General features: G+C 62.9%; 55 protein-coding genes and 1 pseudogene (2 of these 56 running past the window's edge). 26 read left to right on the plus strand and 30 right to left on the minus strand.

The window, feature by feature from the left end:
• The 13 genes and pseudogenes from M1D43_RS00275 to M1D43_RS00335 all read left to right on the plus strand — a co-directional run.
• Positions 1 to 724: the 3' end of a M20 family metallopeptidase gene (locus M1D43_RS00275; RefSeq protein WP_153314606.1), read on the plus strand. It extends 737 nt beyond the left edge of the window; 724 of the gene's 1,461 nt are visible here — the last part of the coding sequence; its start codon lies off the left edge, out of view; it ends in the stop codon at positions 722 to 724.
• Positions 725 to 936: 212 nt separating this feature from the next.
• On the plus strand, positions 937 to 1,167 hold the full coding sequence (locus M1D43_RS00280) for a DUF6429 family protein (protein ID WP_164819124.1): 231 nt from the start codon (positions 937 to 939) through the stop codon (positions 1,165 to 1,167).
• A 124-nt stretch (positions 1,168 to 1,291) separates the two neighbouring features.
• Entirely contained in the window at positions 1,292 to 2,284 is a 993-nt protein-coding gene (locus tag M1D43_RS00285) for a LacI family DNA-binding transcriptional regulator (RefSeq protein WP_153314604.1), read from the plus strand.
• A 401-nt stretch (positions 2,285 to 2,685) separates the two neighbouring features.
• Positions 2,686 to 3,720 (plus strand): sugar ABC transporter substrate-binding protein, encoded by a 1,035-nt coding sequence (locus tag M1D43_RS00290; protein WP_027993414.1) that lies wholly within the window; start codon positions 2,686 to 2,688, stop codon positions 3,718 to 3,720.
• A 100-nt stretch (positions 3,721 to 3,820) separates the two neighbouring features.
• Complete coding sequence (locus tag M1D43_RS00295) at positions 3,821 to 4,579, plus strand: ATP-binding cassette domain-containing protein (protein ID WP_010970003.1); 759 nt, start codon at positions 3,821 to 3,823, stop codon at positions 4,577 to 4,579.
• On the plus strand, positions 4,576 to 5,580 hold the full coding sequence (locus tag M1D43_RS00300; protein WP_027993415.1) for an ABC transporter permease: 1,005 nt from the start codon (positions 4,576 to 4,578) through the stop codon (positions 5,578 to 5,580). The genes M1D43_RS00295 and M1D43_RS00300 overlap by 4 nt, the downstream gene beginning before the upstream one ends.
• 20 nt (positions 5,581 to 5,600) lie before the next feature.
• Positions 5,601 to 6,463: pseudogene (locus M1D43_RS00305) on the plus strand (sugar phosphate isomerase/epimerase).
• Positions 6,464 to 6,471: 8 nt separating this feature from the next.
• Positions 6,472 to 7,485, plus strand: a complete 1,014-nt coding sequence (locus M1D43_RS00310; RefSeq protein WP_420376734.1) for a sterol desaturase family protein — start codon at positions 6,472 to 6,474, stop codon at positions 7,483 to 7,485.
• 81 nt (positions 7,486 to 7,566) lie between these two features.
• On the plus strand, positions 7,567 to 8,808 hold the full coding sequence (locus M1D43_RS00315) for an NAD(P)/FAD-dependent oxidoreductase (protein ID WP_013844786.1): 1,242 nt from the start codon (positions 7,567 to 7,569) through the stop codon (positions 8,806 to 8,808).
• A 66-nt stretch (positions 8,809 to 8,874) separates the two neighbouring features.
• Entirely contained in the window at positions 8,875 to 9,204 is a 330-nt protein-coding gene (locus M1D43_RS00320) for a MocE family 2Fe-2S type ferredoxin (protein ID WP_004434108.1), read from the plus strand.
• Between the two features lie 62 nt (positions 9,205 to 9,266).
• Positions 9,267 to 10,307, plus strand: a complete 1,041-nt coding sequence (locus M1D43_RS00325) for an NAD(P)-dependent alcohol dehydrogenase (RefSeq protein ID WP_318853468.1) — start codon at positions 9,267 to 9,269, stop codon at positions 10,305 to 10,307.
• Between the two features lie 80 nt (positions 10,308 to 10,387).
• The gene (locus M1D43_RS00330) at positions 10,388 to 11,113 is read left to right on the plus strand and encodes an SDR family oxidoreductase (protein ID WP_004434102.1); all 726 of its coding nucleotides are present in this window, start codon (positions 10,388 to 10,390) and stop codon (positions 11,111 to 11,113) included.
• Between the two features lie 131 nt (positions 11,114 to 11,244).
• Positions 11,245 to 12,474, plus strand: coding sequence for an NAD(P)/FAD-dependent oxidoreductase (locus tag M1D43_RS00335; protein WP_153314598.1), 1,230 nt, complete (start codon positions 11,245 to 11,247; stop codon positions 12,472 to 12,474).
• Positions 12,475 to 12,569: 95 nt separating this feature from the next.
• Here M1D43_RS00335 and M1D43_RS00340 read toward each other — a convergent pair whose 3' ends face one another.
• A complete protein-coding gene (locus tag M1D43_RS00340) occupies positions 12,570 to 12,968 on the minus strand; it encodes a VOC family protein (protein ID WP_028003082.1) in 399 nt (132 codons plus the stop codon).
• A gap of 241 nt (positions 12,969 to 13,209) precedes the next feature.
• On the opposite strand from M1D43_RS00340, the gene M1D43_RS00345 reads away from it, so the two are divergent.
• Positions 13,210 to 14,052 carry a DUF7986 domain-containing protein gene (locus tag M1D43_RS00345; protein ID WP_153314596.1) on the plus strand — a complete coding sequence of 281 codons (843 nt, stop codon included), beginning with the start codon at positions 13,210 to 13,212 and terminating at the stop codon, positions 14,050 to 14,052.
• Between the two features lie 87 nt (positions 14,053 to 14,139).
• Here M1D43_RS00345 and M1D43_RS00350 read toward each other — a convergent pair whose 3' ends face one another.
• From M1D43_RS00350 to M1D43_RS00445, 20 genes are all read right to left on the minus strand, one after another.
• On the minus strand, positions 14,140 to 16,701 hold the full coding sequence (locus tag M1D43_RS00350; RefSeq protein ID WP_153314595.1) for a GcvT family protein: 2,562 nt from the start codon (positions 16,699 to 16,701) through the stop codon (positions 14,140 to 14,142).
• 260 nt (positions 16,702 to 16,961) lie between these two features.
• Entirely contained in the window at positions 16,962 to 17,321 is a 360-nt protein-coding gene (locus tag M1D43_RS00355) for a cytochrome C oxidase subunit IV family protein (protein ID WP_004434089.1), read from the minus strand.
• Positions 17,322 to 17,332: 11 nt separating this feature from the next.
• A complete protein-coding gene (locus tag M1D43_RS00360) occupies positions 17,333 to 18,055 on the minus strand; it encodes a heme-copper oxidase subunit III family protein (protein WP_004434085.1) in 723 nt (240 codons plus the stop codon).
• 12 nt (positions 18,056 to 18,067) lie between these two features.
• Entirely contained in the window at positions 18,068 to 18,766 is a 699-nt protein-coding gene (locus M1D43_RS00365; RefSeq protein ID WP_010969992.1) for a cytochrome c oxidase subunit 3, read from the minus strand.
• Entirely contained in the window at positions 18,763 to 20,544 is a 1,782-nt protein-coding gene (gene ctaD / locus M1D43_RS00370) for a cytochrome c oxidase subunit I (RefSeq protein ID WP_010969991.1), read from the minus strand. Before ctaD ends, M1D43_RS00365 begins: the two co-directional genes overlap by 4 nt.
• 33 nt (positions 20,545 to 20,577) lie before the next feature.
• Entirely contained in the window at positions 20,578 to 21,522 is a 945-nt protein-coding gene (locus M1D43_RS00375; protein ID WP_004434077.1) for a cytochrome c oxidase subunit II, read from the minus strand.
• A 137-nt stretch (positions 21,523 to 21,659) separates the two neighbouring features.
• The gene (locus tag M1D43_RS00380) at positions 21,660 to 22,046 is read right to left on the minus strand and encodes a c-type cytochrome (protein ID WP_004434074.1); all 387 of its coding nucleotides are present in this window, start codon (positions 22,044 to 22,046) and stop codon (positions 21,660 to 21,662) included.
• Between the two features lie 251 nt (positions 22,047 to 22,297).
• Positions 22,298 to 24,664 carry a xanthine dehydrogenase family protein molybdopterin-binding subunit gene (locus tag M1D43_RS00385; RefSeq protein WP_153314593.1) on the minus strand — a complete coding sequence of 789 codons (2,367 nt, stop codon included), beginning with the start codon at positions 24,662 to 24,664 and terminating at the stop codon, positions 22,298 to 22,300.
• A complete protein-coding gene (locus M1D43_RS00390; protein ID WP_027993086.1) occupies positions 24,661 to 25,131 on the minus strand; it encodes a (2Fe-2S)-binding protein in 471 nt (156 codons plus the stop codon). The genes M1D43_RS00385 and M1D43_RS00390 overlap by 4 nt, the downstream gene beginning before the upstream one ends.
• Before the next feature lie 15 nt (positions 25,132 to 25,146).
• On the minus strand, positions 25,147 to 25,998 hold the full coding sequence (locus tag M1D43_RS00395; RefSeq protein WP_498814046.1) for an FAD binding domain-containing protein: 852 nt from the start codon (positions 25,996 to 25,998) through the stop codon (positions 25,147 to 25,149).
• Positions 25,995 to 26,222, minus strand: a complete 228-nt coding sequence (locus tag M1D43_RS00400; protein ID WP_153314589.1) for a hypothetical protein — start codon at positions 26,220 to 26,222, stop codon at positions 25,995 to 25,997. The genes M1D43_RS00395 and M1D43_RS00400 overlap by 4 nt, the downstream gene beginning before the upstream one ends.
• Positions 26,223 to 26,246: 24 nt before the next feature.
• Positions 26,247 to 27,284, minus strand: a complete 1,038-nt coding sequence (locus M1D43_RS00405; RefSeq protein WP_153314587.1) for an ABC transporter permease — start codon at positions 27,282 to 27,284, stop codon at positions 26,247 to 26,249.
• On the minus strand, positions 27,281 to 28,795 hold the full coding sequence (locus M1D43_RS00410) for a sugar ABC transporter ATP-binding protein (protein ID WP_153314585.1): 1,515 nt from the start codon (positions 28,793 to 28,795) through the stop codon (positions 27,281 to 27,283). The genes M1D43_RS00405 and M1D43_RS00410 overlap by 4 nt, the downstream gene beginning before the upstream one ends.
• A 64-nt stretch (positions 28,796 to 28,859) precedes the next feature.
• The gene (torT, locus tag M1D43_RS00415; protein ID WP_411431276.1) at positions 28,860 to 29,894 is read right to left on the minus strand and encodes a TMAO reductase system periplasmic protein TorT; all 1,035 of its coding nucleotides are present in this window, start codon (positions 29,892 to 29,894) and stop codon (positions 28,860 to 28,862) included.
• A 65-nt stretch (positions 29,895 to 29,959) separates the two neighbouring features.
• Positions 29,960 to 30,931, minus strand: a complete 972-nt coding sequence (locus tag M1D43_RS00420; RefSeq protein ID WP_027993092.1) for a 5-oxoprolinase subunit C family protein — start codon at positions 30,929 to 30,931, stop codon at positions 29,960 to 29,962.
• Positions 30,921 to 31,796 carry a 5-oxoprolinase subunit B family protein gene (locus tag M1D43_RS00425; RefSeq protein WP_028003086.1) on the minus strand — a complete coding sequence of 292 codons (876 nt, stop codon included), beginning with the start codon at positions 31,794 to 31,796 and terminating at the stop codon, positions 30,921 to 30,923. Before M1D43_RS00425 ends, M1D43_RS00420 begins: the two co-directional genes overlap by 11 nt.
• The gene (locus M1D43_RS00430; RefSeq protein ID WP_153314583.1) at positions 31,796 to 33,181 is read right to left on the minus strand and encodes an acetyl-CoA carboxylase biotin carboxylase subunit; all 1,386 of its coding nucleotides are present in this window, start codon (positions 33,179 to 33,181) and stop codon (positions 31,796 to 31,798) included. Before M1D43_RS00430 ends, M1D43_RS00425 begins: the two co-directional genes overlap by 1 nt.
• A complete protein-coding gene (locus M1D43_RS00435) occupies positions 33,178 to 33,420 on the minus strand; it encodes an acetyl-CoA carboxylase (protein ID WP_027993095.1) in 243 nt (80 codons plus the stop codon). Before M1D43_RS00435 ends, M1D43_RS00430 begins: the two co-directional genes overlap by 4 nt.
• A gap of 14 nt (positions 33,421 to 33,434) precedes the next feature.
• Positions 33,435 to 34,214 carry a 5-oxoprolinase subunit PxpA gene (locus M1D43_RS00440; RefSeq protein ID WP_027993096.1) on the minus strand — a complete coding sequence of 260 codons (780 nt, stop codon included), beginning with the start codon at positions 34,212 to 34,214 and terminating at the stop codon, positions 33,435 to 33,437.
• Between the two features lie 102 nt (positions 34,215 to 34,316).
• Entirely contained in the window at positions 34,317 to 34,514 is a 198-nt protein-coding gene (locus tag M1D43_RS00445; protein ID WP_153314581.1) for a hypothetical protein, read from the minus strand.
• Here M1D43_RS00445 and M1D43_RS00450 point away from each other — a divergent pair.
• Positions 34,501 to 35,430 (plus strand): LysR family transcriptional regulator, encoded by a 930-nt coding sequence (locus tag M1D43_RS00450; protein WP_153314579.1) that lies wholly within the window; start codon positions 34,501 to 34,503, stop codon positions 35,428 to 35,430. The two genes, M1D43_RS00445 and M1D43_RS00450, sit on opposite strands and share 14 nt — an antisense overlap.
• A 98-nt stretch (positions 35,431 to 35,528) precedes the next feature.
• On the opposite strand, the gene M1D43_RS00455 is transcribed toward M1D43_RS00450, so the two are convergent.
• From M1D43_RS00455 to M1D43_RS00485, 7 genes are all read right to left on the minus strand, one after another.
• Positions 35,529 to 36,596 (minus strand): ABC transporter ATP-binding protein, encoded by a 1,068-nt coding sequence (locus tag M1D43_RS00455; RefSeq protein WP_153314577.1) that lies wholly within the window; start codon positions 36,594 to 36,596, stop codon positions 35,529 to 35,531.
• 6 nt (positions 36,597 to 36,602) lie between these two features.
• Positions 36,603 to 37,436 carry a carbohydrate ABC transporter permease gene (locus M1D43_RS00460; protein ID WP_010969988.1) on the minus strand — a complete coding sequence of 278 codons (834 nt, stop codon included), beginning with the start codon at positions 37,434 to 37,436 and terminating at the stop codon, positions 36,603 to 36,605.
• Between the two features lie 4 nt (positions 37,437 to 37,440).
• A complete protein-coding gene (locus M1D43_RS00465) occupies positions 37,441 to 38,376 on the minus strand; it encodes a carbohydrate ABC transporter permease (protein ID WP_153314575.1) in 936 nt (311 codons plus the stop codon).
• Between the two features lie 97 nt (positions 38,377 to 38,473).
• Positions 38,474 to 39,736: an ABC transporter substrate-binding protein gene (locus M1D43_RS00470; RefSeq protein WP_010969987.1), complete on the minus strand. Its 1,263-nt coding sequence runs from the start codon at positions 39,734 to 39,736 to the stop codon at positions 38,474 to 38,476.
• 37 nt (positions 39,737 to 39,773) lie between these two features.
• Positions 39,774 to 40,946: a PLP-dependent transferase gene (locus M1D43_RS00475; RefSeq protein WP_004434058.1), complete on the minus strand. Its 1,173-nt coding sequence runs from the start codon at positions 40,944 to 40,946 to the stop codon at positions 39,774 to 39,776.
• Positions 40,943 to 41,659, minus strand: coding sequence for a FadR/GntR family transcriptional regulator (locus tag M1D43_RS00480; protein ID WP_010969986.1), 717 nt, complete (start codon positions 41,657 to 41,659; stop codon positions 40,943 to 40,945). The genes M1D43_RS00475 and M1D43_RS00480 overlap by 4 nt, the downstream gene beginning before the upstream one ends.
• Before the next feature lie 274 nt (positions 41,660 to 41,933).
• Positions 41,934 to 42,626, minus strand: coding sequence for a GntR family transcriptional regulator (locus M1D43_RS00485; RefSeq protein ID WP_028009938.1), 693 nt, complete (start codon positions 42,624 to 42,626; stop codon positions 41,934 to 41,936).
• Between the two features lie 123 nt (positions 42,627 to 42,749).
• Between M1D43_RS00485 and M1D43_RS00490 the strand changes: the two genes are divergently transcribed.
• The 5 genes from M1D43_RS00490 to M1D43_RS00510 all read left to right on the plus strand — a co-directional run bounded on the left by M1D43_RS00490 (position 42,750) and on the right by M1D43_RS00510 (position 48,386).
• Entirely contained in the window at positions 42,750 to 44,117 is a 1,368-nt protein-coding gene (locus M1D43_RS00490; RefSeq protein WP_153314573.1) for a glutamine synthetase family protein, read from the plus strand.
• On the plus strand, positions 44,114 to 45,427 hold the full coding sequence (locus M1D43_RS00495; protein ID WP_107608260.1) for an NAD(P)/FAD-dependent oxidoreductase: 1,314 nt from the start codon (positions 44,114 to 44,116) through the stop codon (positions 45,425 to 45,427). Before M1D43_RS00490 ends, M1D43_RS00495 begins: the two co-directional genes overlap by 4 nt.
• A gap of 185 nt (positions 45,428 to 45,612) precedes the next feature.
• Entirely contained in the window at positions 45,613 to 45,762 is a 150-nt protein-coding gene (locus M1D43_RS00500) for a hypothetical protein (protein WP_027993103.1), read from the plus strand.
• Between the two features lie 151 nt (positions 45,763 to 45,913).
• A complete protein-coding gene (locus M1D43_RS00505) occupies positions 45,914 to 47,347 on the plus strand; it encodes an aldehyde dehydrogenase family protein (protein WP_153314571.1) in 1,434 nt (477 codons plus the stop codon).
• 148 nt (positions 47,348 to 47,495) lie between these two features.
• Positions 47,496 to 48,386 carry a DMT family transporter gene (locus M1D43_RS00510; protein WP_033048142.1) on the plus strand — a complete coding sequence of 297 codons (891 nt, stop codon included), beginning with the start codon at positions 47,496 to 47,498 and terminating at the stop codon, positions 48,384 to 48,386.
• A 5-nt stretch (positions 48,387 to 48,391) separates the two neighbouring features.
• Here the strand turns inward: M1D43_RS00510 and M1D43_RS00515 are convergent, their stop codons facing one another.
• Both M1D43_RS00515 and M1D43_RS00520 read right to left on the minus strand, forming a co-directional pair.
• Entirely contained in the window at positions 48,392 to 49,570 is a 1,179-nt protein-coding gene (locus M1D43_RS00515) for an aminotransferase (protein WP_153314569.1), read from the minus strand.
• Positions 49,571 to 49,615: 45 nt separating this feature from the next.
• On the minus strand, positions 49,616 to 50,683 hold the full coding sequence (locus M1D43_RS00520; protein ID WP_017264593.1) for a LysR substrate-binding domain-containing protein: 1,068 nt from the start codon (positions 50,681 to 50,683) through the stop codon (positions 49,616 to 49,618).
• A gap of 192 nt (positions 50,684 to 50,875) precedes the next feature.
• Between M1D43_RS00520 and speB the strand changes: the two genes are divergently transcribed.
• The 6 genes from speB to M1D43_RS00550 form a co-directional block, all read left to right on the plus strand.
• A complete protein-coding gene (gene speB, locus M1D43_RS00525) occupies positions 50,876 to 51,934 on the plus strand; it encodes an agmatinase (protein ID WP_004434026.1) in 1,059 nt (352 codons plus the stop codon).
• Between the two features lie 170 nt (positions 51,935 to 52,104).
• Positions 52,105 to 53,184, plus strand: coding sequence for an ABC transporter substrate-binding protein (locus tag M1D43_RS00530; RefSeq protein WP_010969978.1), 1,080 nt, complete (start codon positions 52,105 to 52,107; stop codon positions 53,182 to 53,184).
• A 174-nt stretch (positions 53,185 to 53,358) separates the two neighbouring features.
• A complete protein-coding gene (locus M1D43_RS00535) occupies positions 53,359 to 54,396 on the plus strand; it encodes an ABC transporter ATP-binding protein (protein WP_004434020.1) in 1,038 nt (345 codons plus the stop codon).
• Positions 54,393 to 55,247: an ABC transporter permease gene (locus tag M1D43_RS00540; protein WP_004434015.1), complete on the plus strand. Its 855-nt coding sequence runs from the start codon at positions 54,393 to 54,395 to the stop codon at positions 55,245 to 55,247. Before M1D43_RS00535 ends, M1D43_RS00540 begins: the two co-directional genes overlap by 4 nt.
• Positions 55,244 to 56,044 carry an ABC transporter permease gene (locus M1D43_RS00545; RefSeq protein ID WP_003525654.1) on the plus strand — a complete coding sequence of 267 codons (801 nt, stop codon included), beginning with the start codon at positions 55,244 to 55,246 and terminating at the stop codon, positions 56,042 to 56,044. The genes M1D43_RS00540 and M1D43_RS00545 overlap by 4 nt, the downstream gene beginning before the upstream one ends.
• On the plus strand, positions 56,041 to 56,379 hold the start of the coding sequence (locus tag M1D43_RS00550; RefSeq protein WP_027993106.1) for a carbon-nitrogen hydrolase family protein. 441 nt of this gene lie beyond the right edge of the window; only the first 339 of its 780 coding nucleotides appear in the window; it begins with the start codon at positions 56,041 to 56,043; its stop codon lies beyond the right edge, outside the window. The genes M1D43_RS00545 and M1D43_RS00550 overlap by 4 nt, the downstream gene beginning before the upstream one ends.

Raw genomic sequence — 56,379 nt, forward strand, 5'->3', positions numbered from 1 at the left:
GGCGAATGTCGTGCAGGCGAACGCCGAAGTGCTCTACCTGATCCGCGCGCCGGAAATGCCGCAGGCGCTGGACCTCGCCACACGCGTCGAGAAGGTGGCGCGTGGTGCAGCCATGATGACCGAGACGGAGGTGGAGATCGTCTTCGACACGGCCTCGACCAACCTCCTGCCCAACATCACGCTCGAGACCGCCATGCATGAGAACATGGTGGCGCTCGGCCCGATCGCCTTCGACGAGGCCGACATCGCATTCGCCAGATCCATTCAGGAGACGTTCTCGCAAGAGGCAATCAAAAGCAGCATCCGCCTCTACCAGATGAAGCGCGACGTCTTCTCCAACGCCAATGTCGATGGGTCGTCACCACTGCATCTCGGCCTGCGCGAATTCGAAGGCCATTCACACTTCCGTGCCGGCTCGACCGATGTCGGCGATGTCAGCTGGGTGACGCCGACGGCGCAGTGCTGGGCGCCGGCATGGGCGATCGGCACCAACCCGCATACCTGGCAGGTCGTGGCGCAGGGCAAAAGCCCGATCGCCCACAAGGCCATGGCGCATGCCGCCAAGACGCTCGCCACGACGGGTCTGTCGCTCATGACTTCCCCGGACCTGCTTGCCGCCGCCAGGGCGGAATGGCTGGAGAAGACGGACGGGAAATCCTATGTCTGCCCCATTCCGGCGGATGTCACTCCGGGATCGCATCCGCATGGTCGACCCGTCCGATGATGGCGTTTCGGCTTCGATCCTTCCGTCAGGCGTCGACCGTCCCCGCCACCTCCATCTTCGGATTGCGAAATCCCATCGCGATCCACGCTCCCAGCAGCTTTGCGTAGAACGGCACGGTATGGCTTTTCAGATTGGGGATGCGAACAGGGTTGTGCGGAGCATAGTAGTGCGGAGTATAAAAGAGGAAAGGAGCGCAACGAATGGATTCGCCGATGGAGATCGACAAGGATAGGATAGACGAAACGGTCCTGGCTTTGCTTTACCTCACCCTCGACGGTGACGGCCGCGCCTGGAAGGGATTCGACTGGAAAGCCCTGGATCGCCTCCACGAGAAGGGTTTCATCGGCGATCCGGTCAACAAGGCGAAGTCCGTTCGGCTTACCGACGAAGGAATCGCCCGGTCCGAAAAACTCTTCCGTGAGATGTTTTGCATCGGCAAATAAGCTTCCCCGGGCGTTCTTCTCTTCTTCGAATCGCAAAAATACTCTAGCTCTTCTGCTTTGACGCAATTGCTGGCGGGAACCGCTAGGCGGGTCTCCCGGAATTGCTGCAGAGGCGGCACGGGGTATGAAGCGGAAACTCATTGACGTCGCGAGGCGCGCCGGCGTCGGGCATGCGACGGTCGATCGGGTTCTGAACGAGCGCGGCGGGGTACGGCCCGAGACGGCGAAGCGGGTTCTGGACGCGGCACGGGATCTGGGATTCGATCGCAAGCTTCCCACGCTCTACCGGCAAGGTCTGCGCTTCGAGGTGCTGCTGGGGCGACGGCAGATGCCGCTCTGCGCCAGATTGAGCGACGCCATCGTCCGCTTCGGGCGGCCGTTTGAGGATATCGTCGCGATTGAGCGGACCTTCGTCGACGAGACCCGGCCCGAACTGGTCGCAGAGGCCATTCTCAAAAGCCGCGGCAACGCGCTGGTCGTCTACGGCCAGGATCATGAACTGATCATCGATGCCATAGCCGAGGTCACATCGGCCGGAAAACCCGTCGTCACCATCGTGTCGGACGTCCCCTCGGCGCCGCGCCTCAGCTATGTCGGCATCGACCACTACAAGGCCGGGCGCTGTGCGGCCTTCTTCCTGGCGAAAATGGCGGGGGAGGGCAGCATCGTCCTGCTGTGCAGCAGCCTCTACTATCGGGCACAGGCGGAGCGGATCAGCGGTTGCCGGGACGGCATGGCGGATCATGCGGATCGGCAGTCGGTCTCGGCGCTCGTCGAACTCGACGAGAACGATCCGTTTGCGGACGAGGAGTTGTCCAAGGCGCTCGAGGCCGGCAAGGTGACGGGCATATACAATGCCGGCGTGAGCCATGCCGTCCTCGGACGCGCTCTCGCGGCCAACTGCCTCGGCCCGCCCCCTGTTCTCGTCGGCCACGACATCTCGCCGGATGCGGAGCGCATGCTGCAGGAGGGGGCCATGACGTTGGTGATAGATCAGAATCCCGACCTGCAGGTCCGCAAAGCCCTGCTTATCCTTGCGTCGCGCTTCGGACTGCCGGGCGTCGTCGCCGAGAGCCCGGTCGTGCCCTTCACCGTGCTCGTCAGGGATAGTCTCTGACGCGAGTGCTCCGTTCTCAGTGGACATGTTGCGACCCGGTCGAGCCGCGGGGTGCCTACCGTCGCGCGCATCATTTGCGTTGAGGGAATTCCCTCAAAATACCTCTAGGCCACACCATGCATGTTGCTATTCTGAAACAACCAGAGGCTGAGGTTTCGAGGAGCGGCTGCGGAGCGTGAGATGCAGGGAGTGCTGCACCTCTTCTCGCGGGCCCCCTCTGCTGCATGTCTTTCTTGATCGCCGATCAAAGGAGACATGCAGCAGATCAAAGTGCCACAGCAACTTTTGCGCGTCTGATGGGATGCGCGGCGCTGGAGGGAGGACGACGATCGGGAGGACGCGATCGTCGGCTGGAAAGCGCGGCTTCGGAATCGGGCACACTGTCAGCCAGGGAGGAAACGATGACAGAAAAGAACGGGAATGGACGGAATGAAAGCAATGCGGGGCCCGGTGTCGGTCGCCGCCTGTTTCTGAAAACGGCGGGCATAGGCGGCGTGGCGGCAGCCAGCGGATTGGCCGCGCCGGCACTCGCAACGGGCGCAAAGCGGAAAGTCGTTTTCGTTGCGCATGAGGATATCCCATTCTTCGCCCCGGTTCGTGCCGGTTTCAAGGAGTTCGGCACCCTACGCGACTGGGATGCCCAATTCTTCGCCCGCGGCACGCCGGCAAACGTCGCCGAAACCGTGCGGCTGCAGGTCGATGCATTGAATTCCAAGCCCGATGCCGTCGGCTTTACCCGCATCAACGAGACCGCTTTCGACGAAAACATCATGCGCGCCAAGGACGCCGGCATTCCCGTCGTTCTCTACAACGTGGCGAGCGCCGGCTACGAGAAGCTGGACGTTCCCTTCGTCGGCCAGGATTTCATCCCCGCCGGCCGGGTGAACGGGCTTCAGGCCGCCAAATATGCCCATCAGCTTACCGGAAAGACCGAGGGCAGGATCCTGATCGATAATCCCTCGCCCGGCGTCAGCGCCCTGGAAGAGCGCGCCACGGGCACCGAGCAGGGTATCGACGAATACAACAAGCAAAACGGCACCAACTACACATATGAGACTTTCACCACGGCCAACAGCCAGACCGAGGCGTTGTCGCGCATCGACGCCAAGATGCGCGCAACTCCCGACGTGGTCGGCTTTGCCAGCACTGTCTCAGGCAACTGGTTCGCCGCGATCTGGGCCGAGGACAACGGAATGACCGGAAAATTCGCCAATGGCGGGTTTGATCTCATCCCGGGCGTCCTCGAGGCCATCGCCGCGGAGACGTCCCACTGGGCGATCGGGCAGAACCCCTTTGCCCAGGGCTGGGTCACGGCGTCGCTGCTCGATATGCAGCTCGAGGCCGGGTACAAGCCGTTCGACTACGACACGGGCGCCGAAGTCGTCGACAAATCGAACATCGAAGCGGTGGCCGAGCGCGAGGCGCGCTTCGGCTAAGCGAGCGGTCACGTGCGCCCCGCACGGGGCGGCACATGTCAAAGGGCGAGGGCGATACCGGCGACTTGTTTCGTCGGCATCGCTCGAGCGGGGAGGACACATGCTTCGAGTTCAAAACCTGACCAAACGCTTCGGCCATGTGACGGCCATAAGCAACGTTTCGGCCAATATCCGCAAGGGCCGGGTGACCGCTCTCCTGGGCGATAACGGTGCTGGCAAATCCACCTTGGTCAAGATGATCTGTGGAACCTATAAGCCGACGCAAGGCAGCGTCTGGGTCAATGGCAAACAGGTCCACATGGACAGTGCGCGCGATGCACTGGCCTTGGGGATCACTGCCGTCTATCAGGATCTGGCGCTGGTCGACCAGCGCAACGTGATACACAACATCTCGCTCGGCAATATTCCCACCAAATGGGGCGGGCTGGTCGTAGATCGCAAGAAGATGCGGGAGACCGCGGAAAACGCTCTCAGTTACATGAAGGCGAAGCTTCCTTCTCTCGATATCCCGGTCTCCTCGATGTCTGGCGGGCAGCGTCAGGCCGTGGCGATAGCGAGAGCCTGTGCCTCCGGCGGGCAACTCGTCATCATGGACGAACCGACGGCGGCGCTCGGGATTCGCGAGCAGCGCATGGTGCTCGATGTCGTCCACGACCTGCGGGCGCATGGCACGTCTGTTCTGATCATCAGTCATAATCTGGATCATGTTTTCGAGGTGGCCGACGATCTCCTCATCCTGCGCGGCGGCCGCGTCGTCGCGGAAGTCGAGCGCAATGCCGTCAGTCACGACGAAGTCGTTCGTCTGATTCTGGCGGGCCAACCCCGAGACGCTGACCTTGAAGAGGAGGTAGCCGCATGAGCGAGGCGAATGTGACTATGGCATCATCCACTCCGCAAGCCGCGCTCGGCAGGAAGCTCGTGGCCGCAGCGGCAAATTCCCGCGAATTGTCCGTCATCCTGGCTGCGCTCGCCATGTTCGTCGCGCTTTCGCTTTCGACGGACACGTTCTTTACCGAACTAAATCTGCTGAACCTTCTGAGGCAGATATCCGTCATCGGCATTCTTGCCGTCGGCAGCACCTTCATCTTCATCTCCGGCGAGATTGATTTGTCGGTCGGCGCATTGCATGGGCTGCTGGCGATGATCTGCGCCGCCTTGGCGATCAAGATGGAGGGCAACATCTATGGTGCCGCGCTCGTCGTGGTGGCTCTGGGCGCGATATTGTCGGGCATAAACGGTGTCATCACGACGAAACTGCGCATTCCCTCCTTCATCACCACGCTCGGCATGCTCAGCATCTACAGCGGCGCGACACTGGTGCTCTCCAAGGGCATGCCGATCTCCGGCCTGCAAAACGACCTTTTCCGCTCCCTCGTTGCCGGCCGGCTCTTCGGGGTCGTTCCAGCGCAGGTGATCTGGATGGTGGCCGCGGGCATATTCGGCACCTACCTCCTGCTGTTTACCCGCTTCGGCTATAACGTCTTTGCCACAGGCGGCAACAAGAACGCGGCCAAGGCCGTCGGCATCAACACCGACCGGGTGAAGATTCTCGCCTTCGTGGTCAGCGGTATCATGGTCGGCGTCACCTCCTTCATTCTCGTCGGCTGGTTCCGTGGCGTGGACCCGCAGACCGGCAACGGCCTGGAACTCAGCGTCATCGCGGCGGTCATCATCGGCGGCACCGGCCTGTTCGGGGGGCAGGGAAGCGTCCTCGGCACGCTGGTGGGCGCGCTGATCATCGGCATGATATCGAACGGCACCGTCCTGCTGGGCGTGGATTCCTATTATGAGCCTGTGGCGCATGGAACGGTCATCCTGCTTGCCGTCATCATCGATATCTGGGTGCGCAGGCAGCGGTGAGGGCGGGCGGGGAGAAGGGAATGTCCAAGAGAATAATCTTTACACAGTCGATCTGGGCGATGGAGCGCCGCGATCCCGATGGTGCGGAACGAAGCGCCGAGGAAAACCTGGATATGATTGCTGCGGCCGGCTTCGACGGTATCAGCGGTCCGTGCGCGGAGGCGGCAGCCGCCGATGCGCTTGCGGGCGCGGCGGCCGCGAGGGGGCTCGCCGCCCAGGCGGAATGGCAGTGCTTTCCCAAGACGGTCGACGATTTGAAGCCGGTGCTCGATTTCGCGGCGAAATGGGGCGGTCATCACATCTGCCTGCAGCCCGACGTCCGGCCACGCCGCTTCGAAGATTGCGTGACGCTGCTCGAGAGCTGGCTGAGGCTCTCGGAGCAATCGCCGATACCGGTCTGGATCGAGACGCACAGGGACCGGATGACGACCGATCTCTACTTCACGCTCGATCTCCTCGAGGCGTTCCCGACCATGGAACTCGTGGCCGACCTTTCCCACTATCTCGTCGGGCGTGAATTCGCATGGCCCGTCAGCGCGGAAAACCATGGCTACATCAACAGCATCCTCGACCGGTCCCGGGCGCTGCATGGACGGGTCGCCAGCCGCGAGCAGGTACAGATCGAGATCAGCTTTGCGCACCACAAGCCGCTGGTCGACCAGTTCCTGACTGGTGGGAAAGGGCGATGCGCAACTATCTCCTTCGCCCGCAGGACGAGGCGCCGTTCGCATTCAATTGCGAGCTGGGCCCGCGGCCATATGCGATCACCGATCGCGACGGTCGCGACACGACGGACCGATGGGCTGAGGCGCTGCAACTGCGAGACCTCGTCAGGGAACGTTGGGGGCGGGTGCAGGGCAGTCTCGCGTCATCTGCGGCCTGAAGAACATAATGGAGGAAACGGATATGAGTGACGCTGTTCAACCCGAAAAGCCGAATACCGGTGGCTGGGCGCCGCCGAAACCCGTCGAGACGCCCCCGGTCTTCGTGTGGCCTCCCAAACCCATGGCGCTGTTCAAATGGCTGTTCGGCAAGGAGGGCTACCTGCTACCCCTCAACATTCCGATCATGCTGATCTCGACCTTCATCTGGTGGTATTTCATCCCCGACCTGGAGCGGATGAAGACATTCGAATTCGGATGGATCGCCCAGGTTTATGCCGTCAACCTGGTGTCGCTCGTCGTCTGGACCACGATCTGGCATGTCCGCTTCTACGTGCAGCGGGCGCAGGACACCGAGTACAAGTACAACAGGCGCTGGCCGAAGGATACCGAGACGTTCATGTTCGGCAGCCAGTTGCTGGACAATATGTTCTGGACGCTGGTGAGCGGTGTCACCATCTGGACCGCCTATCTGGTGGTTACGCTGTGGGCGATGGCCAACGGCTGGCTACCCTACCTCGATATGGCGGAACATCCCTTCTATTTCGCGCTGTTCATGTTCCTCATCGCCCTGTTCCGTGAGTTTCATTTCTACTCCGTCCACCGGCTGCTTCACTTCGGGCCGCTCTACAAGTGGGTGCACTCGATCCATCACAAGAACTCGAATCCGATCCCGTGGTCGGGCATGGCGATGCATCCGGTCGAACACCTGTTCTATATGTCCGGCGTACTCATCCACTGGATCATCCCATCCAATCCGCTCCTGGTGGTCTATCATCTGCAGCACCTGGCCTTTATGCCCGCCCCGGATCACAGCGGCTTTGCCAAGCTGGTCGTGAACGGCAAGGCGCAGATGGACGTCGCCACCTACATGCACTATCTCCACCACCGCTATTTCGAGGTGAATTACGGCGGGGATGGTTCCGTGCCGCTCGATCGCCTGTTCGGGACCTGGCACAACGGGTCGGCGGAAGCCCATGAGCGGATGAACAGGCGCTTCAAGGAAAAGAAACTCCAGCGCTGAAGTTCAAACCCACCCGTGTCCGGCCGGCCACGCCGGCCGGCGGGCTTCGGGGAGCATGGCATGAGACCTAGGAGAGGGCCGGTGCATCAGGAAAATATGGTTATCGTCGGATGCGGTCACGCTGGCGCGCGAGCGGCGCAGGCCTTGCGGACGAACGGTTGGCACGGCGGGATCACGTTGGTGGATGGCGAGGGCCGCACGCCATACGAACGCCCTCCGCTGTCGAAGGCGGTGCTGAAAGGAGAGAGCGAGGCAGAGGATGCCCCGCTCTTCCCCGCGGACTTTCTCGCGAAGAACGACATCCACGTTCTGAAGGGGGTCGCGGCCGCGGCGATCGATCGGCCGACGAGGCAACTGCGATTGTCGGATGGCGGCTCCATCGCCTATCACCGTCTCCTGCTGGCGACCGGAGCGGAGCCGCGCAACCTGATCGTGCCGGGTGCCGACCTGCCCGGTAGCCACACGCTGCGGAGCGCGGACGACGCCGCCCGGATCTTTCCTTACCTGCGGCCCGGGGCGGAGATCGTCATTGTCGGAGGCGGGCTAATCGGCCTGGAAGCGGCTGCGAGCGCCACCGTCCGAGGATGCAAGGTTACCGTGGTCGAAGCAGGGCCCAGGCCGATGATGCGGGCGGTGCCGGCAGAGCTGTCCCACGAAGTCCGCCTGTTCCATGAAAGCAAGGACGTGCGCTTCGTTCTTGGACGCCAGGTGAGCGAGTTGGAAGGCGATGGTCGCGTCCGTTGCGTTCGTCTCGACGACGGCACGGTCCTGCCATGCACAGCCGTGGTGATCTCGGTGGGCGTCTCCCCCCGGACGGCGCTTGCGGAGGCCGCGGGACTGGAAATCGACAACGGCATCGCTGTGGACCGTTTCCTGCGGACCTCTGACCCCTTCATCTATGCCGCGGGAGACGCCTGCGCCTTCGAGCAGGTCTCCGGCCCGCGCATGCGCCTGGAGTGCTGGAAGAATGCGGAGGATCAGGGAACGCTTGCCGGCCGGAACATGCTTGGCAGCGACGAAGCATACGTGCCGTTGCCATGGATGTGGTCCGATCAGTTCGACCGGACGATGCAGATTGCCGGCCAGGCCGGAGGCAGCGCGGAAGACGTGCGGCGGCGTTGCCCGGACGGTACGCTGCTGATCTATCACCTCGACAAGGACCAGATGATCCTCGGCATCAGCGGCTTCGGCTCCATTCGCGAGGTTTCGCGGGGGGTCCGGATGGGTCAACTCCTCATGGAAAGGGGAATCCGGCCTGGAAGAAAGGCGCTGGCGGATCCAGAATTCGACCTGCGGTCACTCGCCAAGGCGGCCGTGGCCTGAAGAGCGCCGCTCCGAAGGAAAGGGGCAGAACGTTGTGGACGTGCATAGTGAAAAGTGGAGTTGGGAATGTTGGACGATAGGAACTGGGTCAAGGCATGCGACGCGAAGAAGGTCGGCCGAGAGGATGTTGCACGGTGGGACCACAGCGGCCGCAGTTTTGCGATATTCCGGACCGCTGACGATCAATATTACGCAACCGATGACATCTGCACTCACGAATATGCTCATATTTCGGATGGTTTCGTAGAGGGGACGACCGTCGAATGCCCAAGGCACGCCGGCTGCTTCGATTTCCGCACCGGCGAGGCGCTTAATCCGCCGGTTTGCGTCAACCTGCGCACCTTTCCCGTGAAAGTCGTGGATGGCGCGGTATACATAGACATCGACGAGCGATGATGCTGGCAGGCTCGTTTGGCCTGCGGCGGTAACGGCGACCCACAGCACGAGGAGATCAGATAGTGGCAAAGGCGCTTGTACTTGAAAAGAAGGGGCAGTTGTCGCTGCGCGACATCCCGGTCCGGCGGGATCTGTCGCCGACCGACGTGCTGATCGGAATCCGCACCGTCGGCGTTTGCGGCTCCGATGTCCACTATTATACCCATGGAAAGATCGGGCCCTTTGTCGTCAACGAGCCGATGATATTGGGCCACGAGGCCGCGGGCGTCGTTCTGGAGGTTGGCTCGCAAGTCCGGCATCTGAAGAAGGGTGACCGTGTCTGCATGGAACCCGGCATTCCGGACCTCTCCTCCCGGTCGTCCAAGCTGGGCATCTACAATGTCGATCCGTCCGTACGGTTCTGGGCCACGCCGCCGGTCCATGGATGCCTGACCCCCGAGGTCGTTCATCCGGCGGCCTTCACCTATCGTCTCCCCGACCACGTGTCCTTCGCGGAAGGGGCGATGGTCGAGCCGTTCGCCATCGGCGTGCAGGCCGCCCTTCGCGCGGGCATCAGGCCAGGCGATGTCGGCGCCGTCATGGGGGCGGGCCCGATCGGCATGATGACGGCACTGGCCGCGCTCGCGGGGGGATGCTCCAAGGTCTACGTGGCCGACCTCGCGCAGCCGAAGCTGGATGTCATCGGGGCCTATGAGGGTATCGAGACAGTCAATGTCCGCCGGCAGGCGGCTTCCGAGGCTCTCGCGGAGGCGACGGGCGGCTGGGGGGCGGATGTCGTCTTCGAGTGCTCCGGAGCCGCACCCGCAATCCTTGCTCTTCCGGGTCTTGCGCGCCCGGGCGGAACCGTCGTGCTCGTCGGCATGCCCGTCGAACCCGTCCCCTTCGATATCGTCGGTATGCAGGCCAAGGAACTGCGGATCGAGACCGTGTTCCGCTATGCCAATGTCTACGACCGCGCTATCGAACTGATCGCCTCCGGCAAGGTCGATTTGAAACCGCTGATCTCGGCGACCATTCCGTTCGACGAGAGTATCGCGGCCTTCGACCGCGCCGTCGAGGCGCGCCCCACGGACGTAAAGATACAGATCGAGATGCCGGCTTAAGGGCCGGCGGCTCGGCTCTCCGAACGCCTGCAACGTGCCGGCCGGTACCAATCGCAAACCGACAAGCGTCTGGATTCAACATGGAATTCTCCGGAAAATCAGTCATCGTCACCGGCGGCGGCAAGGGCATCGGACGGGCGACGGTGGCGCTTCTGGCCGCGCGCGGCGCTCAGGTCGTGGCGCTCAGCCGCACGCAGTCCGATCTGGACGAACTCTCCAGTCAGACCGGCTGCCACGGCATCGTGGCCGACCTTGCCGATGCGGCGGCGGCGCGTGCCGCCATGGTGGAAGCGGGAACCTGTGACATCCTCGTCAATTGCGCGGGGACGAACGTGCTGGAAAGCCTCATCGACATGACGGATGACGGTTACGACGTCGTCATGAACACAAACCTGCGTGCCGCACTCATCTGCGCGCAGGAATTCGCCCGAGCCCGCATGGCGGCCGGTGGCGGAGGAGCGATCGTGAACGTCACCAGCATCGCGGGCCACCGCGGGTTTCAGAACCACGTCTGCTACGCGGCGTCCAAGGCCGGTCTCGAAGGCGCGACGCGCGTGATGGCAAAGGAACTTGGCCCATACGGGATCCGCGTCGTGGCCATAGCGCCCACGATCACGATGACTGAGCTTGCGGCCGCGGCCTGGGCGGATCCGCAAAAGAGCGAGCCGATGATGGTCCGTCATCCCGCCGGGCGTTTCGCGACGGTCGACGATGTCGCAAGGAGCATCGCCATGCTCCTCTCCTCGGATGCCGAAATGGTATCGGGAGCCGTCCTGCCGGTCGACGGCGGGTTCCTTGCCGTGTGAGGGATCGAGCCGAGCGAGATTTCGCCGAGCAACTTCGACGTCTGACGCCTTTCCTCCGGGGTTTCCTGCCGGTTCCAGTTTATGCCCATTCATGACATTGTGCGAATCTGGAGCAAACTCTGAAGACCGGGATGATGCCTGAAAGAATCGTGATCGTGGGGGGCGGGCAGGCCGGCGGCAGGGTCGCGCAGATACTGGCCGGTTCTCCCGCCAATCTCGATATTGCGCTGATCGGGCTTGAGCCGCATCCGCCGTACAACCGCCCCCCGCTTTCCAAGGGCGTGCTTCTGGGAAAGTCCGAACTGAAGGATTGCGTGATCTGGCCGCAGGGCGACGCGACGGCGGGCAGGGTGCGGTTCTATCCTGGTCGCAGGGCGGCATCGCTCGATATTCATGCGAGACATGTGATCACGGATGATGGGGCGAGGCTCGATTACGACAAGCTCGTCCTGGCAACCGGATCACGCGTGCGCCGCCTATCGGTTCCAGGTGCGGAATGCGACGGCGTCTTCACCTTGCGCACCTTCGATGACGCCGTCGCGATCGCACGGCGATTTCACAGGAGCAAGCGTCTTCTCGTCGTAGGCGGCGGCTTCGTCGGGCTCGAGATCGCCGCGGCAGCCCGTTCGCGCGGGCTCGAAACGGTCGTCGTCGAAGCGACCAACAGGTTGCTTTCGCGAATAGTCCCCGAGGAGATCGGCGCGGCCCTGGCGCGGTATCACGAGGCTGCCGGCGTCTCGTTCCGCGTGGGCTTGATGGTCGAGAAGCTTGTGGCCAACCGCTCTGGAAAACTGAAATCGGCCGTCCTGTCCAACGGCGAAACAGTTTCCTGCGACCTGGCGGTGATCGGTGTCGGCGTCACGGCGAATACCGAGCTTGCCAAGGAGGCGGGATTGGACGTCCAAGTCGGCATCCGCACCGATTCGGCGCTGCGTGCCTCTGCCGACGGTGTCTACGCATGCGGAGATGCGGTCTCGTTCTGGCACCCGTTGTTCGAGCGCTATGTACGCGTCGAGGCCTGGCAGAATGCGGAGGACCACGCGCGGGTCGTGGCGTCTCAGCTTCTCGGGCAGGACATGGTCTGCGACACCGTGCCCTTCTTCTGGTCGGACCAGTATGAGTGGTCGATGCAGATTGCCGGCATTCCCTATTTCGGCAGTCAGCTCGTCACGAATACCGTGGAAGAGGCCAGGATCCTTTACCACCTCGATGCCCGCGGCCGCCTCGTCGCCGCGACCGGCCTGGGCCATGACAGGCTCATCGGCAGGAAGATCGCCGAGGCGCGCCGGCTGATCAAGCGGCGCGCCCGGCCGAATCCGCAGATGCTGAAGACAGGGCGGATTCAGTTGGAGGATGGTTAGGCGTCAGTTGCCGCCGAACCGCACCCGCAACGATCTCTAGCCCGGGTCGAAATTCGCGAACCAGGAGGCGCTTCGGAGCCAGTCTCGTTGCGACGTCAGGATTTCTGCGCCTTGCCCGGAAGTAGACTTTGCGGCTCTCCGATTTCTACCGCATGCCTGTCTGGATCAAAGAAGCGGAACACTCGCTGCCCCCATGCTTGACGCTCTATGGGATGTATCATTTCCACGTGCGGTGCGATGTTTTCGAAGGCCGCCTCGATGTCCTCATGTTCGAAATACAACAGGAGATTTCGTCGCCCATAGGGTTCTTCCGCAACAATCGCCTTTCCCCAAATGGTTTCTTCAAGTGAACTACCCTCGTGGATCGCAAAGCCGGTCTCAAAAAGGACGAAGTTTCCGAAGTCCTCCAATACCTTCAGACCCAGTCTCTTTTGGTAAAAGTCCTTGGAGCGATCGATGTCTCGGACGAACGGGATCGGGTTGATAAAGCGCATTGGACTCCCTGTGTAAGTGCAAAGTCGTCCGGATCGGCTTCGCGCCGTGACGCGCGCAACGGAAGGTCTTCCGCACATCTTACTGGCTGTGTCGTAAACGACAACTGAACCGCAGCCTTTGACGCGACGAGGGGCCGAAACTGTGAACTGGTGCATCTTTTCCAGTGATGGCGAAGCGTTTAGCTTTCCGGAGGGAGAAAGTGAATGGGATTTCCCCTCTTCAGAACGGAAGGAGGCAGCGATGGCGAGCGGACACAAACTCGAGCGGCTGACGAAATGGGCATCACGTCCGGAATGGAACGAGGCGATGGAGAACTTGCTCGACAGCCATGTCTTCCTGGTCACCGGACGTTACGACCTCGACCTCGATCAGCTTGCCGATATTATCGGAGAGACGGCTGTCATGAACCTGTGGGCCTGCGCGTTTGAAGACTTGCTCTCGCGCGATTTCGACGGACGCAATGTGGTCGACGATTATCTCAAGCGCCGCGGCTGGAAGGAGAGTGCCAGCAACCGCGCCTATATCAAGGCATTGAGCGATGCGCGCATGAGCCTCTACGAAGTCAGCGGCCTCAAGCGCGGCCATGGCTTTTACGTGCGCGATCTCCTGCGCGGCGGCGAGCCGGTCTGGGTCAGTGACGGATTGAGGGCGAATGATCTCGCCGAGGGCGACCGGCTGGCCGCGCGCCTCGTCGAAGTCAATGGACAGGCGGACCTCGGCCTGGCGTCCTTGTGGTTTTCGCTGGTGGCGAGCGAAGAGGTCATCGAGACTTTCGAGGAGCTGAAGAACCTGAGCCGGAAGGAGATGGCCAGCATGATGACCGGCCTGGTCGAAGCGCTCGAGGCCGAGGGCGGCATGGCCGATGCGGTGGACGGGATCAGCCTCGAAGAGTTCAAACAGGCAATCGCCGGGAATGCCGGGGACGCGTCGGACGAGCCGATGGGAATCGAAGCCATTCTCGCATCCAGTCCTGAGCAGTTCACCAATATCTGGCTGGAGCATATGCTGAACAGGCTCATCGGCCCGCCGCCGGGTCTGGAGGACGATGCCGACGAGCCTGAAGAGATCGACGACCGAAAATAGGAAGGTGCGCGCGGCAGGCGTATGCGATCACGTCCCTGGTTTCACGCCGGACCGGCCTGAAACCAGGGACACTTTATCCGGCCCCGGTTACGTCCGCGGCTTCAGGTTTTCCGGATCGTAGAGCGGCTTGTAGCCGACGCCGGCGACCTCGACCGGGTAGGTCTCGGCGAAATACTCGACATTGAGCTTGCGGCCGACCTGGCAATGGGACCAGGGCAGATAGGCGAGCGCTATGTTCTTCCCGATCGTCGGACCGTAGGCGATGGAAGTGGTGTAGGAGCGGCGGCCGAGTTCGTCCACCAGCACCTCGCCGGTCTCCGGGTCCATGACCGGCAGGTTGCCGACCGGGTAGCGCTTCACGCCGTTCCTGTCGGTGTTCTCCGTCATGACGAGCGTGCAGAGCATGGCGGGCTGGTGCTCGCGCGCCTTGTATTCCAGATGCTTCGCCTTGCCGCGGAAGTCCGCTTCCTTGACCTTGGGACGGGCAAGGTCGGCCTCGATAAGGTTGTAGTGGGTGAGAAGATCCGCGTTCTGCAGGCGGAGGCTCTTTTCCATGCGGCGCGAGTTCGCATAGGTCTCGACGCCGAAGGCCATGACGCCGGTGGCGCGCAGCGCATCCCAGACGGCCAGGCCGTCCTCGTATTTCATGTGCAGTTCCCAGCCCTGCTCGCCGACATAGGAGATGCGGAAGGCGGAGACCGGCCTGCCGGCGATCTCGATCTGCTTGATCGAGGCGAAGGGGAAGTTCTCAGGATCGAGGCCCGCCGGTTCCGCCACCACCTTCTTCAGCGTCTCGCGGGCATTCGGGCCCCAGATGCCGATGGTGACGAACTTCTCCGAAACGTCCGTGATGGTGACGTCTAGGCCCCGGTCTTCCGCGACACGGCGCATATAGTGGAAGTCGCGCGGGCCGGCATCGGCGCCGTTCACGAGGCGGCAGCGGTCGGCCATGCGGAAGACGGTGAAGTCGGCCCGCACCATGCCCTCGTCATCGAGGAAGTGGGTGTAGATGCCCTTGCCGATATTGCCGTCTCCACCGATCTTGGCGGCGCAAAGCCATTCGAGAAGCTCCACATGATCCGGACCTTCGATATCCACCATGTGGAAGTGCGAGAGGTTGACGATGCCGCAATCCTCGCTCATCGCCAGATGTTCGGCGTTGGAAACGCGCCAGAAGTGGCGGCTGTCCCACTCGTTCTCGCGTACCGGAATGCGGTTGCCGTATTTCTCGAGCAGGTGCTCGTTGGCGGCATAGCCGTGCGCACGCTCCCAGCCGCCGAGTTCCATGAAGTAGCCGCCGAGCTCCTTCTCGCGCTCGTAGAAGGGCGAGTGCTTGACGTTGCGGCCGCTGGCATAGGGCTCGCGCGGATGCACGGCCGGGAAATAGATCTTCTGCGCCGCCTCGAAGCAGCGGCCTTCGATGAACTTCTCTTCGATCTGGTGCGGATAGAAGCGGGCGTAGTCGATCGAGGCGTGGTCGGTATGGGTGCGCCCGTCCGTCATCCAGTCGGCGATCAGCTTGCCGTAGGCCGGGCCGTCCTTCACCCAGATGGCGACGCAGTACCAGAGGCCGCGCACCTTCTGGCTCTCGCCGCAGGAGGGGCCGCCGGCAGCCGATACCTGCAGCAGGCCATTGAAGGAGTGGCCCTCGTTATAGCCGAGCTCGCCGAGGATCGGCGTCAGTTCCATGGCGCGCTCGAGCGGCTCGATGATCTGCTCCATATCGAGGTCGCGCTGCGAGGGCGACAGGCGTGCCTCGTGCTTTTCGAGAATGTCGCGCGGATGGCAGAGGCGCGGATTGTCGGTCTCGTAATAGCCCCATTCGATCTGGCCGCCCTCGGTTGTCTTCGGGTCGCCGGTGTCGCGCATATAGGCCGAGTTGCCCTGATCGCGCAGCAATGGGAAGCCGATTTCCTTGCCGGTACCTTCGAATTCGTTGTACGGGCCGAAGAAGGTGAGCGGATGATCGACCGGCATGACGGGCAGGTCCTCGCCGACCATTTCAGCGATCAGGCGACCCCAGATGCCGGCGCAGACGACGACATGGTCGGCCATAATCGTGCCGCGATGCGTGACGACGCCCTTGATGCGGCCGTTCTCGACAAGCAGCGCAGTTGCCGGAGTATTGCCGAAGATCTGCAGCTTGCCGGACTTTTCCGCCGCATCGACCAGCTTGCCGGCAACCGTCTGCGAGCGCGGGATGACGAGGCCGGCATCCGGATCGAACATGCCGCCCATCACCTGATCTTCCTCGATCAGCGGGAACAGCTTCTTGATTTCGGCCGGCGAGACATAGTGTGCGCGGGTGCCGAAGGCCTTGGCGGAGGAAAGCTTGCGCTTGATCTCCTCCATCCAGACGTGGTCGCCGGTGCGTGCGACCTCTAGGCCGCCGATGCGGGCGTAGTGACCCATCTTCTCGAAGAAGTCGATCGAATATTGCGTCGTCCAGACCGAGAGATAGTCGTGGCTGGTGGTGTAGCAGAAGTCGGAGGCATGTGCCGTAGAGCCGATATCCGTCGGAATGCCCGACTTGTCGATGCCGACGATATCGTCCCAGCCACGCTCGATGAGGTGGTGGGCGATCGATGCGCCGACGATGCCACCCAGTCCTACGATTACGACCTTCGCCTTTTCCGGAAACTCTGCCATTGATGCGACCCTGGTTAATTTTGAAGCCGGATATTAGAGCCTGCCGCGCCGCGAGTTGAGCCTGTCTACGACATAATCATCGTGCTGCACGACCAGAATGTTGCCGGTGGCGGGCGGGGAAGGCCGCGGCCGCTGGTATGCTCATCTAGCTGATATCGCGAGAAAATACACCCGGCGGGGCGGCGAGGTACAAGCTTTTCCTCGAACAGGGAGTCGGCAGGCTGATGCGTCGCCGAAACGCGACCTTTCGGCAGTCGCTTTTACTCGCCGCCACCGAAGAAGGTGAGGCGCGTGAAGAGGACATAGTTCGATTCCGACACCATCAGCGCCACGAAGACGAGCACCAGCAGCGGGGGCAGAATGATCGCGTAGATCAGCGCCAGGCGCTCCCACGCCATATGCATGAACACGGCTACGATGAGGCCCGCCTTCAGCATCATGAAGATGAGGATCAGCGACCAGCGGAGATAGCCCTGCAGACCGAAGTAATCGACGAGGTATGAAAGAGCGCTGAGGACGAACAGCAGCCCCCAGACCAGGAGGTAGAGCTTGATCGGGTGCTGCTGGTGCTCCGTGTGGGCCGCCGCATGTTGTGCCGGATGTGTTTCCGCGTGAGCCATGATGCCCTCCCTCACCACAGATAGAAGAATGCGAAGATAAAGACCCAGACCAGATCGACGAAGTGCCAGTAGAGGCCGGTTATCTCGACGATCTCGTAGCGCCCCTTGCGGCTGGTGAAGAAGCCGCGCCGCTCCGTTTCGAAATCGCCGCGCCAGACCTTGCGGGCGACGATCAGCAGGAAGATCACGCCGAAGGTGACGTGGGTCCCGTGAAAGCCGGTGATCATGAAGAAGGTAGAGCCGAATTGGGCGGCGCCCCAGGGGTTGCCCCAGGGCCGCACGCCCTCGGCGATCAGCTTCGACCATTCGAACGCCTGCATGCCGACGAAGGCGGCGCCGAAAAGCGCCGTCAGAAGCATGAGCGCCGCGGTCTTGCGCCGGTCGCGGCGGTAACCGTAGTTGACGGCCATGGCCATGGTGCCGCTGCTCGAAATGAGAACGAATGTCATGATGGCGATGAGGATCAGCGGCATGTGCGTTCCGCCGATTTCGAGTGCGAAGACCTCGCTCGGATTGGGCCATGGAACGGAGGTGGACATCCGCGCCGACATGTAGGCAAGCAGGAAGCAGCCGAAGACGAAGGTGTCGCTGAGGAGAAAGATCCACATCATGGCCTTTCCCCAGGAGACATCCTTGAAGGTGCGCTGGTCGGAGGCCCAGTCCGACGCGAGCCCCGCCAGACCGGCGGGGCGCGGGAGCGTTTCTGCGGCGGGCTTCTTCATCGGTGCAGACATGTTCAGCGGTTCCTATGTCAGCAGTTGGCGGCAGAACTCGATCACGCCGCTGGCCCAGCCGGCAAAGAGAGCGAAGAGAACCAGCCAGACAATCAGCATGAAATGCCAGTAGATGGCGCAAAGCTCGATCGACAGGCGCGTTCTGTTGCCGAGCGGTGTTTGCGAGGCATGTGCGGTTACCCGGCCGAGAGCGAAAAGCCCCCCGATGATGTGCAGGCCGTGCATGCCCGTAAGCAGATAGAAGAAGCTGTTGGCCGGATTTCCGGCGAGGAAATATCCGGCGTCCGACAGCGCACGCCAGGCGAAGAGCTGACCCGCCAGGAAAGCGAGGCCAAGGGCGAGCCCGGCCAGGAGACCGATCCGGGCTGCCTCGTCGTTCCGCCGCTCTGCCTCAACCTTTGTCCAGTGCAGGGTGATGCTGCCGGCGGCGAGGATGCCCGTATTGAGCCAGAGAAGGCCGGGCAAAGGCAGCGCGCCCCAGTCGGATGACGCCATCCGCATGAAATAGGCGCTGATCGCAAGTGAAAACAGCGCGCCGACGACGGCGAGAAATACGCCGAGGCCGATTTTTGCCGGCGGCAAACGTGTTGCGCCCCGGCGGTCGTGGAAGTGACCGACCTCGAGCCAAGGGCGCGATGTCAGGCGCTGCCCTGCGAGCCACCAGGCGATGATGGCGGCGATAGCCGCCAGAAAGAAGGCGACGATGCTCATGAGACGGTCTCGTGACTGAGGCGGCCGGGCGTCGGCTGGTTCTGCGGGATGAAATCTTCCGGCGCGCCGGGGACGCTGTAGTCATAGGCCCAGCGATAGACGACGGGCAGTTCATTGCCCCAGTTGCCGTGAGGCGGCGGCGTCTCGGGCGTCTGCCATTCGAGCGTCGTCGCTCGCCACGGATTGCCCCCGGCCTCCCGGCCATGGCGCAGGCTCCAGGCGAGATTGAAGAGAAACACGATCTGCGCAGCGCCGACGAGAAGCGCCATGACGCTGATGAAGGCGTTGAGCTCCGCGATCGAGGTCGTCACGAAAGACGCTTCGCCGAGCTCGTGATAGCGGCGCGGGACGCCGATGAGGCCGAGATAATGCATCGGAAAGAAGATGGCGTAGGCGCCGATGAAGGTGACCCAGAAATGGATCTGGCCCATCGCCTCGTTGAGCATGCGCCCGGTGATCTTCGGATACCAGTGATAGATGGCGCCGAAGATCACCATGATCGGCGCCACGCCCATGACCATGTGGAAATGCGCGACGACGAACATCGTGTCGGAGAGCGGCACGTCGACGACGACATTGCCGAGAAAGAGGCCCGTCAGTCCGCCATTGACGAAGGTGACGATGAAGGCGAGGGCGAAGAGCATCGGCAGGGTCAGATGGATGTTGCCGCGCCAGAGGGTGAGGACCCAGTTATAGACCTTGATCGCCGTCGGCACCGCAATGATCAGCGTGGTCGTGGCGAAGAAGAAGCCGAAATACGGGTTCATGCCGCTCACATACATGTGGTGTGCCCAGACGATGAAGGAGAGGCCGCCGATGATGACGATCGCCCAGACCATCATGCGGTAGCCGAAGATGTTCTTGCGGGCATGGGTGCTGATGAGATCGGAGACGATGCCGAAGGCGGGCAGCGCGACGATGTAGACTTCGGGGTGGCCGAAGAACCAGAACAGGTGCTGGAAGAGGATCGGGCTGCCGCCGCCATATTGCAGCTGCTCGCCCATTTCGACGATGGCCGGCATGAAGAAGCTCGTGCCGAGCAGCCGGTCGAAGAGCATCATGACGCAGGCGACGAAAAGGGCAGGGAAGGCAAGCAGCGCCATCACCGTCGCGGTGAAGATGCCCCAGACGGTCAGCGGCAGCCGCATCAGCGTCATGCCGCGCGCGCGGCCCTGCAGCACGGTCACGACATAGTTGAGGCCACCCATGGTGAAGCCGATGACGAAGATGATCAGCGAGGAGAGCATCATGATGATGCCCCAGTCCCGGCCTCCGGGCGTGCCGGAAAGTACCGCCTGCGGCGGATAGAGCGTCCAGCCGGCACCGGTCGGTCCACCGGGCGTGAAGAAGCTTGCGGCCAGGACGATCACGGCGAGCAGATAGATCCAGTAGCTCAGCATGTTGGCGTAGGGAAACACCATGTCGCGCGCGCCGACCATCAGCGGGATCAGATAGTTGCCGAAGCCGCCGAGGAAGAGGGCAGTGAGCAGATAGATCACCATGATCATGCCGTGCATGGTGATGAACTGGTAGTAACGCTCGGCATCGATCAGCTCGAATGTGCCGGGAAAACCGAGTTGCAGCCGGATCAGCCAGGACAGCACCAGCGCCACCATGCCGATGGCGATCGCGGTCATGCTGTATTGAATGGCGATGATTTTGGCATCCTGGCTGAAGACATAGCGCGTCCACCAGCTATGCGGATGATAAAGCTCAACATCCTCGACTTCGGGAGGCGGAAGTGCCTCGCCAATACCGGACCGGACGTCGACCATCATATCTCCTCCCCAGGGGCTACTTCACGGCGCCTCCTACTGCGCCGCTGAGGCGGCGACCGTGGTCGCCGCCGGGCCGAAGCATTCTCGCTCTTCTTTGAAAAGCGCGAATGCTCCGGTTCCTTGTTCGGTCGCAATTCCGGACGGAAAACCGCTACACACTTTTCCTGGAACTGCTCTTGTTTCCGATGATGCGGACAGTTGCGAAAAGGTCTGCTGCTCGGCGAGCCAGGCCTGGTAGTCTTCCTCGGTGTCGACCACGACGGTACCGCGCATCTGCGGGTGGCCGACGCCGCAGAGCTCGGCGCAGAGTATCTCGAAGGTTCCGGTCCGCGTCGGCGTCAACCAGAAATAGGTGATCATGCCGGGCACCATATCCATTTTGGCGCGGAATTCGGGGACGTAGAAATCGTGCAGGACGTCGACCGACCGGAGCAGCATCTTGACCGGCTTTCCGACCGGCAGATGAAGCTCGCCTCCTTCGATGATGATGTCGTCCTGCCCGGCGGCGTCGTCCCGATTGACCCCGAGGGTGTTTTCGGGGGCGATATCGCGCGTTTCCGTCGTGCCCAGCTTACCGTCCGCGCCGGGCAGCCGGAAGCTCCACAGCCATTGCTGGCCGATCACCTCCACTTCGGACGCATCCTGCGGGACGGTGACGAACTGGTTCCAGACGAAGAGGCCCGGCGCCAGCATCGCCGCGACACCGAAGGTCGTGCCGGTCGCGAGCCAGCCTTCGAGCCGCCTGTTCTCCGGCTCGTAGGCGGCGGTATTGCCCGGGCGGTGGCGGAAGCGCAGGACGCAATAGGCCATGAACAGGACCACGGCGGTGAAGGCGATGCCGGTGATCCAGAAGGTTATGGTGATGGTATTGTCGATGTAATTCCAATTGGAGGCGATCGGGGTCCACCACCAAGGACTAAGCAAATGGAACAACACTGAGCCGACGGCCAGCAGAACCAGAATCACTACCACGGCCATTCCCTGTCCCTCCCCGCCGTGATCGGCCGTGAGACGAATACTTAAATCCGCAGAGTTCCAATCACAATTATTGCACGAACGGAAAATACTGGCAAATCACCGGGAAGAGATCGAATTCTCACTTCCCGCAAGTATTCCTATTTGGGATGCTGCTTCAGGTAGGCGATCACATTGGCAATCTCCTCGTCCTTCTTGAGGCCGGGGAATACCATCTTGGTGCCTTTGACCTTGGCCCTGGGATTACGGAGATATTCGGCCAGCGTCGCGTCGTCCCAGACGAGGCCACCCTTGCCCGCATCGATCATGGCTTGCGAATATTTGAAGTCAGCATGGGTGCCGGCCGTCCGGCCGATGACGCCTTGCAGCGAAGGGCCGACCTTGTTCTGGTCCTTGTCGATCACGTGACAGGTGGCGCATTTCTTGAAGACGGTGGCGCCGGCCTCGGCATCGCCCTCCTGGGCGAGCCCGGCGACCGGACAGAGCGAGAGTGCCGAAAAAGACAGGGCAGCAAGTGCAATTCGCATGATACTTCCTCAATTTCGCCCGGCGCGGGGCAAGGAAGGCTATCGTCAAATCTGCTTTGGCGGTGCTTGCTTCTCTTAAGGAATGGTGCGCCGGGGCGGTTGATACGTGCGACAGGAAAGAAGCTAGTCCATGCCGTAGAGAAGTCAATTGCTCCTTCTAGCTAGACCAATGTTCAGAAGGTCGAACGCATTGTCACTGGTCCCTGCCTTTCGATGGGTGTGATCCGATGCCAAGCTCTTGCCGCGTGCCGTCAGTTCCGGGAATCCGCTATCGTGTTGTGGGCCCACGTCCTGCTGATATGCGCATGATCGAGATGTCGCGGTGCGTTCATTATGAGTTCCAGCACCCTCGGTGGGGTCAGCGGCAGCTCGTGCACCGGTTTTCCGATCGCGCGCGAGACTGCGCAGGCGATAGTGGCCCCTACATTGAGGATTGGGACCTCGCCGGCGCCCTTCGTGCCCAAAGGACCGATGGAAGGCGCTCCCTCGTGCAGCTCGATTTCGACCGGAACCACATCGAGGGCGAGCGGCAGCCGGTATGTTTCGAAACCACTCTGAAGGATCCGGCCCTCGGGTCCGACCGACATTTCCTCATGAAGGGCATAGCCCATTCCCTGAACCACTCCACCCTGGATCTGGCCGTAGATGGCTCTTGGGTTGAGGGCACGGCCGACATCCTGGACTACCCGATAACTCACGACTTCGACGTGGCCGGTATCCCCGTCGACGGCGACCTCGCATTCGTGAACCGCAAAGACCGGGATATCGATCGCATCGATGAAATGGCCCAGGGCGCAGCCGGCCATCGCCTCTGCGCCGGGATTGGTGAAAGCCCCGGTTCCCGAAACCGGTCCGGAGGTTGACTGGATGTGCTGCGCCACCCGGGCGATGCTCGTGCCGGATCCTTTGACGCCTCGGATCTCGACACGTCCGTTCGCGAGCTCAAGATTCTCCGGTCTGGTCTGCAGCAGCTCGCCAGCAGCCGCCAGTACCTTTCTACGCACCTCCTCCGCCGCCATGGTGGCTGCGGCACCGATCGAAACGGTGGTGCGGCCGCCGCCCACGCCGAGGTCGAACCCGGCAGCGTCCGTGTCTGCACCCTTGACAATGACTTCCTCCGGGCGGATCCCCAGCTTAGCGGCGACGATCTGGGGCAGCGACTGCATCATTGTTCCCGAGCCGATCTCGACGCCCGAGGTGACCAGGGTGGCGCTGCCGTCGGCGTTGAGATTGACGGTCGCCGCCGACGGTCCCACGAAAATGAACCAAGTCCCGACCGTGGTCGCACGGCCGTAAAGCCGCCGGTCGTCCGGCGAGCGGCGCGTGGGGCACGAACCACGCAGAACCTCCATCTTCTCCAGCATAGGTCGCAGCACGTCGCCCTGGAACACCTGTCCGGTGGAGCCGAGATCGCCATCGCCGACGACGTTGCGGCGACGGAACTCCATCGGATGCATTCCGATCGCCTCGCAGATTTCGTCGGTGTGACGCTCGAGCGCGAAGGTGTTGTAGACGCCGTTACAGGCACGAAAGGCGCCGTTCGGGGCCGTATTGGTGTAGACCGCCCGGCTCGACAACCGCACCGATCCGAGCTTGTAGTTGCCGCCGAGGGTATGGGCGGTCATGGTCGTCAGAAAGACCTGCTCGCCGCCATAGGCGCCGCAGTCCATCAGCACCGTCGCCTCGCGGCCGACGATCTCGCCTTCGCTGGTCACGGCCGAACGGATCCGGATTTCCGCATTTTCCCGGCAGAGGCAGGTCAGCATCTCTTCCCGGCGCGAATTGACGAGACCGACCGGGCGCCCCGTCTTGCGGGCGAGGATGGCCGCGAAAGGCTCGAGCGAGCAATCGAATTTCAGGCCGAAGGCCCCGCCCACCGGTGGCACCGTGACGCGTATCTGCGAGGCCGGCACGCCGAGCGCCCGGGCCGTGACGTTGCGGACCGTCCACGGCACCTGCGTGGATGTCAGGATATGGAAGCGGCCGTCTTCATAGGTTGCGACCACCGCACGGGGCTCGAACGGCACATGGTTTTGCCGTCCGACCGTGAAGCAGCTGTCGACGATAGTCACGTCCGGTCGGGCGAAGGCCGCGCCGGTGTCCCCGCGCACGACCTTCGCCTCCCATGCAATGTTACCTCCGCGCGTCGCACCTTCGAACAATATCTCATAGGACTTCCAGTCCTCGTGAATGAGCGGCGCGCGGTCGGCCAGTGCCTCGGCCATGGTCAGCAGCGCCGGAAGCGGCTCCAGCTCCAGCTCGATCGCCGCGGCTGCAGCCTTCGCCTGTTCCAATGTCTCTGCCGCGACGGCGGCGATCGCCTCGCCGTCGTAACGGATGATGTCTCTGGCGAACAGCGGATGGTCGGCAATACCGATGCCGAACAATCCCGGCGCGTCCTCTGCGGTCGCGATTGCCCGCACGCCCGGCATCATTCTGGCTTTAGACAGGTCCAGGCGCACGATGCGTGCCGAAGCCACTTCGGAGCGCAGGAGGAACGCGTGCAGCGTGCCGGGTCTGACGTGGTCGATCGTATACTGCGTACGCCCGCGCAGCTTGTCCCGCGCATCGCGTCGCGCAAAGTTCATCACGGCAGGCTCTTTTGCCTCCAAGCTCATCGGTTCGTCTCCCCGGCAACCTGCATCGACAGCACGGCGTCGATGATCCGTTCGTAGCCTGTGCAGCGACAGATGTTTCCAACGAGCGCTTGCTTGATCTCCTCCCGCGTCGGCGTGGCATGGGTCTGCAGGAACGCCGTGAGCGTCATCACCATACCGGGAAAACACATGCCGCACTGGACAACGTCGTGGTCCTCGAGCGCCTGCTGCAGCGGGGTCAGATCGCCCTCGATGCCGAGACCTTCGATCGACATGATATTGCAACCCACGGCAAGTCCGACCGGCTTCAGGCAGGACGGCATTGGTACCCCGTCAATATGGACCATGCAGGCGCCGCAGAAACCTTCCCGGCAGACGGCCTTGGCCCCTGTCAGCAGCATCGCCTCCCGAAGAACGTCGACAAGCGGCGTCATCGGGTCGCCGTAGAACAGCCGATCCTCGCCGTTGATCGTGAGATTCAGAGCCATCGTGACCTCCAGTCTTTAAGCGAGCAAATCTTGAAAGGCGCGGCGCACCAGTTCCGGCAAAACTTTGATCCTGTACCAGCCGGGCGCCTCGATGCCGTTGCGCCCCCGGAACTCGGTGTTGCATTTCGCTGCGATGGCCGTGATGTCTTCCGGTTTCATCGCAGTGCCCTGGATCGCCGTTTCCAGTGTCCTCCATCGCCGCGCCACGGGTTCTACCGAACCGACCGCAATGGTGGCCGCATCGATCCTGCCGGAAGCGCCCCGGGCCAGGGACACGCTGACGATCGCGACGGGATAGTCGCCGGCTTTCTTGAGGGGTAACCGCGCATGGGCAGAACGATGTGGCCGCCGCGCGACGAACACGCGCGTCAGAACGTCCGTCCGGCTGCTTTCCCGGACCGCAAGAAAATCTTCCAGCGGCATGCGCCGGCGGGCGTCTGCCGTTGCGATCTCAACCGAAGCCGAAAGACAAAGAAGCGCCGGCACGAGATCGGCGGCGGCAAAGCCGGGCGTGCAGATATTCCCACCCACGGTCGCCATGGCGCGGATCGCCGGGTTGGCAGACCTGCCGGCCGCCTCGTGCAGTGCGGCAAGGTCCGGCATGTGCGCCGTGGCGGCCGCGAGCTGCGCATGTGTGGCACCGGCGCCAATTGCGATTTCACCTTCGGTGATATCGATTGTCGCCATTTCCTCCAGGTGTCCGATCGAAATGTAATGCCGGTCGCCGAACTCCTCGCGATGATCGGCCCGCATGATCCAGGTGCCGCCGGCGAGGAATTCCGCAGTGGCGCCGAACCGGACCCGTGCCTCGAACGCGTCGGCAAGCGAGCTGGCGATGTAGAGCTGACGCTTGGCGGGTGGTCTCATGCTGTCGTTCCTTCGATCACCGACGGGAAAATCCTGGCGTGGCGCGTGCTTTTCGGCCAGTGACGGGTATGCGGTAGAGCCGGCCGTCGAGGGCCCGGAAGCGAAGCGCCATTGATCCGCACGAGCGTGAAGAGCGCGAGGCGCTTGCCCGCCCGTGCGGTGTAGAGAGCGAAATCGATCACGTAATCGTCGAACTTTTCCCGCGAGCAGTCCGGTTTCTTCATGACGAGGCTCCCGACCCGATGCGTTCAACGCCGTGCCAGGATCATCCTGTAGCGCAACTGGTCGATGATGACGGCGAGGATGAGCAGGCTGCCGAGCAGGACCATCTGCATGTAGGACCCGATCTGCATGACATTCATGCCGTTCTGGACCAACACGATGAAGAAGGCGCCGAGCACCACGTTCTCGACCCGTCCGATCCCGCCGCGCAACGACACGCCTGCGATTACGCAGGCGGCGATCGATTCGAGGCCCACCGTGCCGCCGAGGTTCGTCTCGCCGCTTTCGACGCGCGCCGTCAGCAGGATGCCGGCAAGCGAGGCGAGCAGCGAACAGGCGACATAGGCGACGAAGAGCGTCACCTTCGTGTTGATGCCGGAAAGATGCGCTGCCTTGACGTTGCCTCCGACAGCATAGAACTGCGTGCCGATCCGCAACCGGTTCATCACCACCCACATCACCGCGATCGTGAGCAATGCAATCACCACCGGCACGGGAACGCCGGCCACGCGACCGAAGCCGAAGAAATTGCCGAACTCATACGGCAGGTTGCCGATCGGAACGCCACCGGTCAGGAACAGCGCGGTTCCTGCGCCGACGGACTGGACGCCAAGCGTCATAATGAAGGGCGAAACGCCGAAGACCGAAACGCCGATGCCGTTCACGACCCCGACGATCAAGGCTGCGCCGAAACCTGCGAGAAGGCCGAGAGCGATGACGAACCAGACGAGATCCGGAAAGAGAGCCGCCGCGGCGATCATCGTCGAGGCCGAGACGACGGAGGTCAGAGCGATCGCCGTACCGACGGAAAGGTCAAAACCGCCGGTGATCAGGACCAGCATCTGGCCCAGCGAGACGAGCACCAGATAGACCGATTGGCGTGCCACGTTCGTCAGGTTCTGCAACGTGAGAAATTGCGACGACGCCAGCGAGAATATGATGACAGCGATCACGAGGAAGAACGGCAGAACGCCGGCGCGCACGAAGAGCTGCTTGACGAGTCGTACGGGCGAAAAGTCGGCGCGGCTTCCCGTTCGCGCAATGGTTTCAGCTCGGGTGATCATGCGGCTTCCCCTTCTGCCTTGAAGAATGCTTTCAGCACGTTGGTTTCATTAATGTCGCCGTCCGACAACTCAGCCGTCACTCGGCCGCCGGCGAAAACAAGGAGCCGGTGCGCGAGATTCATGGCTTCGGGCAGGTCGGAGGAGATCACCACCACGGCCTTGCCTGCTTCGGCCAGCGCCTGGATCAGCCGGTATAGAGCGGCGCGGGTTCCCATATCGACACCGACGGTCGGCTCGTCGAAGATATAGACTTGGTAGTCCGTCCCAAAGCCCTTGCCGAACAGCGCCTTCTGCTGATTGCCGCCCGACAGGTTGGCGACCGGCCTCGCCATGTACTCCTCGGTCAGGTCAACCTTTCGCCCGATGCCCGACGACAGCGCATTCTGGCGCCGACTCGAAAGGCCGGTCGCGGTGGCTATCTCGGGCCGGAAGAGCAGACCGAGATTGATGTTGTTGCGCGCCGTGGCGCTGAGCATGAGACCCTCGCTCTTCCGGTCCGGTGGCAGGTAGAACACGCCGTTGCGCAGAAAGCGGCGCGTCGGGGCGCCGGTAAGATTCTCACCGTTGAGATGGATTTCGCCCGAATGGACCGATGACAGGCCCAACGCGGCCCGAAACGCCCGAGACTTACCGCTTCCCACGAGGCCGGCAACGCCGAGGACTTCGCCGGCCCGGACGTCGATGTCGACGCCATTGACACCGGTCGCGCGCAGCGATCGGATTGACAAGACCGGCTTCGGCTCGGCCGCCCGGGCGATCGACGGATAGACTTGGTCGATCGCGCGGCCCGTCATCATTTCGACGAGGTTTTCGGAAGTCGTATCGCCGATCTTGACCGTTTCGATCAGCTTGCCGTCACGGAGAACAGTGACGCGATCGGCGATGATCGAGAACTCCTGGATGCGATGGGAGATATAGACGATCCCGACGCCCCTCGCTTTCGCCTCCATGACGATCCGGAAAAGCGTTTCCGTCTCGCGCTCCGTCAGCGATGCGGTCGGCTCGTCCAGAATGAGGACGCGAGCCTTGGAACGGATCGCCTTGGCGATCTCCGTCATCTGTTGCTCGGCCCGCGAGAGTGAAACGGCGGTTGCACGCACGTCGATGTCGAAATCCAGTTCCGCGAAGAGCTCCTTGGCTTCCCGCTCCATCCTGACCCTGTCGATGAAAGGCCCGATCATTGGTTCGTCGCCGAGGAAGATATTCTTCGCGACGCTCAGCGTCGGCACTAGCGAAAATTCTTGGAAGACCGCGGAAATGCCTCGGGCCTTCGCGTCCGCCACCGAGGCGAAGGTGACTTCCTCTCCGTCGAGCTTCACGCTTCCGGAGGTCTGCGGATAGACGCCTGACAGAATGGAAATCAATGTCGACTTGCCAGCCCCGTTTTCGCCGAAGAGGACATGCACTTCCCCCGGCATGAGCTGGAAATTGACGCCGTCGAGAGCCGTCACCCCCGGAAAGGTGCGGCCGACATGGGTCATCTCGACGAGCGGCGTGATCGCGCTCTGCATGACAAACTTTCCTTTTCCTCCGCGTGCTTCGCAACATTGCCGAGCACGCCGCGCGCTCGCGGCCTCAGTTCACGGTGAACTGGGGCTTGAAGCCATCGGGCGGGAGGATGGTGTCTTTCTCGACCGAACCGATCGTCTCGGAATCGAGAACGAAGATCTTCGGCCCGACATGCTTGATGAAGTCCTTCTTCTCGAGCGCCCGCACCGCCTGGTCGATGGCGATGCGCCCCTGGATGACCATGGAGTCCGCCGGCGAGGCGGCGATGAAGCCGCGCTTGATGCCTTCGTAGACGCCGGGCGTCATGTAGAAGGCGAGGAGTTCGACCTCGCCCTTCAGCCCGCGCTCGCGGATCAGGCCTTGGGCGGCTTCCGCCGTGACCGCGGTTCCGGCGATGTATTTCACATCCGGCTCGGCCTGCAGCACATCTTCGACCAGCTTGAGCTGCGCCTCTTTTCCCGTGTCGCCGAACTTAGGGTCGAGGATTTCCAGCGACGACCCCTTCACAGCCTCGAGGAAACCCTTGTTGGCGGCCTCGACCCAGCCGGCACCCGCAGGTCCGGGAAACCAGCCGACCTTGGCAGGTTCTCCGCCGGCCGGATGTTTTTGGGCGAGGTAGGCGCCGGTCTCGAAGCCCATCGTGTAGAATGACACCAGCGACTTGGCGGTGACGTTCGGCGAGGAGATGCCGTTGATGACGTCGATGACGGGGATGCCCTTCTTCGTGATCTCGCTGACGAGGTTGTTGAGGCCGTCGAAGGAAATCGCTCCGATGACCACCGCTTCCGCGCCGCTCGCCACGCAGTCCTCGATTTGCGAGATCTGCTTGGCGAGTTCGGTATAGCCGCCGGCATCGAGGACATTGAGTGCAACGCCGAGTTCCTTGGCCTGCTGCACGACGCCGTAATCGACGCCGAGCCAGTAGGCGTCCTTCATGTGTGGGAAGGACACGCAGATATTCCAAGGCTTCTCCGCTTTGTCGAGTGGGCGGTACTCCACGTCGACGGATTTTCCGTCGGCCGCGAACGGCGGCTCGATCTTTTGCGCGGGATATGGATACCAGTTATCCGCACGGGCATTGATCGCCATGCCCGTCATCATGGCGGTGCACGCGGCGAGATAGACTCCCAGTTTACGCATTTCTCATTCCCCTTTTTTGTGTTGCGTCAGTTGAAGCTGGATCTAAGCCTTTCGAGAAGCGCGGCCCTGTCCTTACGGGCTGCAAGCGCCTGTTCCATCGTCACTTCGACGAAGCGGGTCGGCGTGTGCGGCTGTAGCTGGGCGATCAGGTCCATGTCCGCGGAAATGACCGTACCGACCATGAAGTAGCCGCCGCCCGAAACGGCATCCCGGTGCAGGATGATCGGCTCGGTCCCGCTTGGAATCTGAATGGATCCGTAGGGATAGCAGCTGTCCACGATGTTCGACGGATCGGAGCCGGCACCGAAGGTCTGCTTGCGCTCGACGAATTCGATCTTGCGTCCGCCCCGGAAACGGTAGCCCATGCGGTCGGCCTCAGGTGCCACTTTCCAAGTGTCGGCGAAAAAGTTTTCCTTGGCCGGGCCCGTCAGCCTGTCCCAGTAGAGTCCCGGAAGGACACGCAATTCGGCCGGCATGCCCGGCATGCGTCGCAGGTTTTCCGCGACCGTCCGTCCCTCGGTGGCCAGCGAACTTTCGCCGATCGGCAGCTCGTCGCCGGCCGCCAATTGCCTGCCCTTGTAGCCGCCGAGCGAGCCGATCGGATAGGTGGAGCGGCTGCCGAGCGCGATGGGCACGTCGATGCCGCCTGACACGGCGATGCAGATGCGCGCGCCGCTTTTCAGATAGTCGAAGGAGAGCACCTGGCCGCTCTTGACCTTCAAGGCGGTCCAGCCGGGCACGGCTTCGCCATCGACCTTCGCCGGCATGTCCGCCCCCGTGACGGCGACCAGCGCGTCCGCGGTGAACTCCAGCCTCGGCCCCATGAAGACCGCTTCCAGTCCCGCTGCGCCTTCGTCGTTGCCGACGAGGAGGTTGGCCGCCCGCATGGCAAAACGGTCCATTGCCCCGCCCATCGGAATGCCGAGGTGAAAATAGCCCGGCCGGCCAAGGTCCTGAACGCTGGTGGAGACGCCGTGATGATGAACCTTAATGGGCATAAAGGGCGTCCTCCAGGGTCTTGTTGTATCCGCCGATGTCTTTTTGGAACTTGCGCAGGTCGAAGCTCACCTCGCGGATCGGCGGAGCGAAGCGGCCCTTATCGACGTCCTCTACCGCCTGGTCGTAGGCATCGCGGTCGATCGGCTTGAACTTCACGATGTCGCCGGGCCGGAAGAAAACCATGAAGTCGCGCAGATAGCTGGTCGTCTGCGTCGCATCGAAGATCGGCATTGGCGTTATGCCGAACATCTGGTAGCCCCCGGCACCGCGCACCGAATAGATGCAGCCGAAGCAACCGCCATGGCCGACCGTCAGGCGCGGCGTATCCGTGCGCGGCCGAAGATATTTCGGCACCTCGATCTGCCGCTGCCGCTCAACCATCTGGTACATGAACGGCAGGCCGGCGACGAAACCGACCATCGATACGAACCAGGGAGAGCCATGGTGTGCCGCTATGAAGCTGTCGACGCTGGAATAGCCGTTGATCCTCGCTCCGTAGTCGAGATCTGTGCCTGACGGCTCCTGGTGACGCTCGCGAAACCGCATCACGGTCTCGTGGGTCCATGGATCATTGTAGAGTACCGGGACCTCGACGATGCGGGTCCTGATGACGGGTTCGGCTTTCTCGGCCGCACCTTCGATCAACTGGACTTCCTTCAGGATGTCGTCCGGCTTGATGATGTCAGGATTGAACTTGACCTGCATGGAGGCGTTGGCCGGGCAGATCTCTGTTACGCCCCTGATCTTGCTCTCGCGCACGCCGGTCGCCATCGAAAGGCTTTTGAAGAAGGCTTCGAGTGACATCTCTTCGCTGCATTCGACGAAGAGGTGCTCGTCGCCACCGAACGTATATCGTGCAGGCATCAGGCAACCTCCGGCTTGGTTACGTTGCGAAGAGAAAAGTCCGTCTCGAGCCAACTCTCGAGAAACCGGGTGTGGATGGCACCGGATTGGACGGCGGGTGCGTCCGCCAGCGCCTGGTGCAGCGGCATGGTCGTGGGAACGCCGTCGATGATCAGCTCTTCGAGTGTCCTGCGAAGTCGATCCAGGCATTCGGAACGCGTCTGTCCCCAGACGATCAGCTTGCCGAGAAGCGAATCGTAGAAGGGCGGGATCGTATAGCCTTCGTAGAGCATGGTATCGAAGCGAACATGCGCGCGGCTGGGTACCGACAGACGCTGAATGAGCCCCGGCGCAGGCGCGAAGCCCTTGAACGGGTCCTCGGCATTGATGCGGCATTCTATTGCGTGGCCGCGGATTCCGATGTCGTCCTGCGCCACGGAAAGGGGCGCGCCGCCGGCCACTTTCAGCATCTCCTGGACGAGGTCGAAGCCAGTGATCATCTCGGTGACCGGATGTTCGACCTGTATGCGGGTATTGACCTCGATGAAGTAGAATTCACGGGTCTCGTCGTCGTAGAGGTATTCCACGGTGCCCGCGCCCTTGTAGCCCACCTCCCGCGCCAATGCGACGGCGCTTTCGCACAGCTGCTGCCGTACGACCGGCGGAAGCTGGAATGCGGGCGCCTCCTCCCAGACCTTCTGTCGCCGGCGTTGCAGCGAGCATTCGCGCTCATGGAAATGAACGAAATTCCTGCCGTCGCCGAAAATCTGCACTTCGACATGGCGTGCCCGGGTGATGACCTTCTCGATATAGAGGCCGCCGTCGCCGAAGGCCGCAGCGGCTTCTGCGGAGGCGAGCGGGAACTGCTTCTCGAGATCGGCGATCGTTTCGACGATGCGGATGCCGCGGCCGCCCCCACCGGCCGCCGCCTTGATAATCAGCGGAAAACCGGTTTGATCCGCGATGCCACGCGCCTCGGCGAGATCCGACACACGCCCGCGACTGCCCGGAACGGTGGGTACGCCGGCACGCATCGCCACCTCCCGCGCCGTGACCTTGTCGCCCAGCAGGCGGATCGCCTCGCCGCTCGGGCCCACGAAGATCATGCCGGCGGCCGTGACGGCATCGGCGAAATCCCCGTTCTCCGAGAGGAAGCCGTAGCCCGGGTGCACGGCATCGACATTAGCGGTCCTGGCGGCGGCCATCACGGCCTCGATATTCAGATAGGACTTCTTCGGTGCCGGCGGTCCGATCTCGATCGCCTCGTCAGCCAGCCTGACCGCCAGCATGTCAGCATCGGCGGTGCTGTGGACCTGAACCGTCCTGATGCCCAGCGCCTTGGCCGCCCCGATGATCCGGACCGCGATCTCGCCGCGGTTCGCGATGAGAACGGAACGGATCGTCATTGTTCGATCTCCGCAATCACCTGACCGGCCATGATCGGCTCCTCGTTCTCGGCGGCGAACAGGATGTTTCTGCCGGCGGCTCCCGCCGGGATCTCGTGGAAGGTCTTCATAACCTCGATGACGCCGATGACGTCGCTTTCTGCAACATCGTCCCCGTCTGCCTTGAAGGGCGCCGCGTCCGGCGAGGATGCCCTGTAGAACGTGCCGGGAAGTGGCGATCGGATCTCAAACTTGTTCATGACGTTCCCTCATTTCATTGATGTTCCAAGGCATGGGAAACCGGTGCGATCCGGACCCCTTCGGCAACCAAGGCATTGCGCATCTCTCGAACGATCTCCAAGGCGCCGAGCGTATCGGAGTGGAAGCAGATGGACTCGAACTCGATGTCGATATCAGCCCCGCTGACTGTCCGGACCTTGCCTTCTTTGCAGGCGCGCAGAACCTTCCTGGCGATCGCCTTCGGGTCGGGGCGGCCGGCATCGCGCGTGAAGACGATGGAGCCGCTGTCGTCGTAGTCGCGATCCGCATAGAGCTCGCGGACCACCGGATGGCCCAACAGACGTGCCGCCGTATAGGTCGATGAGATTCCCATACAGAGAACCGGCACGTCCGGTGCGGCGGTGCGCATGTACTGGATGAATGCGTCCGACAGGTCGGGATTGGCGGCCAGCTCCATATAGAGGGCGCCGTGCGGCTTGACATGTCGGATGCTTGTCCCGTGCCGGCGGCAGAATTCGCGCAAGGCGCCGACCTGGTAGATAATGTCGTTGACGATTTCCTTGTTGCTGCCGCCGATCCTGCGGCGGCCGAACCCCTGCAGATCGTTGAAACCGGGATGGGCGCCGACTGCGACGCCATGCTGCGCAGCGAGCTTGACGGTATCGTCGATAAGATTGGGGTCGCCTGCGTGGAAGCCCGCCGCGATGTTCGCCGAACTGATATGGGGGATGAGAAGCGTGTCGCTCGTATCGCCGATGCGCCACCGGCCGAAGCCTTCTCCCATGTCACAATTGATATCGACGGTTGATTTCAATGACCTATCCTCTTCAAAGGCGGCAGCCGTCTCTCGACGCACACGACAGTCGCACTCGGTGAACATAGGTTAGAACCCAGCCGGCGGTTTGAAAAATAGATTCTATTGAGGACCAATATCTGAAAAACTGGTTTCACTGTCCATTCGGAAGGCGTAAAAAAGCGTTCGAATAAAATGAGTTAGCGGATGTGCAAAAATTGTGGCATCCAAAATGATGCTTTCTTGCGCAGCGATATTCGTTTTTGCAACGCAATAATAAGAAAACCCACGCATCCAGGGGACCGACATGGCGTTCAGCATCAGGCAGCTCCGATACTTCGTTTCGACGGCCGAGTACGGGCAGGTGTCGCAGGCGGCGATCAATCAGAACATTTCCCAATCGGCGATCACCGCCGCGATCAAGGATCTCGAGCAGATCGTCGGGGTGCCGCTTTTCAATCGCACGGCGCAAGGCATGGAACTGACGGCGCCCGGTCGCCAGCTCCTGTCCCACGCCTACGAAATCCTCGCGAAGATCGACGAGGCAATGCATCTCAACCTGATCAACAGCGACGTGGAAGGCGAGATCGTCGTCGCCGCGACCTATACCGTCATCGGCTACTTCCTGCCGGTGCATATCGAGCGGATGAGCCGGTTGTTCCCGAAGATCAGAGTCCAGCTCTATGAAATGAACCGCGATGCGATCGAGGAGGGTCTGCTCACCAACCGCTACGACATGTCGGTGCTCCTGACATCGAACATCGCCAATCCGCTGTTGACGACGGAGACCCTGCTGAGCTCGGTCCGGCGGCTGTGGGTACCGGCCCAGCACCATCTCCTGAAACACAAGACTGTCGGTCTGAAGGACGTGGCGGCCGAACCCTACATCATGCTGACGGTCGACGAGGCGGCCCAGTCGGCCCTCAAATACTGGAGCCAGACGCCGTGGCAGCCGAACGTCTTTCTCAGGACCTCGTCCGTCGAGGCCGTACGCTCCATGGTCGCTAACAACCAGGGTGTCGCCATTCTGTCAGACATGGTCCACCGCCCCTGGTCTCTCGAGGGCCGCCGCATCGAAACTATCAACATTCAGGAATCGGTTCCGGCGATGGACATCGGTCTTGCCTGGCGGGCCGGTCTGACGCTCACGCCACCAATGCTAGCCTTCCGCAGCTATTTTCAGCAGGCTTTCGGCCTTCCGGGAAGCGGGACAGGAGCGCCGAGACCGTCGCTATAGGTCTGCATATTCGCGCAGACTGAACCACGTCGCGAGCTGCGGCGCCTTCGCGCCCGATCGAGCCCACAAACGCCGTTGCATCTGCGCCCCGGAGGACGTCAGACGCGCTTGCCCTCCGCATCGAAGAAATGCAGGTGGTGAGCGGGGAAGTGGACGGGGATCGTGCCGGACGCCGTCAGGAAGGATCGGTCGTTGGTGAAGACCTTGAAGACCGCCCGCCCGAGCGAGAGATGCAGGATGATGCCGAAGCCGGTCGGCTCGACCAGATCGACGCCGGCAAGCAGCGTCTCCGGGCCGTGGCCGGCAAGCACGACATGTTCGGGACGGATGCCGAGCGTCACCTTTGAGTTATTCGAAAGCGGCGCGGCCGCGTCGAGCGGGATGCCGATCTCATCCGACATCTCGAAGCGCGGCGCGTCGCCCGCGTGGTAGGCACCTTCGAAGAAATTCATGCCCGGCGAACCGATGAAACCGGCGACGAAAAGATTGGCCGGACGGTCGTAAAGATCGAGCGGGCTTCCGACCTGTTGGACCACGCCGCCATTCATGGCGACGATCCGGTCTGCGAGCGTCATCGCCTCGATCTGATCGTGCGTCACATAGATGGAGGTGGCGCCGAGATCCTTGTGCAGTTTCTTGATCTCGGCGCGCATCTGCTCGCGCAGGCGCGCATCGAGGTTGGAGAGCGGTTCGTCGAAGAGAAACGCCTTCGGCTGGCGCACGATGGCGCGGCCCATGGCGACGCGCTGGCGCTGGCCGCCGGAGAGCGCCTTGGGGCGGCGGTCGAGCAACGGGTCGAGACCGAGCTTGGCAGCGGCGCCCGCAACGACCGTCGTTATCCTGTCCTTGGCCGTCTTGCGGAGCCTCAGGCTGTAGCTCATGTTCCTGGCGACCGACATATGCGGGTAGAGCGCATAGGACTGGAACACCATGGCGATGTCGCGGTCCTTCGGGGCGAGTTCGTTGACCCGCCTGCCGGCGATGCGGATCTCGCCGCCGGTCACGCTCTCAAGCCCGGCGATCATGCGCAGAAGGGTCGACTTGCCGCAGCCGGAGGGACCGACGAGCACGACGAATTCGCCGTCGCTGATCTTGAGGTCGACGTCGTGCAGCACCGGGTGTGTACCATAGGACTTCTTGATGTTGGCGATGTCGATGGAAGCCATTGCGTATCAGCCTTTCACCGCGCCGGCCGTGAGGCCCTGGACGAGATAGCGTTGAATGAGGAGGAAGAAGAGGCAGGCCGGTATCAGCGCCAGCACGCCTGCGGCCATCATCTGCCCGAAGTCGACCGAGAATTTCGAAACGAAGGACAGGAGCCCGACCGGGAAGGTCGCCTGCGCGTTGCCGGAGATCAGCATCAGCGAGAAGAGCAGTTCGCTCCAGGCGGCGGTGAAGACGAAGCCGAGGGTGGCGGCGATCCCGGGCAGGGTCAGCGGCAGGATGATCTGGCGGAAAGCGACGAACTGCGTCGCGCCGTCGATCATCGCCGCCTCTTCCAGGTCCTTCGGAATGCCATCGAAGAAGGACTGCATCAGGAATGTCGCGAAGGGAACGTTGAAGGCGGTGTAGACGACGACGAGCCCGGTGAGGCTGTTGGTCAGCCCCAGCGGCGAGAGTATCTTGAAGATCGGCGCGACCAGCATCACCAGGGGAAACATCTGCGTCAGCAGCATCAGCGTGACCAGCCAGTATTTGCCGCGGAACCGGAAGCGCGAGAGCGCGTAGCCGGAGAGCGAGGCGAGGATGGTGACGATGACGGCGGTCGACCCGGAAACGATCAGGCTGTTGCGGAAGAACACCGGGAAGGCGCTGTGCCGCAGCACGAAGTCGAAGTGTTCGAGGCTCGCCCGCGACGGCCAGAGACGAATGCCCTCCGAATAGAGGAGATCGTTCGGCGTGACGGCGACCTTGAGCAGCCAGAAGAGCGGGAAGAGCGCGAAGGCGATATAAGCGAGGACCGCCAGGCGATGGGCAATGGTCAGAAATGCTTGCTTGGCGCGCATGGTTTCAATCCTTGCTCAGGAGCCACTGCCTGAGGATCACGATCAGCAATGAATAGGCGAGGAGCAGCGCCAGCAGGACCAGCGCGATTGCCGAGGCATAGCCGAAATCCAGCCGTTTGAACGCCTGGGTGAAGATGTAGCTTGCGACGATCTGGGTTCGGTCCGCCGGTCCGCCATTGGTCATGACGATGATGAGATCGGCGAAATTGGAGATCCAGATCGTGCGCAGCAGAATGGTGATCGCGATCGTCGGCGCCAGGAAGGGAAGCGTGATCGAAAGGAAACGCTGCAGCGGGCCGGCCCCGTCTATGCTCGCCGCCTCGTAGAGGTCGCGCGGGATCGCCTGGAGTGCTGCGAGCAGGGTGATCGCGAAGAAGGGAATGCCCCACCAGATATTGGCGACGATCGGTCCCCACATGGCAAGCTGGGGATCGGACAGGATGTTGGTCGGCTGGCTCATGATGCCGAGGGCGAAGAGCCAGTGCGGCAGCGGGCCGACGACGGGGTTGAAGAGCCAGGCCCAGTTGAGGCCGGCCAGGAAACTCGGCACCGCCCAGGGCAGGAAGACGAGCGCCTGCGCGATCGCGCGGCCATGGAACGGTTTGTCGAGCAGGAGCGCCAGTATGAGGCCGAAGGCGAATTGCAGGAAGACCGAGGCGCCTGTCCACCAGAGCGTGTTGCGCAGCGATCGGAAGAATGCCTGGTCCTGGGCGAGCGCACGGAAGTGGTCGAGGCCGACGAAACCGCCGGAGAAGGGGTTGAGCAGCTGGATATCGCGGAAGGCGTAGGAGATGCCGAGCACCAGAGGCACGAGCATGACCGTAACGATCAGGATGAGCGCCGGAGCGGTATAGAGATAAGGCGCAGAGGCGTCGGCGATCCGCTTCATCAGCGGCGGACGGGTTGCGGGCAGGCCGTCATGGCGTGCGGCATAGGCCATCGATCGAAATTTCCCCTTTTTTGACCGCCGTTATCGATCGGCGTGCCTTTTCCTGCGTCGGACGACCGGCGGCGGCTGACCGCCGCCGGTGCCTGCGTTACTTCTTGTTTGCGAGGTATTTCTGCTGCGCCTTGGTCAGGTAGTCGGCCCATTGGTTGGCGAGCTCTTCCGGCGTGATGTCGCCGAGCAGGGCCTCCTGGGTCGTCTTGATGGCGAGCGAATCCTTGAAGAAGGCGAATTCTTCGAGATAGGTCGGCATGACCGTCAGCACGACGTCCTTGTCGGCGAGTTCGTCGAACCAGCCCTTGAACTGCGGGCTCGCATAGAAGGGGTCCTTCTCGGCCGACTTATGGACGGGCAGCGCGCCGGTGCGCTTGTTCCACTCGATATTGCCTTCCGGGCCCTCCAGCGTTTCGATCAGCTTCCAGGAGAGGTCCTTGTTCTGGCTGGCGGCAAGAATCGACCAGCCGGCAAAGCCGATCGTGGTAAAGGCCTTGCCGCTCGGCCCCTTGGGCATGGTGGTCACGCCGAAATCCTCCGGCTTCATGCGCTGGGCGATCGCGATCAACGCGTCCGGATCCTGGTCGAGGAAGGCGCAGGTGCCGCTGTAGAAGCCGGCGACGATCTCGTTGAAGCCCCAGTTGACGCTGTCCTTGGGGGCGAGGCCGTTCTTGTAGAGGTCGATGACCCAGGTGAGGCCCTTGATCCAGCCTTCGCTGTTCATCGTCGAGGTGCCGTCCTCGTTGAAGAACTTGTTGTCGCCGGCCATGGTCGCGCCGAACATCACCCAGCCGTTGAGGCCGCCCGGACCGCCGCGCAGGCAATAGCCCGATTTGCCCGGCAGCTTGGAGACCGCCTCGGAAGCCTTGACGAAGTCGTCCATCGTCTTCGGCGGCTCGGCGACGCCCGCTTCGGAGAGCAGCTTCTTGTTGTAGAACATCGCCCGGAGATAGAAGCCGTAGGGCAGCATATAGGCGGTGTCGTTGACGTCGCGGCCGAGTTCGAGCGCGCGCTCGGTGAGGCCGGGCGTATGCTCCCACTTTTCGAGATAGGGCTCTAGGCTTTCGAGCATGCCGTTATTGGCGTAGAGCGACAGCCAGGTGTCCGGCATTTCCATGACGTCGGGGATTTCGCCGGCCGAGACCATGGTCGCGAATTTCTGGAAGGCTTCGCCCCAGGGCAGCGAAATGATCTCCACGGTCGTCCCGGGATTCGCCTGTTCGAACCTGGCGACGATCGACTTCAGCGTTTCGGTGCGCTCGGGACTGGTGATGACCTCGACGAGCTTCAGCTTCGTATCGGCAAGGGCGCTGCCGGCCATCAGCGTGGCAAGCAGGGTGGCTGTGATCAGTTTCCTCATTTTATCGTTCCCTTTGTTCTCGCTGGTTGCGTGTTCGTCAGCCTGACGAAGCGGCCGTCATCGCCGCTTCGAGATCGCTCCAGAGGGCCTCCGTTCCCTCCAGGCCGACATGGAGCCGTACCGACCGCGGTGAAATGCCGAAGGCTGCCGCGGAATTGGGCTCGGCTTTCTGCGCCAGAACGACTTCGCCCGGCACGATGAGGCTTTCGTGGCCGCCCCAGGAGACGCCGAGCTTGAACAGTTTCAGGTGATCGGCGAATCGGCGCACGTCGACGCCTTCGCGGAAGATGAAGGAGAAGAGCCCGGAGGTGCCGGAGAGACCGGGAGGCAGATGGTTGCCGAGGCCCGGGTGGCAGACGGTTTCCACCAGCGGATGCTCGGCCAGGCGGCGGGCGACCGCGAGCGCCGAGCGCTCATGTGCCTTCATCCGCACCGGCAGCGTGCGCATGCCCCGGATCAGCAGCCAGGCGTCGAAGGGCGAAAGCTTGCCGCCGAGATAGGGATAGGCTTCCGAACGGATGCGGCCGATCAGCTCGCCCGACCCGGCGACGACGCCGGCGACGACATCGCTATGGCCACCAAGATATTTCGATGCGGAGTGAATGACGAGGTCGACGCCGAGCGAGACCGGCTGCTGAAACACCGGGCTCGCCCAGCTGTTGTCGATGACCGTGACGATCCCCTGCCGGCGTGCAAGAGCCGCAAGCGCTGCGACATCGTGCGTGTCCATCACCCAGCTGGTCGGGCTTTCCATGTAGAAGAGCTTTGCGCCGGGAAGCGCCTTGGCAACCGCCTCTTCGTCGCGCCCGTCGACATAGGTGACCTCGACACGCATGCGCTTCAGATGCGTGCCGAAGAGTCGGAACGCATCAGGATAGACATGCTTCACGGCGACGATGCGGTCGCCCGGCTCGACGAAGGAGAGGACTGTGGAGGAGATCGCCGACATGCCGCTTGCGAAACCAATGGCGTCCTCGGCGCCTTCGAGCTTCGCCAGCATCTCCTCGAAATGCCTGACCGTCGGATTGAGGCCGCGGGTGTAGATGGGCCGTACGCGCTCGCCCCGATAGGAGGCGACCATCTCGTCATAGTCCTTGAAGGTGAAGAGCGAGGTCTGCACGATCGGCGGTACGACGGCGTCGAAAGCGTTGCTCTCGTCATGCGCGACGATAAGGGAGGCTCTCTCGAACGGATCGAGACCGTTGTTCATTTGGACATTTCCTTGATGTCTTCCTCGACGACCGCGAGGATCTTCAGCGTTTCCGCGCGGGCGGCCTCGGCGTCCTGCGCCGCGATTGCGTCGAAGAGCGTCCGGTGAAAGGGAAAGGAGCGCCTGGCGAAATCCGAACGGTCGAAGGGCTCGTCCCAGAAGCGTTCGAAGGCCTCGCGCATCTGCTCGAGCAGTTGTTTGAAGAGCGGATTGTGGGTCGCGTCGTAGATCGCAAGATGGAAGGCGAGGTCTTCCGGGCCGGACGTTCCCTTGGCGAGATGGACCCGCTCCATCTCATCGAGCTTCGTTTCGATGTTGACGAGGTCGGCCTCCGTGCGGCGCCGGGATGCGACCATGCCGGCCTCGACCTCGATGCCGCGCCGCACTTCGAGCGTCTGCAGAAGCGCGTCGCGAAGGTGCTCGGTGTCGAGCGCCAGCGGCATATGGATGGTCGCGTTGGAAATGGCGCGCAGGAGATAGGTGCCGCTGCCCTTACGCGCCTCGACGACGCCGAGCGCCTGGAAGTGGCTCAGCACCTCACGAATGGTGGAGCGGCCGACGGCGAGCGCTGCCATCAGTTCCCGCTCGGCCGGCAGCCGGTCCCCGGGGTTCAGCCCCGATCTTTGAATGAAATCGGCAAGAGCGGATATCACCTGCTGCGCCCGGTCTGCGGGCGGCAGGGGCAGGAGCATCGCTCTATCCCGCAGGGGCATCCGGTTCTCCCAAGACCAGAATTGGTCTGACATCTGAGCAATATGCTGGGAATAGGAGAGGTGGTCAAGGGGCAGATAAGCCGCAATTTTGCCCCTCACCCTAGCCCTCTCCCCGCGCGCGGGGGGGCGCGCGGGGAGAGGGGACACCCTTGTGTTCCGCCTCAGTCTCAATGGGTCAAAAACGGACTCGTCCCCTCTCCCCGCAAGCGGGGAGAGGGTTAGGGTGAGGGGCAAATCTGGGGTTCAGACCTGGTGGAGCAAATCCGAGGCTCATTTACCCCGCCAGCGCGAGCAGCTTGCCGATCGCCTGCTGATCGAAGCCGCCGATGCCCTCGCGGATGTCGGCGGCGATGGCTTGCGCCACGGCGTCCTCGTCACGCCTTCTCAGGGCCTCGATGGCCTCGCGGTGACGGTCGATGACATAGAATTCCGTGACGTGCTCCATGGCAATGCCGAGGATCGGCCCGAGCTGGAGCCAGAGGCTCTCGATGAGCGGCATGGCGACCTGATCGGGATTGGCCGTATAGATCTGACGGTGAAATTGCTGATTGGCGATCAGCGCCTGCGCCTTCTGCCCCGCGAGGATCGCGGCCTCGATCGTATCGTCCAGCGCGACGATGCGGTCTATCTGCCGGTCGGAGAGATGGGCGACGGCCCTGCGGGCGGCGTGGCTTTCAAGCGCGATACGAAGCGAGATCAGCTCCTCGAAACGCGCCGGCGTGATCCGCGGCACGACGATGCGCCGGTTCTCCAGAAATTGCAGGGCGCCGATCGAGGTCAGCTGACGCAGTGCTTCGCGCACCGGCGTAGGGCTGCTCTCCAGCGCGTCTGCGAGCCCGCGTATGGTGACGGAGGTTCCGGGGCGGAAGGCGCCCACCATGATCGCCTGCCTGAGACGCGCAAAGGCATAGTCGTGGGTCGTCATACCTTCCGGCCGATCAAGGGCGGGCAGGGCAAGGGTCTTCAAGACGGCGATTCCTCCCGCATCCAGGCGTTGGAACGAGTCGATCCTACCGACCCGGTGCAGCTTGACTTCAAAACTGTAACTATGTCAATTTCCGAAGAATGTGATCACAAAAAGAAATGCGATATGTCAATCGATGCGGACGACCCCGAAGTGTTCCAGTCCTGGCTTGAGCAGAACGGCCCGATAGAAAGTATCCAGGCGGTGATCTGCGACCTGAACGGCATCATGCGCGGCAAACGGGTGCCGGTGGAACAGGCCAGGAAGGTGCTCGGCGGCGGCATCCGCATGCCGCTCTCGATCGTCGGCGTCGACGTCTGGGGTGAGGACATCATCGGCAGCGCGCAGGTCTTTGCGACCGGCGATCGCGACGGCATCTGCGGCGTCACGGGACGAGGGGCCCTGCCGGTCAACTGGACGTCGCGGCCGAGCGCGCTGGTTCCGCTCTGGCTGTTCGTCGAGAACGGCAGGCCGTTTCTTGCCGATCCGCGCCAGGCGCTAGCGGCGATCATGCGCGAATATCGCGAACTGGGGCTGCGCCCGGTGGTGGCGACGGAGCTGGAATTCTATCTCATCGATCCCGAGCCGGACAGCGCCGTCCCGCCGATCTCGCCCTATACCGGCAAGCGGCTCGATTCCGACGCGATCCTTTCGATCGACGAGCTCGACGATTTCGGCGAATTCTTCTTCGACGTCTACAGGGAGTGCGCGCGGCAGAACGTGCCGGCCGATGCGGCGATCGCCGAAAACGGCATCGGCCAGTTCGAGATCAATCTGCTGCACAGCGACGATCCGCTGAAGGCGGCGGACGACGCGATCTTCTTCAAGCGCATCGTCAAGGGGGTCGCCCGCAAGCACGGGCTCGCGGCGACATTCATGGCCAAACCCTACGGCACCCGTTCCGGCAACGGCATGCACGTCCATTTCAGCCTGCTCGACGAGGAAGGCAACAACGTCTTCGACGACGGCAGCGACGAGGGATCGGCCGTGCTCAAGCATGCGGTGGCCGGCCTCCTGCGCGGCATGGCCGAGACGACGCTGATGTTCGCCCCGCACTTCAATTCCTACCGGCGGCTGCGGCCCGACACGCATGCGCCGACCTCGATTTCCTGGGGTTACGAGAACCGCACCTCGGCAATCCGCATCCCGGGCGGCAATCCGGCGGCGCGGCGGATCGAGCACCGCGTTGCGGGCGCCGACGCCAATCCCTATCTCGTCATCGCCGCGATCCTCGGCGCGGCGCTCGTCGGCATCCGCAACAAGTGGAAGCCGCCGGCGCCTGTCGAGGGACGAGCCTATGCGGCGGAGAAACTGCCCAAAATACCTGCCGATTGGGGGCAGGCGGTCGACGCCTTCGAGGCCGGACCGATCGCCGCCGAGATCTTCGATCCCGTGCTTCGCTCCATGCTGATCGCCTGCAAGCGCCAGGAGATAGCCGGCTTCGCCGAGCAGGTCACGGATTACGAATTCAGCGCCTACCTGGAAATCGTATGATGGCATGGAAGCAGAAATCCTATGCCGGCGACGGCAGCTACCCGGCGAGCTATTACGCCGCCTCGCGCAACATCATCCGCAATCCGGTCAAGCTGGAAGGCCGGATCGAAACCGACATCTGCATCGTCGGCGCGGGGTATTCGGGCCTTTCCACGGCCATTCATCTCGCCGAAAAGGGCTACAAGGTCACTGTGGTCGAGGGTGCGCAGGTGGGCTGGGGCGCCTCCGGGCGCAACGGCGGCCAGATCGTCAACGGCCTCAATGCCGGCCTGTCGACGATCGAGCGCCGCTACGGCGAGGATGCCGCCCGCTTCATCGGCGGCCTTGTGCAGGAAGGCGGGCGGATCATCCGCCGGCTCGTCAGCCAGTATCGGATCGATTGCGATCTGAAGCCCGGCAATATCTATGCCGCCTATACCGGAGCCCACATGAAGGAGCTCGAGGCCAAGCAGGCGCTCTGGCGCAAATACGGGATGGACGATCATCAGCTTCTCGACCGCGAGGCGCTGCGCAAGCTCGTCAATTCCGAGGCCTATTGCGGCGGCATGCTCGACACCACCGGCGGTCATATGCATCCGCTCAATCTGGTGCTCGGAGAGGCACGCGCCTTCGAGAACCTCGGCGGCGTGATCTATGAGATGTCACCGGTGACCCGTGTCGACCACGAATCGGCCCGGCCGACGGTTTATACGGACGGGGGCGAGGTTTCCGCCCGGATCGTCGTGCTTTGCGGCAACGCCTACCTCGGCGATGCCGTGCCGAAGCTCGCCACCCGCGTCATGCCGGTTTCGACCCAGATGATCACCACCGTGCCGCTCGGCGAGGAGCTTGCCCATTCGCTGATCCCGAGCGACATGTGCGTGGAGGACGTTCGCTATATTCTCGATTATTTCCGGCTGTCCGCCGACAAGCGGATGATTTTCGGCGGCGGCACCGTCTATGGCGGTACCGACCCGGCGGATGTCGTGGCAAAACTCAGGCCAAATCTCGAAAAGGTCTTCCCGCGGCTCAAGGGCGTGAAGATCGACTATGCCTGGAGCGGCAACTTCGCACTTTCCTTCACGCGCGTGCCGCAAATGGGGCGGATAGGCAGCAATACCTATTTCGCCCATGGCTACAGCGGCCATGGCGTGACAGGCTCCCACCTCTTCGGCCGCACTCTTGCCGAAGCGATCGACGGCGACGTGTCGCGCTTCGATGTCTTCGCGAAGCTGCCCTGGTATCCATTCCCCGGCGGACGGATGTTCCGCGCGCAGTATTCCACTGTCGGATCGTGGTGGTACATGCTCAAGGACGCCGTCGGCTGGTAGCCGGGGCGATCGCTCCTGGGCATCAGATTCGCTGAGAAAACCGTGTATTCCGCACTGCCTGGCAGGCCGGTTAAACGAATTTTTCATTTCTCGTTTGATCCGTGGGAAAAAATTATCTAGGAATTCGATCAAGAATATAGGAGAACAACGGCAACAGGCCAACGCCCCAACAGCGGAGAGACATAATGAACGCGACCAAGGCGATGACCCAATCCCGCTATACCGTCTACCGGGCTAGACCCGCCCGTCGTCCGACAACCAGGCACTTTACCCACGCCATCGCGGTGGCTGCAGCCTTCACTTTCATCTGCGCGCTCCTCATCGGCGCGTTCTGATTTCGCAACGGCTGCAGGTGCTCATGCGTCTGCAGCCGTTCATCGGCCGGTGCCGTTTCTTCGACACGCTCCCTTCCGCTTTTCCGCCCTTGTCCGCGTGCAGCCGCCGTCGTAGCCTTGCCGCCGGAAATCAGACGGGATGGAGGAGCGAATGCTCGACAAGCGGAAATTCTACATCGACGGCAAATGGGTTGAGCCGGCCACGCAGAACGATCTTCTGGTGCTCAATCCGGCGACCGAGAAACCGATAGCGGTCATCTCGCTCGGCACCGCGGTCGACGTCGACCGGGCGGTTGCAGCCGCCAAGAAGGCCTTCGCAAGCTATAGCCGGACGAGCGTGGAGGAACGGCTGGCGCTGCTCGAAAAGCTGCTCGCGATCTACAAGCGCCGTTACGATGAAATGGCCGACACCATCACGGCCGAACTCGGTGCGCCCAGAACGATGAGCCACGAGCAGCAGGCGGATGTGGGCGTCGGTCATCTGCAGGGCTTCATCGATGCCCTGAAGCGCCTGAAACTCAGGGAAAAGCTGCCGAATGGCGACACGCTCCTGCGTGAGCCGATCGGCGTCTGCGGTCTCATCACGCCGTGGAACTGGCCGGTCAACCAGATCGCGCTCAAGGTTGTCCCGGCGCTTGCGACCGGCTGCACCTGCGTCCTGAAACCCAGCGAGTTCACGCCGCTGAACGCCATGCTCTACGCCGAGATGATCGACGAGGCGGGCTTCCCGGCCGGCGTCTTCAACCTCGTCAACGGTGACGGCATCCATGCCGGGGCGGCGCTGTCGAAGCACAAGGACATCGACATGATGTCCTTCACCGGTTCGACCCGGGCCGGTATAGCCGTCAGCAAGGACGCCGCCGATACGGTCAAGCGCGTCACGCTCGAACTCGGCGGCAAGTCGCCGAACATCGTCTTCGCCGATGCCGATATCGAGGAGCGGGTGACCGCCAGCATTCTCGAATGCTTCAACAATTCCGGCCAGTCCTGCGATGCCCCGACACGTATGCTCGTCGAGCGCAGCGCCTATGACGAGGTCGTGGAAATCGCCAGGCGCGTCGGCATGGAGGCGAGGGTCGGCGATCCGACGAAGGATGGCTCGCATATCGGCCCGCTCGTCAGCCATATTCAGTTCGAGCGGGTGCAGGCGCTGATCGAAGCGGGCGTTGCCGAAGGCGCGACGCTGCTTGCCGGCGGCCCCGGCAAGCCGGAAGGCTTCGAGACCGGATATTTCGTCCAGCCGACGATCTTCGCCGATGTCGACAATTCCATGCGGATCGCGCGCGAGGAAGTGTTCGGACCGGTGCTTTCGATCATTGCCTTCGATACGGAAGAGGAGGCGATCGCGATCGCCAACGACACGAATTACGGCCTCGCGGCCTATGTGCAGACCCGCGACCGCGAAAGGGCGGAGCGGGTGGCGTCGCGCCTCCGGGCCGGCATGGTGCACATCAACGGCGGTCCCCACCGCTACGGAAGCCCCTTCGGCGGCTACAAGCAGTCCGGCAACGGCCGGGAAGGCGGGATGTTCGGGCTCGAGGACTTCCTGGAGGTCAAAACGGTTCACCTGCCGGATGCGGCCTGACCGATAGTCTCTCCCACGGCCGCACGTTTTCGCGTGTGGTCGTTTTTCGCCTATCGGGCGAATTCGGCTGTCGCTCGCGGCGCGGTTCTGATAGCTGGCTTGCCGCGCGCCGGTTCTGCGGCGCGCTTCCCAGCCATCGGACATCGCCGTGACCCAAGCCGCCAGTTCCGCCGCTCCCCGTAACAGACTTGCCATGGCCGCGCTCATCATCGGCGGTGCCGCCATCGGCGGATCGCCGATCTTCGTGCGTCTCTCGGAAGTGGGGCCGATGGCCACTGCCTTCTGGCGTGTCGCGCTGGCGCTGATCCCGCTGGTGGCCTGGTCCCGGCTGCGCGGCGGTGCAGCCGCGGAGAAGCCCCCGCAGTGCTTGTCCGATTACGCTCAGCTTATCCTGCCGGGCGTGTTTCTCGCCATTGATCTCGCAGCCTGGCACCTTGCGCTCACCATGACCTCGGTTGCCAATGCGACGCTGCTTGCCAATCTGGCGCCGGTCTTCGTGACGCTGGCGGGATGGGCTCTGTTCCGCTCGGCGGTCAGCGGCATCTTCCTGGCCGGCCTCGCCACGGCGATCGCCGGCGTGGTGGTCCTGAAAGGCGGTCCGGCGGCACTCGGCGGCGGCGATCTCGCCGGCGATGGGATCGCCATCGTCGCGGCCGCGTTCTATGCCGGCTACATTCTCGCCATCGGGCGTCTGCGAAGCCGCTTCAGCACCAACCGGATCATGATCTGGAGCACCGCATCGGCAGCCGTTTGCATGCTGCCGATGGCCCTGTTGACCGAGCAGTCGCTTTTCCCGCCGAGCGCCTTCGGCTGGGCCATGCTCTTCGGACTTGCCTTCGTCAGCCACGCCGGCGGGCAGGTGGCGATTACCTATGCGCTCGCTTTTCTGCCGCCGGCCTTTTCTTCGCTGACGCTGCTCCTGCAGCCGGTCGTGGCTGCGCTGCTCGCCTGGGTTCTGCTGAGCGAGCCGGTGGGCCTCATGCAGGCGATCGGCGGCGCGATCGTGCTGATCGGCATCCTGATCGCCCGCCGCGGCTGAACCACTCAGATACCCGGCAGCTCGAATCCCGCGAGGCGCTCTTCGAGCTTGAGGATCGTCGCCACGTCCGCATTGGCGAAGGCGAAGCGCAGGTAGTTTTCCTGACCCTCGCCGAAATAGTCGCCGGGCAAGCAGAGGACGCCGGCGAGCTTCGCCAGCTTCTCGGCGACGAATTGCGACTCGATATCGGGGAAGGGGTGGCGGATATAAGCAAAATAGGCGCCGACGGCCTGCAGCTTCCATTGCGGCAGCCGGGTCATGATCGTCCTCAGCGCCTCGGCGCGGGCGGCGATTTCGGCGCGATTCGCAAGCCGCCAGTCGGCAAGCGCCGGTATTGCCCTCGCGACCGCCGCCTGCGGGGAACGCGGGGCGCAGATCTGGAGATTGTCCATGATCTTGGCGATCTGCTCGACCACCTGCGGTCCGGCGGTGATCGCGCCGAGACGATGGCCCGGAATGCAGAAGGACTTCGAGAAGCTGTAGAGGCCGATGAAACCGTCCTCCCAGCCCGGCGTTCGAAGCAGGCCATGCGGCGCGGCGGCCGCATCCGGCAGGAAGTCGCGATAGGTTTCGTCCAGAATGAGCCAGGTTCCGTTCGCGCGGCAGAGCTCGTAGATGCGCTGCAGCAGTCCGGGCGGGTAGACCGCTCCGGTCGGATTGTTGGGCGAAACGAGCGCGAGTGCCCGGATGCCCGGCCGCAAGGCAGAGGCGATGGTCTCGACTTCGGGCAGGAAGCCGGCGCCCGCATCGAGCGGCGCAAGCTCGACATCGATCCCCAGCATCGCCAGTGTGGTCTCCTGGTTGAAGTAGTAGGGATTGGTCATCAGCACCGTATCGCCGGCCCCGGCGACGGCCATCGCGGCACAGATGAAGGCCTGGTTGCAGCCCGAGGTGATGTGGATGTTGCCGGCGGCGACCGCCGCGCCATAGAGCGCCGCCACATGCTCGGCATAGGCCTGGCGCAGTTCCGCTTCACCCTCGATCGCCCCGTAGCCCGTATAGGCCGTCGACGCCGCGGCTTCGCCCAGCCATTTCAGCATGTCGGGATGAGCGGGATAGCCGGGCACGGCCTGGGAGAGGTCGATCAGCGGGCCTTTTGCCCCGTCATAGGCCTTCGCCCATGCGAGCACCGAGGGTATCGGCGGCGGCGAGAGCTTTTCGACCAGGGGATTGAAATGCGGCATGGCGGATTTCCTGTTGTTGAAGCGGACGGGGTTCTCAGCCCCGCATTATGATTTGATTTTGCGCTTCTGCGGACGTTCCGGACGCCGGTTGCGCGGCGCGGAACGGGGCTGAAGGCTCTTCGGCGTGGTGTTGCGGCCGGCATCTTCGGGCTTCGACATGCGGCTGCGGATGATCGTGCGGGCGGACATCTGCAGCTCCGGCATCGGGTCGCTTTCGAGTGCGGCAAACAGCCAGTCGATGAAAACGCGGACGATCGGCGCGGCGCGAACCTCGTTGCGGCAGGCGACGAAAAAGGCGTCGTTGGCCGGAACCGTCAGGTCGAAGGGGGCGATCAGCTCGCCGCGGGCGATCAGGCTGCCGGCGGTGATCGTATCGCCGAGCGCAACGCCCTGGTTGTGGAGGGCCGCCTCGGTCGAAAGCCGCGCATCGCTCATGAAATGCTGGCGGCCGCGCTGAAAATCGATGGCGTCGGCAGCGGCGAGCCAGGTGTTCCACTCGCGGCCGTCGTCGCCATGCAGCATCACGTGGTCGCGGATATCCCGGATGGAGCGTAGCGGCCGCATGTTGAGGAGCGTCGGGCTGACGACCGGGAAAAGCTCGAGCCGGCTCCAGAGCCTCGACCAGCAGTCCTGCCAGTTGCCGTCGCCATAGAGCAGGCAGACGTCGACATCCGGGGAGTCGAGGTTCGCCTCGTCATTGGAGGCGATCAGCCGCAACTGGACATCGGGGAACTGCTCGGTAAAGAGGTGCAGGCGCGGAATCATCCAGAAGGAGAGCAATGCCGGGACGCAGGTGACGGTGAGCTCCCCGCTCGTCGCGGGCCGCGTCATCGCCGCGGTTGCCGCGGCGATCTCGGCGAAGGCATGCGTCACGGCAGGCAGGAGCAGCGCGCCCTGCGGCGTCAGCCTCAGCCGCTTGCCGCCCCGCTCGAAAAGGGGCGCGTTGAAGGAGAGTTCGAGCGCGCGGATCTGATGGCTTACTGCGCCATGGGTGACGTTGAGCTCACGCGCCGCAGCGGAAACGGAGCCGCGCCGGGCGGTTGCCTCGAAGGCGCGCAGCGGATTCAGCGGAGGCAGGCGGCTCGACAAGAAGAGGCTCCGGAGAGGCGGCATTTATGTGAATTTTTCTCACATCAAACGCTATAACAATGTCAATTGCTTTTCCAGAAGAATTGTCTCCTAATATGCGCAACAAAGGCAAAAGCCGGGGAACCTGATCGCGCCGCTTCGGATCGGCACTACGCAAGTCGTGACTTGCGGTGCATCATGTGCCAGCCCCGGCCGAACGATACGGAGGTCCGGCGCATGGCTTGGGATGAACAGAAGCTCAACGAATTGAAGGCGAAATATGGCGAGAGCCATGGCGGCGAGCTCTTCGATCCGACCTTCCGCAAGGTCGCGGACAAGATTTTCACGAAGAGCGGCACGCGGCTGGCGCCCTATTCCGGCATTCCGACATTCCTGACCGCACCCCACATGCCGGTCGATGCCGATGACCCGGATTTCGGCAATCTTCAGGTGGCGATGATCGGCGTTCCCATGGATCTCGGCGTCACCAACCGCCCGGGTTCGCGCTTCGGACCACGGGCGCTGCGCGCGATCGAGCGGATCGGCCCCTATAATCACGTGCTCGGCTGCGCCCCGGTGCATGATCTCCGGGTCGCCGACATCGGCGATGTTCCCTTCCGCAGCCGCTACCGGCTCGAAATCAGCCACGAGGACATCGAGAAGCGGATCAGCCAGATCGTCGATGCTGGCGTCCTGCCGCTCTCCGTCGGCGGCGACCATTCGATCACGCATCCGATCCTCAAGGCCGTGGGCAGGAAGCAGCCCGTCGGCATGATCCATATCGACGCGCATTGCGATACCGGCGGCGCCTTCGACCTGACCAAGTTCCACCATGGCGGCCCATTCCGCAACGCCGTTCTCGACGGCGTACTCGACCCGACACGCGTCATCCAGATCGGCATCCGCGGCTCGGCGGAGTATCTATGGGAGTTCTCCTACGAGTCCGGCATGACGGTCATACATGCGGAGGAGGTCACCGGACTGGGTATTCCGGCGATCATCGAAAAGGCGAAGAAGATCGTCGGCGACGGTCCGACCTATCTCTCCTTCGATGTCGACAGCCTCGACCCGAGTTTCGCGCCGGGCACCGGTACGCCGGAAGTCGGAGGCCTGACGACGCGTGAGGTGCTGGAGTTGATCCGCGGGCTGAAGGGCGTCAATCTCGTCGGCGGCGACGTCGTCGAGGTGGCGCCGCAATACGACACGACCACCAATACAGCCCATGCCGGCGCCCAGGTACTCTTCGAGATCCTGAGCCTGATGGTCTTCAGTCCGGCCGTTGCCGGCAAGGGCTGATGCGCGGATGAACGATCCGAAATCGATGCGCATGGCGGGCACGAGCGGATCACGATAATCTGATGCCAAATCACTCTCTTCGCTGAAGCGCAGCGGGGACAAAGTGCGCAAGGAATCAACTAGAACAAGGGAACGCGGCGCAAGCCGCCAAAAAACAAAGGAGACATGCGATGATCATCAATTCCATCAAGCGCCGCACGCTGCTCGGTGCGGGGCTTGCCGGCGCGTCGATGCTGGCGATGCCGGCAGTGCTGAGGGCGCAGGACAAGTCGCTGAAGGTCGGCGTCTATGGCGGCTACTTCAAGGACTCCTTCGACAAGAACATCTTCCCCGAATTCACCAAGGCAACCGGCATCGCGATCGAATCCGTCGCCGAGCCCACCGGCGAGGCATGGCTCGTCCAGCTCGAACAGGCTGCGCGCGCCGGCCAGGCGCCCGCCGACGTTTCCATGATGTCTCAGGTGGCGATGCTCAAAGGGCAGGCGACCGACCTCTGGACGCCGATCGACATGGCGAAGATCAAGAACGGCTCGAACCTGCTCGACCGCTTCGTCAACAAATATCCGGACGGCCGCATCGCCGGCATCGGCGCCGTTTCCTGGTACATCACGCTGGTGACCAACACCGACGTCTACAAGGAGGCGCCGACCTCCTGGCAGGCCTTCTGGGATCCGGCGAATGCCGACAAGCTCGGCCTCCTGGCACTGGTCTCCAACTCCTTCCTGCTCGAAGTGACGGCCAAGACCTTCATGGGCGGCACCAATGCGCTCGACACCGAAGAGGGGATCCTCAAGACCTTCGAGAAGCTCGCCGAAGTGAAGCCGAACGTCCGTCTCTGGTACCGCGACGAAGCCCAGTTCGAACAGGCGCTGAAGTCGGGCGAAATCCCGATGGGGCAATATTATCACGACGTGACCGGGCTCGCCGCGGCGGATGGTCATCCGGTGCGTTCCACCTTCCCGAAGGAGGGCGGCATCCAGGATTCCGGCTGCTGGGCGCTTTCGCGCGCTTCGCAGAAGGTCGAGGAAGCCCACATCTTCATCGATTACATGTGCCAGCCTGCGGTCCAGGCGACGCTCTCGCGCAAGGTCGGCACCTCGCCGACGGTCAAGCGCGAGTCCACCGATCTGACGGATAAGGAATTCGCCGCCGTCTCTTCGGACATCGAGCCGATCGTTCCGCGCTACGATCTCTACCAGACCAAGTCGGATTGGCTGAACCAGAAGTGGACGGAACTGATCGTCGGCTGAGGCCGGCCACGAGCCGCCGCCTCGGTATCCCCGGGGCGGCGCAGCCAATTGCACGGACCTTAAACCGGAAGCGGTTTAGGGATAAGCTGATGTTGAATTTTTCAAAATGTCGCCGAGGCAGCGCGTCTGACGTGGCCGGTGACATCCGCGTATGACGCGCGAAACGGGGAACATATGTCGGGACTTGCCCTTCAAAACGTCGTCAAGGAATTCGGGTCGTTCAGGGCCGTCAACGATGTCGACCTGACGGTGCCGCACGGCACCTTCGTCTGCATGCTCGGGCCGTCGGGCTGCGGCAAGACCACGCTCCTGCGCATGATCGCGGGTCTGGACCTGCCGACCTCGGGTTCCATAGGGCTCGACGGCGAGGACATCACCCGGGTTCCGACGCATAAGCGCAATCTCGGCATGGTGTTCCAGTCGCTGGCGCTGTTCCCCCACCTGACCGTCGGCGAGAATATCGCCTATCCGCTGCGCATCCGCGGCGCGCCGAAGGAAGACCAGAAGAAACGGGTCGACGAGCTGCTTTCGATGATCCACCTGTCGGGCTATGCCGACCGGCCGGTCTCGAAGCTCTCCGGCGGCCAGCGCCAGCGCGTGGCGATAGCCCGGGCGCTGGCGATCTCGCCGAAGCTCTTCCTGCTCGACGAACCCCTGTCGGCGCTCGATGCCAAGCTGCGCGAGGCGATGCAGGTCGAGCTCAGGCAGTTGCAGCAGAAGCTCGGCATCACCACCATCGTCGTCACCCACGACCAGCGCGAGGCGATGACCATGGCCGATACGGTCGTGGTCATGAACGGCGGCGAGATCCGGCAGGCTGCCTCGCCGATCGAGATCTACCGCCGGCCGGCCGACAGCTTCGTCGCCGACTTCATCGGACAGACGAATCTGATCGAAGCGGAGGCGGACACTTCGGGCCGCGTGACGGTGCTCGGTCAGCCGGTGCCGGGCCTGCAGTTGCCGCCGGGTGCGGCGAAGGCGATGCTTTCGATCCGCCCGGAAGACGTGCACCTGACCGCGCCGGGTGCCGGAGCGCTTTCCGGCACGGTGACCTTCGTGCGCGATCTCGGGGGCACGATCGAGACATTCGTCGATGTCGCCGGCCGGCAGATCGTAGCGGTCTCGACGCCGCGCGCCCGGCCGCAGGTGACGGTCGGCCAACAGGTCGGCGTCGCTCTCACACCCGATGTCTGTGTGGTGCTCGCCAGATGAGACGCGAACCGCCCCGGACCCTCGGCGACTACCTGCCGATCCTCTTCCCCGCGGGGATGCTGACGATCTTCTTCGTGGTGCCCTTCGGCACGATGATCGCAGTCAGTTTCTTTCAGCGCCAGCAGGGCGGCTTCTATACGCCGGCCTTCGTTTACGACAATTATGCCCGCTTCCTCTCGGCCTTCTTCGGCGGCGTGCTCGGCTTTTCCCTGATGCTGGCGATCGCGGTCGCCGCGTGCTGCGTCGTTTTGGCGCTGCCCTTCACCTATCTGCTCACGCGTATGGCGCGCCGGGTGCAGGTGGTGTGGCTCGTCGCACTGCTCTCCGTGCTTTCTCTCTCCGAAGTCATCATCGGTTTTGCCTGGTCCACCCTATTCTCACGCACGGCCGGCATCACCAACATCCTCGTGGCGCTCGGGCTCATGGGTGAGGCGAAGGCGCTCACGCCGAGTTTTGCCGCTGTGCTGACCGGCATGGTCTATCAGGCCTTCCCCTATACCGTGCTCGTGCTTTTCCCCGCGCTCGTGCGCCTCGACCCGACGCTGACGGAAGCGGCCCGCACGCTCGGTGCCTCGCCGCTCAGGGCCTTCTTCACCGTTGTCGTTCCGGCGCTGAGAAACACGATCACCGCCACGCTCATCATGGTCTTCATCTTCGCGCTCGGCTCCTATCTCCTGCCGCAACTTCTCGGCCGGCCGCAGCACTGGACGCTGTCGGTGCTCATCACCGATCAGGCGATCTATCAGTCCAACATGCCCTTCGCCGCGGCGATGGCGGTGTTCCTCGTCCTGGTGACGCTTGGGCTGGTGGCGTTAACCGTCATCGCAGGACGGAAGGGAGAGGCCGCATGAGCACCATTTTCCGCAAGGTCTACTTCTCCCTGATCGGGCTCTTTCTCGCTTTGCCGCTGATCGTCGTCGCCGGCGTATCGGTCAACGCCAAGCAGACGCTCGCCTTTCCCCCGCAAGGATTTTCCACATCCTGGTACGGGGAAATCTTCCTGAACCCCGAATGGCGCAGCGCGCTTGTCGCGTCGGTGACGCTCGCGCTCCTTTCCGCCGCACTTGCGGTCGCGATCGCGCTGCCGCTCGCCTGGTTCCTGTGGCGGCGCGTCGCGCCATGGGCGAACATCTTCCAGCTTCTGGGGGTCGCGCCCTTCACGCTGCCGCCGGTCATTACGGCGCTCGGTCTGCTCACCTTCTGGGCGACGGCCGGCTTTTACGGCCAGCCCTGGACCGCCGTCGTCAGCCACGCGATCTTCTTCGTGACACTGCCGCTGGTCACGCTGTCTCTCGGCTTCACCTCGATCGATCGGTCGCTGGTCGAGGCGGCCTCGACGATGGGCGCGGATGACCGCACGGTCTTCCGCACTGTCGTTCTGCCGTTGATCCTGCCCTATATCGTTTCGGGCTATGCCTTCGCCTTCGTGCTGTCGCTCAATGAGTATATCGTTGCCTACATGACCGTCGGCTTCACGATGGAGACGCTGCCGATCAAGATCTTCAACGCGCTTCGCTACGGCTATACGCCGACCATGGCCTCGGTGACGATCCTCTTCGTCACGACGGCCGCGGTCATCTTCAGCCTCGTCGCCCGCTTCGGAGACCTGCCGAAGCTGCTCGGCGCCATGTCGTCGGACGGAAAATGATGAAGCTCGCTGCCCTGCAGATGAAGAGCATTGGCGGCGACGTGGCCGCCAATCTCGCCCGCATCGAGCGGGCGGCGATCGGGGCTTCCGGCGAGGGTGCGAGCCTGCTCGTCGCCCCCGAGCTCGCAATCACCGGCTACGGCGCGGGGGAAGCCATTCGCAGGCTCGCGGAGCCGGCGGATGGGCGGATCGTTCGAGAACTTGGGCGCATCTCGCTCAAAACCGGCATCGCCATTGTGGCCGGATTCGCAGAGCAGGGAGCGGACGCCGTCTACAACAGCGCCGTCCATGTCGATGGCGATGCCGTCCCGGTTGTCTATCGGAAGTCGCATCTC

It is taken from the genome of Ensifer sp. R1-3 (assembly GCF_056739175.1).

What these genes read in the sequence shown, in the direction of transcription:
- M1D43_RS00395 (WP_498814046.1), bottom strand. Translation starts at nt 25,998, where the DNA reads ATGAGACCACCCGCCAAGCGTCAGCTCTACATCGCCAGCTCGCTTGCC.
- M1D43_RS00310 (WP_420376734.1), top strand. Translation starts at nt 6,472, where the DNA reads ATGGAGGAAACGGATATGAGTGACGCTGTTCAACCCGAAAAGCCGAAT.
- M1D43_RS00360 (WP_004434085.1), bottom strand. Translation starts at nt 18,055, where the DNA reads ATGTCTGCACCGATGAAGAAGCCCGCCGCAGAAACGCTCCCGCGCCCC.
- M1D43_RS00495 (WP_107608260.1), top strand. Translation starts at nt 44,114, where the DNA reads ATGATGGCATGGAAGCAGAAATCCTATGCCGGCGACGGCAGCTACCCG.
- M1D43_RS00430 (WP_153314583.1), bottom strand. Translation starts at nt 33,181, where the DNA reads ATGACGATCCGTTCCGTTCTCATCGCGAACCGCGGCGAGATCGCGGTC.
- M1D43_RS00335 (WP_153314598.1), top strand. Translation starts at nt 11,245, where the DNA reads ATGATGCCTGAAAGAATCGTGATCGTGGGGGGCGGGCAGGCCGGCGGC.
- M1D43_RS00540 (WP_004434015.1), top strand. Translation starts at nt 54,393, where the DNA reads ATGAGACGCGAACCGCCCCGGACCCTCGGCGACTACCTGCCGATCCTC.
- M1D43_RS00385 (WP_153314593.1), bottom strand. Translation starts at nt 24,664, where the DNA reads ATGAGCTTGGAGGCAAAAGAGCCTGCCGTGATGAACTTTGCGCGACGC.
- M1D43_RS00280 (WP_164819124.1), top strand. Translation starts at nt 937, where the DNA reads ATGGAGATCGACAAGGATAGGATAGACGAAACGGTCCTGGCTTTGCTT.
- M1D43_RS00480 (WP_010969986.1), bottom strand. Translation starts at nt 41,659, where the DNA reads ATGCCCCTGCGGGATAGAGCGATGCTCCTGCCCCTGCCGCCCGCAGAC.
- M1D43_RS00340 (WP_028003082.1), bottom strand. Translation starts at nt 12,968, where the DNA reads ATGCGCTTTATCAACCCGATCCCGTTCGTCCGAGACATCGATCGCTCC.
- M1D43_RS00455 (WP_153314577.1), bottom strand. Translation starts at nt 36,596, where the DNA reads ATGGCTTCCATCGACATCGCCAACATCAAGAAGTCCTATGGTACACAC.
- M1D43_RS00450 (WP_153314579.1), top strand. Translation starts at nt 34,501, where the DNA reads ATGGCGTTCAGCATCAGGCAGCTCCGATACTTCGTTTCGACGGCCGAG.
- M1D43_RS00460 (WP_010969988.1), bottom strand. Translation starts at nt 37,436, where the DNA reads ATGCGCGCCAAGCAAGCATTTCTGACCATTGCCCATCGCCTGGCGGTC.
- M1D43_RS00320 (WP_004434108.1), top strand. Translation starts at nt 8,875, where the DNA reads ATGTTGGACGATAGGAACTGGGTCAAGGCATGCGACGCGAAGAAGGTC.
- M1D43_RS00530 (WP_010969978.1), top strand. Translation starts at nt 52,105, where the DNA reads ATGATCATCAATTCCATCAAGCGCCGCACGCTGCTCGGTGCGGGGCTT.
- M1D43_RS00410 (WP_153314585.1), bottom strand. Translation starts at nt 28,795, where the DNA reads ATGCAGAGCGCGATCACGCCGCTCGTCGAGATGACCCATGTCGGCCGC.
- M1D43_RS00345 (WP_153314596.1), top strand. Translation starts at nt 13,210, where the DNA reads ATGGCGAGCGGACACAAACTCGAGCGGCTGACGAAATGGGCATCACGT.
- M1D43_RS00350 (WP_153314595.1), bottom strand. Translation starts at nt 16,701, where the DNA reads ATGGCAGAGTTTCCGGAAAAGGCGAAGGTCGTAATCGTAGGACTGGGT.
- M1D43_RS00465 (WP_153314575.1), bottom strand. Translation starts at nt 38,376, where the DNA reads ATGGCCTATGCCGCACGCCATGACGGCCTGCCCGCAACCCGTCCGCCG.
- M1D43_RS00420 (WP_027993092.1), bottom strand. Translation starts at nt 30,931, where the DNA reads ATGCCCATTAAGGTTCATCATCACGGCGTCTCCACCAGCGTTCAGGAC.
- M1D43_RS00380 (WP_004434074.1), bottom strand. Translation starts at nt 22,046, where the DNA reads ATGCGAATTGCACTTGCTGCCCTGTCTTTTTCGGCACTCTCGCTCTGT.
- ctaD (WP_010969991.1), bottom strand. Translation starts at nt 20,544, where the DNA reads ATGATGGTCGACGTCCGGTCCGGTATTGGCGAGGCACTTCCGCCTCCC.
- speB (WP_004434026.1), top strand. Translation starts at nt 50,876, where the DNA reads ATGGCTTGGGATGAACAGAAGCTCAACGAATTGAAGGCGAAATATGGC.
- M1D43_RS00505 (WP_153314571.1), top strand. Translation starts at nt 45,914, where the DNA reads ATGCTCGACAAGCGGAAATTCTACATCGACGGCAAATGGGTTGAGCCG.
- M1D43_RS00445 (WP_153314581.1), bottom strand. Translation starts at nt 34,514, where the DNA reads ATGCTGAACGCCATGTCGGTCCCCTGGATGCGTGGGTTTTCTTATTAT.
- M1D43_RS00435 (WP_027993095.1), bottom strand. Translation starts at nt 33,420, where the DNA reads ATGAACAAGTTTGAGATCCGATCGCCACTTCCCGGCACGTTCTACAGG.
- M1D43_RS00405 (WP_153314587.1), bottom strand. Translation starts at nt 27,284, where the DNA reads ATGATCACCCGAGCTGAAACCATTGCGCGAACGGGAAGCCGCGCCGAC.
- M1D43_RS00520 (WP_017264593.1), bottom strand. Translation starts at nt 50,683, where the DNA reads ATGCCGCCTCTCCGGAGCCTCTTCTTGTCGAGCCGCCTGCCTCCGCTG.
- M1D43_RS00545 (WP_003525654.1), top strand. Translation starts at nt 55,244, where the DNA reads ATGAGCACCATTTTCCGCAAGGTCTACTTCTCCCTGATCGGGCTCTTT.
- M1D43_RS00300 (WP_027993415.1), top strand. Translation starts at nt 4,576, where the DNA reads ATGAGCGAGGCGAATGTGACTATGGCATCATCCACTCCGCAAGCCGCG.
- M1D43_RS00295 (WP_010970003.1), top strand. Translation starts at nt 3,821, where the DNA reads ATGCTTCGAGTTCAAAACCTGACCAAACGCTTCGGCCATGTGACGGCC.
- M1D43_RS00330 (WP_004434102.1), top strand. Translation starts at nt 10,388, where the DNA reads ATGGAATTCTCCGGAAAATCAGTCATCGTCACCGGCGGCGGCAAGGGC.
- M1D43_RS00400 (WP_153314589.1), bottom strand. Translation starts at nt 26,222, where the DNA reads ATGAAGAAACCGGACTGCTCGCGGGAAAAGTTCGACGATTACGTGATC.
- M1D43_RS00355 (WP_004434089.1), bottom strand. Translation starts at nt 17,321, where the DNA reads ATGGCTCACGCGGAAACACATCCGGCACAACATGCGGCGGCCCACACG.
- M1D43_RS00470 (WP_010969987.1), bottom strand. Translation starts at nt 39,736, where the DNA reads ATGAGGAAACTGATCACAGCCACCCTGCTTGCCACGCTGATGGCCGGC.
- M1D43_RS00535 (WP_004434020.1), top strand. Translation starts at nt 53,359, where the DNA reads ATGTCGGGACTTGCCCTTCAAAACGTCGTCAAGGAATTCGGGTCGTTC.
- M1D43_RS00500 (WP_027993103.1), top strand. Translation starts at nt 45,613, where the DNA reads ATGAACGCGACCAAGGCGATGACCCAATCCCGCTATACCGTCTACCGG.
- M1D43_RS00285 (WP_153314604.1), top strand. Translation starts at nt 1,292, where the DNA reads ATGAAGCGGAAACTCATTGACGTCGCGAGGCGCGCCGGCGTCGGGCAT.
- M1D43_RS00365 (WP_010969992.1), bottom strand. Translation starts at nt 18,766, where the DNA reads ATGAGCATCGTCGCCTTCTTTCTGGCGGCTATCGCCGCCATCATCGCC.
- M1D43_RS00390 (WP_027993086.1), bottom strand. Translation starts at nt 25,131, where the DNA reads ATGGCTCTGAATCTCACGATCAACGGCGAGGATCGGCTGTTCTACGGC.
- M1D43_RS00290 (WP_027993414.1), top strand. Translation starts at nt 2,686, where the DNA reads ATGACAGAAAAGAACGGGAATGGACGGAATGAAAGCAATGCGGGGCCC.
- M1D43_RS00375 (WP_004434077.1), bottom strand. Translation starts at nt 21,522, where the DNA reads ATGGCCGTGGTAGTGATTCTGGTTCTGCTGGCCGTCGGCTCAGTGTTG.
- M1D43_RS00515 (WP_153314569.1), bottom strand. Translation starts at nt 49,570, where the DNA reads ATGCCGCATTTCAATCCCCTGGTCGAAAAGCTCTCGCCGCCGCCGATA.
- M1D43_RS00490 (WP_153314573.1), top strand. Translation starts at nt 42,750, where the DNA reads ATGTCAATCGATGCGGACGACCCCGAAGTGTTCCAGTCCTGGCTTGAG.
- M1D43_RS00475 (WP_004434058.1), bottom strand. Translation starts at nt 40,946, where the DNA reads ATGAACAACGGTCTCGATCCGTTCGAGAGAGCCTCCCTTATCGTCGCG.
- torT (WP_411431276.1), bottom strand. Translation starts at nt 29,894, where the DNA reads ATGATGACGGGCATGGCGATCAATGCCCGTGCGGATAACTGGTATCCA.
- M1D43_RS00425 (WP_028003086.1), bottom strand. Translation starts at nt 31,796, where the DNA reads ATGCCTGCACGATATACGTTCGGTGGCGACGAGCACCTCTTCGTCGAA.